We start from the raw sequence: 57,671 nt of genomic DNA on the forward strand, positions 1-57,671 counted from the left end.
AACAAAACGAGTGAACCACGTGTGTCGAACCGGTTGGTGGTCGGCTTCGCTCGCTCGTTCTGCCATGCTGGCCGAGTGGAACGCATCCAGGAGTCCGCGACCGTGACGCTGCGGGACCAGTGGGCCCGGCTCGTCGGTGAGCACGCCGAGGCCGGCGCCGTCGTCGAGAGCCTGCTGGCGCGCTATGCCGAGCCGCACCGCCGTTATCACGACACCGACCATCTGCGCACCGTGCTCGACCTGATCGGCGAACTGGCCTACGAGGCCGACGACGCCGACGCGGTCGTGCTCGCCGCGTGGTTCCACGACGCGGTCTACGACCCGGCCCGGGCGGACAACGAGGAGCGCAGCGCGCGCCTCGCCGAGCGCGGGCTGCGCGAGGCGGGCGTGGCGCCGGCCCTGGTGGCCGAGACGGCACGCCTGGTCCGGGTGACCGCCGAGCACGCGCCCGGCGAGCACGACCACAACGCCCACGTGTTGTGCGACGCCGACCTGGCCATCCTGGCCGCCGACCGGGAGCGCTACGAGGCGTACACCGCGGCGGTGCGCGAGGAGTACGCGTTCGTTCCGGACGAGGCGTTCCGCGCCGCCCGGGCCGCCGTACTGCGCGACCTGATGTCGCTGCCCCGGCTGTTCCACACCCGCCTGGGCGCCGCCCGCTACGAGGAGGCGGCCCGCTTCAACATGCGCGCCGAACTGGAGCGCCTGGAAGGCAGCATCCCGCGCCAGCAGTCCTGAACCCGGCCCCGCCGGATCCCGCCTCGGCGCCCGGGGCCCGCGGCGCGCCAGGCCGGGGTCAGCGCGGGCTGTAGCGCTTGCGCCGCCGCAACCCCGCCCGGGTCAGCCGGACCACCAGCTCCCGGCTGGAGACCGGCTCGGCTCCCCGCTCCAGCGCACGGGCGTACAGATCGGCCGGTACGTCGTAGTGGTCCCGGTCGAACGCGCGTTCCGGCGCGCCGAGTTCGCGCGCGAACTCGTGCAGTTCGGCGTGCGAGACGTCACTGACGAGGTGCGACCACAGCCGCCCGCGCCCGGGCCAGGCCGGGGGATCGATGAGAAGAGCCACGGGCTCGATTCTCGTACACATTCGGTTCCGGCGTGATCGGGCGCCCGCCGCGCCCGCCGTGATCACCCACACTGGGCACATGAGCAAGGATCCCACCGACGTCGCCCTGCTGACCGCCCGTGCCCAGGTCCTGGCCGACCTGCGTACGCACGGCGCCGAGACCCCCGAGACGGTGACCGTCGTCGAGCACGCCCTGGTCGAGCGCAAGTGGTGGGTCGAGCAGTGGCCCGACGGCGCCGCCTTCGTGCCCGGCCTGATCGGCCAGGATGTGCAGGAGGCGCTGGCCGAGCAGGGCCGGGTGTGGCCGCCGTGTCCGCTGCACGACGACCACCCGCTCTACCTCGAACCCGAACTCGGCGAGGACCCGCACTGGGTCTGCGAGCGGGCCGGCGCCGTGATCGCCCCGCTCGGCGCGCTGACCTCGACTCGGCCGCCGAACGAGCGGGCGGTCGGGGACGCGTAGATCGGCCGGTCGGCGCCCACCGCGCAGGCGCCGACCCCCAGCCCCATCCCTCGCCCCGACCCCCGGCGACCCCGGCGTACGCGGCCTCCCGGGCCGCGCTCACCACCCGGTCGTCGTCCTCGCGCGCGCGGGCGTGCCGAGCAGGTGCGACACGCCGAGCTGCGAAAGCGCTTGTACGCCAGGACGGAAGGAACACGTGGTTCCCGAAGTCCCGTCACGCGCCCACGAGCCCACGAGCCCACGAGCGAGCGACCGGCGCTGCCGGCGAATATCACCGGGGCGGGAAGCCCGAAGTGTCCAACTCGATCCCGAAGGGGTCGGGGATGACGACCGCGCCGCCGAAATCGACACGTTGCACCCGCTGATAGACCTTGCCGTCGGGCTCGGAGTACAGCGTTGCCGCCGGACCGTCCTTGTCCCACCGATCCACGAGCAGGTAGAGCGGAATCGGTCCGTGTGCGTACGCCCGCGACTTGTCGATGCGATGGGTGCTCGCGTTGCTCGGGGAGGTGATCTCGGCGACGAGAAGAATCCGATGCGCCGGAGTCGGCGTGGCCACGTCTTCCCGGGCCATCACCACCAGGTCGGGAACACACAGACGACCGACCGACACGATCTCCACACCGAGACGCTGAAACGCGCCGCATCCGGCCGGGGCGGCCCGGCGAAGCTGCCAATGGACGTCGTCCGCAATCAATTCATGCTGGTGCGCGGGTGGCGGCGCGAAATCGTAACCATGCGGCAGGGCTTGGACGTTCTCTCCGTCGAACTCGGCGCGCCGGTGCTCTCACCTCGATCACGGGTGCGGTCATCTCGTCCACCTCGCCTACCTCGATCCATGCCGTACAAGAACGACGCCACGGTCGCCCGGAGACCATTGCAGGGTAAGTCGCCGGTGCCACTCGAACGAGCGAACACGCTTCGAACACTGCCGGAAGGCCCCGGCACTGCCGGAAGGCCCCGGGGCACGCGAAAGAGGCGGCCCCCCGAAGGGGACCGCCTCTCGCGTGGAGCTAGCGACCGGGTGGGTCGGACCACCGATCCTCAGCGGATCAGAAGTCCATGCCGCCCATGTCCGGGGCGCCGCCGCCGGCCGGAGCGGCGTTCTTCTCCGGCTTGTCGGCGATGACGGCCTCGGTGGTCAGGAACAGCGCGGCGATCGACGCGGCGTTCTGCAGCGCGGAACGGGTGACCTTCGCCGGGTCGATGATGCCCTCGGCGATGAGGTCCACGTAGTCGCCGGTCGCGGCGTTGAGGCCGTGACCCGGGGTCAGGTTGCGCACCTTCTCCACAACCACGCCGCCCTCGAGGCCGGCGTTGACCGCGATCTGCTTGAGCGGGGCCTCGACGGCCAGGCGCACGATGTTCGCGCCGGTGGCCTCGTCGCCGTCCAGCTCGAGCTTGTCGAACGCGATGGTGGACGCCTGGAGCAGGGCCACGCCACCACCGGCGACGATGCCCTCCTCGACGGCGGCCTTCGCGTTGCGCACCGCGTCCTCGATGCGGTGCTTGCGCTCCTTGAGCTCGACCTCGGTCGCGGCACCGGCCTTGATGACCGCCACGCCGCCCGCGAGCTTCGCCAGGCGCTCCTGGAGCTTCTCGCGGTCGTAGTCCGAGTCGGAGTTCTCGATCTCGGCGCGGATCTGGTTGACCCGACCCGCGACCTGGTCCGAGTCACCGGCGCCGTCGACGATGGTGGTCTCGTCCTTGGTGACGACGACCTTGCGGGCGCGGCCGAGGAGTTCGAGACCCGCGGTGTCGAGCTTGAGGCCGACCTCCTCGGAGATGACCTGGCCACCGGTGAGGATGGCGATGTCGCCGAGCATGGCCTTGCGACGGTCGCCGAAGCCCGGGGCCTTGACGGCGACGGACTTGAAGGTGCCGCGGATCTTGTTCACGACGAGCGTGGCCAGGGCCTCGCCCTCGACGTCCTCGGAGATGATCATCAGCGGCTTGCCCGACTGCATGACCTTCTCGAGGAGCGGGAGGAGGTCCTTCACCGAGGTGATCTTCGAGTTGACGATGAGCACGTAGGCGTCTTCGAGGACGGCCTCCATGCGCTCCATGTCGGTCGCGAAGTAGGGCGAGATGTAGCCCTTGTCGAAGCGCATGCCCTCGGTGAGCTCGAGCTCGAGACCGAAGGTGTTGCTCTCCTCGACGGTGATGACGCCTTCCTTGCCGACCTTGTCCATGGCCTCGGCGATCATCTCGCCGATCAGCGGGTCGGCGGCGGAGATCGAGGCGGTGGAGGCGATCTGCTCCTTCGTCTCGACGTCCTTCGCGAGCGCGAGCAGCTGCTCGGAGACGGCCTCGACGGCCTTCTCGATGCCGCGCTTGAGGGCCATCGGGTTCGCGCCGGCGGCCACGTTGCGCAGGCCCTCGCGGACGAGCGCCTGGGCGAGGACGGTCGCGGTCGTCGTACCGTCACCGGCGACGTCGTCCGTCTTCTTGGCGACCTCCTTGACCAGCTCGGCGCCGATCTTCTCGTACGGGTCCTCGAGCTCGATCTCCTTGGCGATGCTCACACCATCGTTGGTGATGGTGGGCGCACCCCACTTCTTCTCGAGCACGACGTTGCGGCCCTTGGGGCCCAGCGTGACCTTGACGGCGTCGGCGAGCTGGTTCATCCCGCGCTCGAGGCCGCGGCGCGCTTCCTCGTTGAACGCGATGATCTTGGCCATGTGGTGAAGTCCTCCCAGAACGGGGGTGAGTGCCGGACCGCACAGGCGCCCGCGACGGACGACCCGACCACCGCGAGGATCCCTCCCTCACGGGTGCCGAGCCTCACCGGCCCGGTCCGTTTCTGTCACTCTCACATCCAGAGTGCTAACGCCAATGATTAGCACTCGCCCATGCCGAGTGCAAGCGCAACGGCGGGTCTCGACGCCCCGCCCGCACACCCGCGCGTGTCACACACCCCGGATCCACCCCTACGGCGGGTCGCCGTGCGCCGCGCGCCCACCCCGAATCCGGGCACCACACCCGCCCTCGGACGGCGCCTGCCACCCGTGGCCGCACCGGGACCCGCCCGCCCCGGTGCGGGACGGGGCGTGCCGCGTGTGCCCGGACCGGGGTTCGGGTGCCACCGGCCCACAGGGCGTCTCCGCCCGCCCTCGCACGGTGCCGGGGCAGGCCCGGATCGGGAATCCCGACCACCGGGCCCGCCCGAATCGGGGGCTCGCGGCGGATGCGTGGTCCGTGCTCCGGGGGCTGCCCTTGCCCGCCCGGAGCCGGGTGTGCCGCCCGGGTCCGTGCCGGCCTCGGGTGCCGCGCCCGTCCGCACCGCGTTCGCCCGTGCGGGCCCGCCGCCCCCATGCCCGCGCCTGTATGGGTCCGGCCTTCCGCCCGTGCCCACATCGGGCCGGGGGTGGTGTGCTCGGTTGCGTCGGTCGTGTCCGCGCCGGGCTCGGGTGGCCGCCCTTTCGCCGGAGCGGGTTCGCGTGTACCGCCGCATCCGCCCGCGCGCACCGTGCCTGGCCCGTCCGTCCCACCCTGCGCCGGCCGTCCGGGCCGCCCGGTCCGCGCCGTCCGTCCGGCCGCGCCCGGCGACCGCGCCGCGCCGCCGCGCCTCGGCGGCCCCACCCGCCCGTGCCGTGCCGCGCTACGCCGCCCGTCCGGCCCGCGTCCCGCCGCGTCCGTGCCCCGCCATTCCCGTGCGCTTTGTGCCCGGGCGGGCAACGACCGGGGCCCGGCCTCCGCTTGGCGGGAAGGCCGGGCCCCGGTCATGTGATCCGACAGGATCGGGCGCGTGATGTGCCGCGATGTGTCGTGCAGTCCGTGGTGTGGACCGTTTCAAGCAGAGGAGCAGAGGAGCGCATGGCTCCCGGTTCAGGCGGTGACGCGGACCATGTCGGCCTGCGGCCCCTTCTGCCCCTGCGAGATCTCGAACTCGACTCGCTGCCCCTCCTCGAGCGTCCGGTACCCGTCCATCTGGATCGCGCTGTAGTGGACGAAAACGTCCGCCCCACCGTCGACCGCGATGAAGCCGTACCCCTTCTCCGCGTTGAACCACTTGACGGCGCCCTGAGCCATTCCTAACTCCCCTGTTACTGGCCCTTTCACGGATACTGCACGCCGCAGCTCCGGGTTCGTATCCAGAAGGACCCGGCCCTCTGCTACGACCGCGGCTGAATGTATCCGGACGGATGCCCGGAGCAACAGGTCAATCGGACGAGAATTCCCGGGCGAATAAAGCGCGCATTTCTCGCGAGTCTCCGGAAAAGCCGTATTTCAATCCACCAGGAAAACGACCTTCCACACATAACGGATGTGATCCCGACCACGGGTTTACCGACGCGCCGCCGCCAAAGACGGGAAATGGAGCCGGTTAAACCCGGGTTACACACAACCTTCGGCAGGAACGAAGAAATCCGCCGCACGGTGCTCCGGCGGCGGATTTCTTCGTTCCGTTTCGCGTCCGATCGAGGAAGATCGGGACGGTCGGCCTATCGCGTCAGCAACCCCCGGCGACCGCCGGGATGATCGAAACGGTGCCCTTGTCGGGGATCGCCGTGGCGAGCCCGTCGGCGAAGCGCACGTCCTCGTCGTCCACGTAAAGATTCACAAAACGACGCAGCTTGCCCTCGTCGTCGAGGATGCGCGCGCGAATTCCGGTGTGGTCCTTTTCCAGGGAGTCCAGGACCTCGGCGAGCGTGGTGCCCTCTGCGGACACCTCCGCCGCCCCACCCGTGTAGGTGCGCAGGATGGTCGGGATGCGAACGGAGACGCTCATGCGAGGCCGGCCTTTCGGAAGGAGTCCAGGGTGGGTCGAATGGTCGCGGTGGGTCCGGTGGTCGGCGTGACCGCGTCCAACGTCTTGAGGCCGTCGCCCGTGTTGAGCACGACCGTCTCGGCGTCCGGGTCCAGCGCGCCGGACTCGAGCAGCTTGCGCAGGCAGCCCACGGTGACCCCGCCCGCGGTCTCGCCGAAGATGCCCTCGGTACGCGCGAGCAACTTCATCGCCTCGACCACCTCGACGTCGTTCACGTCCTCCACCGCGCCGCCCGTGCGCTTGCACACGTCGAGCACGTAGGGACCGTCGGCGGGGTTGCCGATCGCGAGCGACTTGGCGATCGTGTCCGGCCGCACCGGGCGGATCACGTCGTGCCCGGCCTTCCACGCGGCGGCCACCGGGGAGCACCCCGTCGCCTGGGCGCCGAAGATCCGGTACGGCGCGTCCTCGACCAGACCCAGCGCGATCAACTCGCGGAAGCCCTTGTCGATCTTGGTCAGCTGCGACCCCGACGCGATGGGAACGACGATCTGCTCCGGCAGTTTCCAGCCGAGTTGTTCGGCGATCTCGTAGGCGAGCGTCTTGGAACCCTCGCCGTAGTAGGGCCGCAGGTTGACGTTGACGAAGCCCCAGTTCTCCCCGGCCGGGTCGCCGATCAGCTCCGAACAGAATCGGTTGACCTCGTCGTAGGTCCCCTCGATGGCGACCAGCTCGCCGCCGTAGACCGCCGCCGTGACGACCTTGCCGGCCTCCAGGTCGGCCGGGATGAACACACAGCTGCGCAGGCCCACCCGGGCGGCGGCGGCACCCACCGCGCCGGCCAGGTTGCCGGTGGAGGAGCAGGACAGCGTGGTGAAGCCGAAGGTGCGCGCGGCCTCGACCGCGATCGCGACCACGCGGTCCTTGAAGGAGTGCGTCGGGTTCCCGGAGTCGTCCTTGACGTGCAGGTTGCGCACGCCCAGCTCGCGGCCCAGGTTCTCGGCCCGGACGAGCTTGGTGAAGCCGGGGTTCAGGCTGGGCCGGGACGCGACGTCCGCGGACACCGGCAGCAGCGGCGCGTAGCGCCAGATGTTGTGCGGCCCGGCCTCGATCTGCTCCCGCGTCACGGTGCCGAAATCGTAGGCGACCTCGAGGGGGCCGAAACAGGACTCGCAGGCGTACTTCGGGCCGAGCTCCGTGCGCTCGCCGCACTCGCGACACGACAGCGCGACGGCCGGACCGAAGGAGGTGGGGGTGGCGCTGGTGGTGCGGGTGGCGGTGGGTGTCGCCATGGCGAGGGCCTTTCTGTCCTCATCTTTACCCGTGGGGTCCCACGGGCCGGACTTGGCACCTGTCCGATTCGTCGGCCGCTCGCTCGCGCCGAAAGCGCGTCACGAGGAATGACGATCGGATGGTTGCCGGGGCTTCAACGGGCCGTTCCCTCTGCCCCTCTGGATGAGCTGCTATGGCGGTGGACACACCCTTCGCCGGGTGGCCGGTCCGCGTTTGTCCGGTCCGACGTGCGATCGTCGTAACCGGTGACGACGACTGTAACCGAACCGGTGCCGCGTCGATCATCCGGTCCACCTCGCGAGACGATAAAGGGTGGAACGACCGAGGCCGGAACACCGGCGACGACAGGGGATCTTCGAACGTGACGCACGAGGTGGGCGACTGGCTCCGACGGCGGTCCTCCGCCGCCGCCGACTGGCCCGTCGACAGGCTTCTCGACGCCAAACGCGACACCCGGGTCAGCGTCGTCCTGCCCGCGTTGAACGAGGCGGCGACCGTCGGCGACATCGTCAAGGTGATCCGGACCGAGCTGGTCGAGCGGGTGCCGCTCGTGGACGAGCTGGTGGTGGTCGACTCCGGCTCCACCGACGACACCTCGCGGGTGGCGGCCGACGCGGGCGCGCGGGTGGTGCACCGCGACGACATCCTGCCCGCGCTCCCGGCCGTGCGCGGCAAGGGCGAGGTGTTGTGGCGCTCGCTCCTGGTCACCGACGGCGACATCGTCGCGTTCGTGGACGCCGACCTGAAGGACTTCTCGGCGGACTTCGTCACCGGGATCCTCGGCCCGCTGCTCACCGATCCCTCGGTCCAGCTGGTCAAGGCCATGTACGACCGGCCACTGGAGATCGGCGACACGATCGTGCCCGCCGGCGGCGGCCGGGTGACCGAACTGGTCGCCCGCCCCCTGCTCAACCTGCACTGGCCCGAACTGGCCGGCTTCGTGCAGCCGCTCGGCGGTGAATACGCGGCCCGCCGCACCCTGCTCGAACAACTGCCCTTCCCGTGTGGCTACGGCATCGAGACCGCGATGCTCGTGGACACCCTGCGCCTGGTCGGCCTGGACGCGATGGCGCAGGTGGACGTCGGCGTGCGACGGCACAACCACCAGGACGAGGCGGGCCTGGGGCGGATGGCGGCGGAGATACTCCGGGCCGTCGAGCGCCGACTGCGCCGCGCGGGCGCGCACCCGGCCGAGCCGAACACCGTGCTGACCCAGTTCGAACGGGACGAGACCGGTTTCCGGGTGCGCACCCACGACATCGCCGCCCGGGAGCGACCGCCGATGGCGACGGTGCCCGAGTATCGGGCGCGAACCCGCCTGGTCGAGCGCTGACCGCCGATACCCGAGAGGCACAATCCCACTACGCGCGGTAGTGGTCGGTGGGCGTGATACTCGCCACACCGTTCGAACCGAGGGCACGTTCGGCCCAGGTTTGCGCACCGGGATGCGTGGCTAGGGTCGGGGCATGAGTGCTCCCCCTCCAGTCGCCCCCTCTCCCGCCGGGGTGCTGGTCGCCTCCAACCGCGGTCCCGTGTCCTTCTCCCTGGAGGACGACGGCACGCTCACGGTGCGGCGGGGCGGCGGCGGACTGGTGTCCGGCCTGTCCACCGCCGGGCAGGGCACCGGCGCCGTGTGGGTGTGCTCCGCGCTCGGCGAGCCCGACCGCACCGCGACCCGCGCCGCGCCCTCGGGCCGGCTGGATCTCGCCGGTCACGACACCGGCGGGCTGGCCGTGCGGATGCTCGACATCGACCCGGGCACGTTCGCACGGGCGTACAACGCGATAGCGAACTCGACCCTGTGGTTCGTCCACCACCTGCTCTACGACACCCCCTCCAAGCCGGTCTTCGACGCGCGCTTCCGCAAGGAGTGGGCCTCCTACGAGGCGTACAACCAGGCGTTCGCCGAGGCCCTGGCGGAGGAGGCGGCCGAGGGCGCCAAGGTGGTCGTCCAGGACTACCACCTGACCCTGGTGCCGGTGCTGCTCCGCCGACTGCGTCCCGACCTGCGGATCGGCCACTTCGCGCACACCCCCTGGGCGCCGCCGGACTACTTCCGGCTGCTGCCCGACGACATCGCCCGCTACGTGCTCGAAGGTGTGCTCGGCGCGGACCACGCCGGATTCCATTCCCGGCGCTGGGCGCTCGCCTTCCTGGACTGCTGCGCCGACGTGCTGGGCGCCGAGGTGGACCGGGACGCGATGACCGTCACGCACGCGGGCCACGTGACCGAGATCGGCGTCCACGCGCTGGGCGCCGACGCCGAGTTCCTGCGCGAGCGCGCCTCCCGGGCCGACGTGGACACCCGCCTCGCCGGGCTGCGCGAGGCGGTCGGCGACCGTCGGGTGATCGTCCGGGTGGACCGGACCGAGTTGTCCAAGAACATCGTCCGGGGCCTGCTGGCCTACCGCGAACTGCTGCGCACCCGACCGGAATGGCTCGGCCGGGTGGTGCACGTGGCGTTCGCCTATCCGTCGCGGCACGACCTGCCGGAGTACCGCGAGTACACCGCCGCGGTGCAGCGGGTGGCCAAGGAGATCGACGACGAGTTCGGCACCGGCGACTGGCAGCCGCTGATCCTGCACGTCAACGACGACTTCCCGCGTTCGCTCGCGGCCTATCGGCTGGCCGACGTCGCGCTGGTGAACCCGATCCGGGACGGGATGAACCTGGTCGCCAAGGAGGTGCCGGTGGTGTCCCTCCTGGACGAGGGGCACGGGGGCTGCGCGCTGGTGCTCTCGCGCGAGGCGGGCGCGTGCGAGGAGTTGGGCGAGGACGCGATCGTGGTCAACCCCTTCGACGTCTCGCAGACCACCGAGGCGCTGCACGAGGCGCTGACGCTGGACCCGACCGACCGGCTCCAGCGCACCAAGCGGCTGGCCGCGGCGGCGGTCGCGCTCAACCCGCAGCAGTGGTTCCTGGAGCAACTGGACGCGCTGGACGCCTCGGACGCGCGCGAGGGGTGAGAGGGCCGCCGTGCGCCGGCCGAACCGCGCGGTTCGGCCGGCGCACGGCGGCGCCTCGGGGCTCGGCGCTCAGGCCGCGGTCGGCCCGGCGGCGCGGCGTCGGCGGGTGGTCACCACCGCGACCGTGCCGGCGGCGACGAGGGCCGCGCCGACGGTGCCCGCGGTGGCCAGGCCGACCGGGCCGGTGAGCGCCAGGTTGCCGCCGCCGGACGTGCCGCCCGAGCCGCCGGTGGACCCCGAGGCCCCGCCGGCTCCGCCCGACGTGGTACCCGAGGCGCCGCCCGTGCTCGCCGAACCGGTGGTGCCGGTACCGGTGTTGCCGCCGGCGGTGCCCGCGCTCGTCCCGGCGGTCGTGGTCGCGCCGCCCTTGAAGGCGACCTTCACGAAGGCGTCCTGGCTGCGGTCGGGGGAGCCGTGCGCGGCCATGGTCAGCACATAACACTCGGTCTTGAGGCAGTCGACGTCCTTGCCCGCGCCGTTCTTGTACGTGGCCTTGACGTCGGTGAGCGTGACCGAGAACGTGCCGTCGGGGTTGATCCCGTCCGCGCCGTACGCCTTGATCCACTTCGAGGCGCCGTAGTTGCCCGCGTTGGTGGTCCAGTCCGCCTCCTTCGGACCGAACACCACGTAGATCCCGTTGCCGCTGCCGGCCGCGTAGCCGGAGCCCTTGACGGTGACCGAGGCGCCCGCCGGGTCGAGGCCGGTGTTCGGGGTCACGGTCAGCGTCACCCCACCGGCCGCTCGTGGGGCTGCGGCGGGCGCCTGCGCGGCCGGTGCCTGTGCGGCCTGTGCCGCCGTGGCCGCGCGCAACGATCGGGGCGCCGCGGCGGTCGGCGCGGGTACGGCGAAGGTCAGCGCGACCTTGGCGGTGGGCCCGCCCTCGGCCCCGACCCGAACCTCGAACGCCGGGGCGTCCGGGGCGAATCCGGTGCCGACCACGAGCGGGGTCGCGACGAAGCCGTTGCCGTCGGCGGTGAGCGTGCGGCTGCCCTTGGCGTCGACGGTGTCGCCGCCGTACAGCGCGACGGTGACCTTGGCGCCGGGAGCGAAGCCGCGAGCGGTCACGGTGATCTCGTCGCCGCCCGGGGCCAGTTCGGCGCCGCGCGAGACGGTCGCGGTGGGGGCGGTGGTTGGGGCGGTGGTCGATGGGGCCGAGGCCGACGGGGCGGCGCCGACGGCCGGCGCGGCCAGGACGCCGGCGGCGCTCAGTCCGACGGCGGCGGCCGCGGTGAGCATGCGCCGGGCGCGCGGGGAGGCGTGGACGGGGTGGCGGGTGCGCGGGGTGGACATGGCGTCTCCTGAAGGGATTCGGGCGACTCGACGGCGGGTCGTCAGCCGGTCGGGTCGGCGGTGGCTTCGGTGTGGGTGCCGGCGGGCTTCGACCCGTCGCCGGCCTCGGTGGTCGCCGCGCCCTCGGCGGCGGTGCGTCGGCGGCGCCGGACGACCCGGACGACCCGGCCGATCAGCGCGCCGAGCAGCAGCACGATGGCGCCGAGCAGCAACCACGGCGGCGCCCATACGGTGGCCGACCCGGTGGCCGCGGTCGCCGGATCGCCCGTCGCCTTCACGTCGGCGGTGAGGCGCCCGGCCGGGACGACTCCGGCGAAGCGCTGCACCACCTCGTGCGTGGCCCCCGGCAACAACTCGGGCAGCGTGGTGCGCTTCGGGCCGCCCAACCGCCAGCCGCCCAGGCCGGAGACCGTGGTCTCCACCCGGGCCGTGGTCCGTACGTTGCCGGTGTTGCGGACCCGGTAGCGCACCACCGCCTCGGCGCCGCCGAACATCGTGAGCGGGTTGTCGTAGGACACCCGCAGGTCCTCGATCGCCAGCCCCGGCAGCGCGGGTCCGTCCACCCGCAGGTACACCCGCGCGCCGACCCGCCGGTCCACATCGAACCGCTGCTCGCCGGGCCCGGTCGCGGCGGCCTTGATCGAGGCGACGATGGCGCCGGTGTGATCGCCGGGCGTGGCGCCCGCCGGGACGGTCAGCCGGAACGGGATGTCCGCACGCTTGCCGGGCGCGATCGTGTACGACTCGGCGTCGAAGCCGATCCACGACCCGACGTCCCGAGGCTGCTCGGCGCCGGTCAGCAGGGTCATCCCACCGTCCACGGCGAGCACCGCGTCGGTGGCGTAGACCCGCAGGGTCAGCGGCTCGGCGCCGAAGTTGGACACGCCGACCACATCGACCAGGGTCTGCCCCGGCGCGGCGGTCAGCACGAAGTGATCGCGTCCACCCGCCGGTTGCACACCCCAGGTGAACTCGTCGGCGGCCCGAGCGGGACCGGCGAGGGCGACAAGGGGCAGCAGGGCGGCGAAGAGCGCGCAAACCAGACGAACGAGGCGGGCGAACATTGCGGGGCTCCAGTGGACGGCTGCGCTATTAGGTGGGTGGAGGGATTGAGGGGGTGGAGGGATTGAGGGGGTGGGCGGATCGAGGGGGCGGAGGGATCGAGGGGGTGGAGGGATTGAGGGGGTGGGCGGATCGAGGGGGCGGAGGGATCGAGGGGGCGGGCGGATCGAGGGGGTGGGCGGATCGAGGGGGACGGGCGGGAGCTGTGGTGGAGGGCTCGAAGGGACCGTGACAAGCGGAACAAGAGATGCGGTGCAGCCGAACCCCGTTACCGGGGCCACGAGGCGAACGGGTCCGGCCGCGTGGTCCGCGCGCCGGCCGACGCCCTCGCCGTCCGCGCCCCCGGCCACCGGCGGCGAAGCGCGGCGAGGTGGGCCGCCCGAGGCAGTGCGTAGTGGCAACGCCCCCGCTTTCGCCGCTCGACGGAGCGAAGCGGAGGAGAAGCCACTCAGAGGGGGAGCCGCGACGCGGGCCTCTTGCGGGGCCGGAGTCGTGACGCACCTCGTGGGGCCGGAGTCGTGACGCACCTCGTGGGGCCGGGGTCGTGGCGCAAGCTCCTCGCGGAGCCGAGTCGTGACGCAAACCCCCGGCGGAGCCGAGTCGTAGCGCAAGCCCCTCGCGGGGCCGGAGTCGTGTTGGCGGCGGTGCTTTTTGTTGGGCGCTTCGCGCCGGCTCGCGAGGGACCACTCTTTTCTCTCCCCCGCTTCGCTCCTCCGAGAAAAGAGCGGCCCCTCGCTCGGGGCCGGCTGTCCCTCCGCTTCGCTCCGGGCCATCCGGCCCACACTTTGCGGCTCCGCCGCTCTCCGCGCTTCGCGCGTCGATCGCTGCGTCGGCCCGGCTCGTGGGCGCTGACGCGCCTGGGGGGTGCCGAGGGGATGGGGCCGTGAGGACTGTGTGGGTGGGGCGGAGGTTGTGGAAACGCGGGCTTCGAGGTGGGCGCGACGGGGGGAGTGGGTGGGTGCGGTGGGCTGTCCGGAAGGGGGCCGACATGTGCCGGCGCCCTTCCGGAGCGGGTGGGTCAGATCAGTGTGAGTGTGAGCGTGCCGGTGTATGTGCCGGGGACCGTGATGCCCGGGACGCCGAGCTTGAGGGCGCCGCCGCACTCGAAGGAGCCCGCGCTCGCGCCGGCCGCCGATGAGCACAACGTGCGGGCGCGGCCGAGGCCGGTGCCCGGGTCGGCCTGTGCGCCCGGGGTCACCGAAGCGGCGGTGCCCCCGGTGGGGAGCGTGCCGGTGACCGACTTGGCGGTGGGGGTCCAGCCGAGGTTGTCGCCGACGATCCGGCCGCCGGCCGAGGTCAGGTCGCTGGCCTGGCCGGTCAGCGTCCACCCGGCGTTGGTGCCGCGCGCGTCGGAGACGGTGAGCGGGTTGAGCGCGCCGCCGGTGAAGGCGTCCTTGCCGTTGAGGGTGACGCCCGGGAGCGCGACGTCGGTGCCGCCGACGCCCAGGGTCAGCGGGCCGCCCTGCACGTCGGTGGTGATCACCTGGTAGCCGGTGCCGGGGCCCGGGTTGGTCGGGGTCTTGAACGCGACCGGGACGAAGGTGTCCTGGCTGCGGTCCGGCGAGCCGTGTGCGGCGAAGGCGACGACGTGGCAGGTGGTGACGGCGCAGTCGTACTCCACGCCGTCCTTGTTCTTGTACTTGGCCTTCATGCCGTCGAGGGTCAGCGAGAAGCTGCCGTCGGCGTTCAGCTTGGCCTGGCCCGGCGAGTTGCCCGGGGTGGTGCGCACCCACTTGGTCGCCTGGTACGGCGCGGGGTTGGTGTTCCAGTCGGCGCCCTTGGGGCCGAACGCGACGTAGACGCCGTTGCCGCCGTCGCGGACCGGGTCGAAACCGGTGCCGGTGACGGTGAGGTTCTGGCCGTCGGGGTTCGCGCCGGTGGCCGGGGTCACCGTGAGCCGGGGCGTCGGCGTCGGCGTGTTGTTCTTGAACGCGACCGGCGTGAAGGTGTCCTGGCTGCGGTCGGTCATGCTCGCGCCGTGCGCGGCGAAGGTGACGACCCGGCACTCCTGCTTGAGACAGTCCACCTCCTTGCCGTTGCCGTCGGTGTACCTCGCCTTGACGTCGAGCGTGGTGGTGAAGGCGCCGTCGGCGCTCATCTTGCTGCCGGCGACCCACGCCTGGGCGCTGTAGGCGCCCGCGTTGGTGTAGTAGTCGTCGATCTTCGGGCCGAACAGGACGTAGACCCCGTTGCCGGAGTTGCGCGTCTTGTCGAAACCGGTGCCGTTCACGGTGATCGTGGCGCCGTCGGGATTGATGTCGACGCTGGGCGACACGCTCACCGCCGGGGTTCCGGCGGCCTGCGCGGGCGAGGCGAGGCTCACGCCGGCCACGGCCAGGGCACCGGTCGCGCCGATCGCCCCCCAGCGGATCAGGCGGCTCGCGGGCCTGTGCCGCGTTCCGTTGGTCATCCTTGGCTCCTCCATCTGGCAGTGTGCACAGGGCGGCGCCCGGACCTATTAGCGGTAGGTCCGGGCGCCGTCCGTACGGAGAAGGTAAGGCTAACCTAATTAATGGGATCGTAAAGAGCGGAAATCCGGCTCCCGGTGGCGGAGTACGTCACACCGGGGCCGGTCGCGACACGGGCCGTGTCCCCGTGCCTACACGGTGAGTCGGCGCCGGTGCAGCCGCCAGAGCAGATACAGCGACACGGCGATCGCGGCGACCCGGACCATCGCCGGCAACAACTCGCCGAACCGGTCCCAGGCCTCGTCCCGGGTCAGGTCGGTGCCCAGGTGCCCGGTGGCCCGCAGCCACATCCCGATGGCGAAGGCGAGCGCCGTCGTGCCGGGGATGTAGAACGCGGCGAACCGCCGTTCCTTGAGCGACCACGCGGCCGCGGTGAAGACCACGAGCAGGCCGAGCACCACCACCACGGTCGAGGCGACGATCGCCCCGACCGTCATCAGCGCGATCGCGAACACCTCGCGCAGTTGGGTGCGCAGCGCGCCCGGACCGCCGAACACGCCCATGACCGGGGTGGGTTCGGTCAGCGAGGCGTCGTCGTCCCAGCCGGCCGAGGGGTCCGAGGCCACCCCGATCGGATACGCCGGCGCGTGCAGCGAGCCGTCGCCGTACATGTCGGGGGTCGGCCGCTCCGGCATGTCGCCCTCCGGGGGCGAGCGCCACCACAGCGGCTCCTCCTCCGGATCCGCGGGCGCGGCGGGCTTGGTCGCCGTGCCGGCACCGCCGCCGGCCGCGGTCTCGGCGAGCGTGGGCGGACCACCCTCGGGGGAGACCCGGGGCGCGGGCGGGGTGGGCGGGGGAGGCGCGGGCGCGGCGGCCGGCGGCCGGGACGGATCCCGTATGGCCGGGATCGGCGTGGCGTCGGCGCGAAAGCCCATCTGGCGGGCCACCGTCGCATGCCGCGACCCCCGCATCGACATCGCGCCGACCCCGTCGTCGGCGCCGCTGTCGCGCAGGTCGCCGAGCCGGTACAACTCCTGGCCGACCACCGCCTCCGGCGTGCCGAGCCGATCGAGGACGACCTGCACCGCGCCGGGGTTGTGCGCGTTCAGCCGCTCGCGCTCGCTGTTGATCTGGCTGCGCAGCCGCTCCACGAGCCGGGCCCGGTCGGCGGGACGGAGTCTGCGCTGGGCCGCGTCACCGACCTCGCCCAGGTATTGCAGAACCAGATGATCGCTCTCGAAGTTCACGCCCCCACCTCACCCCCGCCGAAGGTTCGTCTGCGTCGGTGCCGCGCCCGCCGCGTCATGCGTCGGTAAAGCGACAACTCAGCGTAGGGGTGCGGGCGTAGCGGAGCGAGAGGTTGGCGGAAATGGTGATCGTAAGGGTGCGCGCCGCGGCTTTCGCGGCTCGATCCGGGCCCACGATCGGGGTCGCGGTCGGCGCCCGCGCCCCGGTCTTGGGCTTGGGGTGCGGGTTCCGGTTTCGGGTTCCGTTTCGGGCTCGGGGCGTGGGTTCCGGTTTCGGGCTCGGGGCGTGGGTTCCGGTTTCGGGCTTGGGGGCGTGGGTTCCGGTTTCGGGCTCAGGTTCCGGGCTCCGGGCCCGCGCTCAGGTTCCGGGCTCCGGGCCCGCGCTCAGGTTTCGGGCTCCGGGCCCGCGCTCAGGTTTCGGGCTCCGGGCCCGCGCTCAGGTTTCGGGCTCCGGGCCCGCGCTCCGGTTTCGGGATCCGGGCCCGCGCCCTGGGCCCGCGCCCCGAGTGCGGGGCCGAGACCGGGGCCTCGGTCGTGGCGGGCCGGGTACCGTCCGGGTGTTCGGGCCGCGAGAGCGGGGGCGCGCAGGTGTCCGTGACCGGCTTCGCCGGCCCGATCCGGGGTGGTCGACGCTGCCGACCGGGCATTCGGATTCCGGGAGCGGTGATCGTCGGCGGGCGGACCGTCTAACGTTGATGGGATGACCACAGCTGCGTCGCCCTCCCGTGCCGAGGCGGATCGGGCCGCCGAGTCCGGCCCCCGGACGCTCGCCGAGGATCTGCGCGGACGCACCGACGCGGACCTCGGCGCGTTGTTGTGCGCCCGGCCGGACCTGACCACCCCGGTCCCGGTGGACCTGACCCAGCTCGCCACCCGGGCCACCACCCGGGCCTCGATCGCGCGTGCCCTGGAGCGCCTGGACCGGTTCACCCTCCAGGTCGTCGACGCCGCGGTGGTGCTGCCCGACGGGTTCGCCCCGTCCCGGCTGCACGCGCTGATCGGCACCGCCCCGGAGGAGGTCCGGCGGGCCGTGGCCGCGCTGCGCGAGCAGGCCCTGCTGTGGGGGCCCGACGACGCGCTGCGAGTGGTGCGTACGGTGCGCGACCTGGTCGGCGCGAGCCCGGCGGGACTGGGCCCGACGCTGGCCGGCGCGCTGGCCGCGACCGCGCCGTCCCGGCTCCAGGACGTGCTCGCCGACCTCGGCCTGGGCTCCACCCACGACGCGGTCTCCGCGATCGCCGCGATCACCGACCTGTGCACCGACCGGGCGCGCCTCGACGCGCTGCTCGGCCAGGCTCCGGAGGCCGCCCGCGAGGTGTTGGACAAGCTGGTCTGGGGGCCGCCCACGGGCAGTGTGCGCGGCGCCGACCGGCCGGTGCGCGCCGACGCGGCCCGCACACCCGTGGAGTGGCTGCTGGCCCGGGCCCTGCTCGTGCCCGCCGGGCCGGACGCGGTGGTGCTGCCCCGCGAGGTCGCGCTGCACCTGCGCGGCGGCCGGGTGCACCGGACACCGCTGCCCACACCCCCCGAGCTGCCGGTGCGCGGATTCGATCCACAGGCTGTGGACGACCTGGCGGCCGGTTCCGCGTTCACCGCCGTGCGTCGGGTCGAGGACCTGCTGGAGGCGTGGAGCGCCGGCGGCCCGCCCGTGCTGCGCGCCGGCGGCCTGGGCATGCGCGACTTCAAGCGCGCGGCGGTACAGCTGGACGTGCCCGAGGCCGAGGTCGCGCTGTGGCTGGAAGTGGCCTACGCGATGGGCCTGGTCGCGGGCGACGGCGAACCCGACGAGCAGTGGCTGCCCACCCCCGCCTACGACACCTGGCGGCGTACCCCGGTGGGCACCCGATGGGCCGCGCTGGCCGGCACCTGGCTGGAGACCACCCGCGTGCCCGCCCTGGTCGGCACGCGCGACGACAAGGACCGCCCGGTCGGCGCGCTGGGCACCCAGGTCGACCGGACCGCCGCGCCCGAGGTGCGCCGTCGGATCCTGGCCACGCTCGCCGCGCTGCCGCCGGGCTCGGCCACCGACGCCGACTCGCTGCTCGCGCACCTGACCTGGCACCAGCCGATCCGGGCCGCGCGGCTGCCCGAGGCGCTGTTCCGGGCCATGCTCGTGGAGGCCGAACTGCTCGGGATCACCGGCCGGGGCGCGTTCGCCGGGTACGCCCGCCCGCTCGTCGAGGGCCGGGTCTACGAGGCGGGCGACGCGCTGACCCCGCTGCTCCCGGAGCCGCTGGACCACGTCCTGCTCCAGGCCGACCTCACCGCCGTGGCCCCGGGCCCGCTGGTGATGGACCTCGCGCACGAACTGCACCTGGCCGCCGACGTGGAGTCCACCGGCGGGGCGACCGTGTACCGCTTCACCGAGGAGTCGGTGCGCCGCGCGCTCGACGCCGGTCGCACCGCGACCGACCTGCACCACCTGCTCGCCACCCACTCGCGCACCCCCGTGCCGCAACCGCTGAGCTACCTCGTGGACGACGTGGCCCGCCGACACGGCCGGATCCGGGTCGGCACCGCCGGCGCCTTCCTGCGCTGCGACGACGACGCGCTGCTCGGCGAACTGCTCGCCGATCGCCGCGCCGCCGGGCTGCGCCTGCGCCGCCTGGCCCCCACGGTGCTCGCGGCCGAGTCCGCGCCCGACACGGTCCTGGAGAAGTTGCGCGCGATGGGCCTGGCCCCGGTCGCCGAATCGGCCACCGGCGACCTGGTGCTGACCCGCCCGGACACCAGACGCACCCCGCCCCGCTCGGCCCCGCCCCGCGTCGCGGGCGAACCCCCGACCCCGACGGAGGCGCTGCTGGCCGCGGCGGTGACCGCGATCCGCGCGGGCGATTCCGCCGCCACCAGCCGCGCCGACACCGCCGTCGAACGCGATGGCGAACCGGTCGAACTTCCGCGGACCTCCGCCGCCGAGACTCTGCTCGCGCTTCAGGCCGCGCACGCGGACCGGCGGGCGGTGTGGATCGGGCACGTCACGCGGGAGGGGCGGGCGACGCAGCACGTGGTGATTCCGCTACGGCTGGAGGGGGGTTATGTGACCGCTCACGAGCAGGGGACCGGGGAGATTCACACCTATCCGTTGCATCGGATCACCGGGGTCGCCGAGGTGGGGTGACGGGGGTGGGGTACGGGCGGGGCCCGCCTACATCTCTCTGCGGCCGATGCGCCATACCGCGAGCCATACGCAGAGGCCGGAGATCAGCAGTGCCATGACGAGGTTGTCCGTGTACTCGCCGGCGGAGTGGCCGCGCAGTAGTTCGATCGGGGCGGTGCTCAGTTCGGTGGGCTGCCAGGATCGTAGAGGGCGCCACAACGACGCGAGCGGCATCAGGATGACGACGACCAGGCCCGCGCCGAAGATCGCCACCGGTCGGTGCAGCAGCGCGGCCGTCCCGGCCACCACGCTGACCTGTACGACCGTGCCCATCAGGCCGTAGAACGCGCCGTAGAGCACGGAGCGGGCGGGGAGTGCACCGAACATCCAGTGCACCTGGGCCCACGCGATCAACATGCCGAGTACGTAGGCGATCGCCACCGCCGTCAGGGTCACCGTGTAGCGGGGGAGGACCAGGTCGCGTGCATGGCGCATGCGGGTGCGGTGGAACGCGGCCAGCCCCGCTCGATGGTCCACCGCGAGTGCGCTGGCCATCAGGGCCAGGCCGACCAGGAGGCCGACCTGGGCGGTGCCGTACACGTACACCGCCATTCCGCTGTCGGCTCGCATTCCGGTCGCCGGCGGTACCCCTTCGATGCGCAGTGCCTCGAGGATCTGGTCGCGGTGGCGGGCGAACACCGGGCCGACCAGGCCCACGCCGGGGTAGGCCACCAGCAGCAGCAACCAGCGCCGGGTGCGGGTCAGTCGCAGCCACTCCAGCCGCCACAGGCCCAGGCGGCGCGGTCCGCGCGGGACCCGATCGGGGGCGGCCACCACCGCCGGCACCGTCGGGGCCGACGACGCGGGCGCCTGGACGGCCCCCGAGCGCGTCATCGCGGACCTCCGGTGATGGACAGGAATGCCGCCTCCAGGTCCGACTCCTCGGGGGCGACCGACACCACCCGCGCCGAGCAGCGACTGAGCACCTCGGCCAGATGCCGTTCGCCCGCCTCCAACGAACGCGCCTCCACCCGGAACAGCCCCGGTCGCATCGACGACACGCGCGCCACCCAATTCTCCGCCGCGAACGCGCGCAGCAGGTCCGTACCTCCGCCGCGCACCCGTACCAGCCAACTCGGTCGCATGTGCGTGTCCACGAGTTCGGCGGTCGAGCCCTGGTACAACAGGCGACCCGCGCGCACCACGCCGACGTGATCGCACACCCGCTGCACATCGGCCAGGATGTGACTGGAGAAGACCACCGTGGTGTGTTCGCGCAGGCTCGCCACCAGATCGAGCACATCGGCCCGACCCCGAGGGTCGAGGGCCGAGGTGGGCTCGTCCAGGATCAGCAGTTCGGGGTCCGCGACCAGGGCCGCGGCCAGTCCCAGGCGCAACGTCATGCCGCGCGAGAGCGAGCCGGCCTTGCGGTCGCCGCAGCCGGACAGGCCGGTGCGGTGCAGCGCGACCTTGACCTTCTCCCGAGGCAACCGTCGATCGACGAGGTTTCCGGCCAACTCGACCACCTCGGACGCGGTCAACCACGGTTCGAACTCGGGCACATCCGTGGACACCGCGACCCGACGCCGATCGACACCGAACACCACTTCGCCCGAGTCGGCCCGCCGGGTGCCGCCCATGATCGACAACAGCGTGGTCTTGCCCGCGCCGTTGGGTCCCACCAGGCCGTACACGCAGCCGCGCGGCACCGTCAGATCGATCCCGAAGATCCCGGTGCCACCGCCGTAGTCCCTGGTCAGGGCACGCGTGAGCACGGCGGGACCAGTCGGTTCGCCGGCGTGCTCGGGGGTCTCGGCGGCGGTGCGACCGGGACGGGGAGCCCGATCGTCGGAGGCCGACGACATTGGTTGCGCCATCAAGTATCCAGGGTAGGTAGGCCGGCCGGTTTGTGTGTTCCTCCGTAAGGATGGGTCTCGCGCTCCTCCCTGGGCAGTACGGGCCCCGAACCCTGCTCCCGACGAGGGCAAGTGGTTTTCGGAACACGCGCACACCGCGGATGGTTGACACTTGTTGGTCCCGTCCCCCTCCACCCGCGGAAAGGTTGGCCCGTGCCCGACGGCCCGCTGATCGTCCAGTCCGACAAGACCCTGCTTCTCGAAGTCGGGCACGAGGCCGCCGCCGAGTGCCGCCGGGCCATCGCGCCGTTCGCCGAGTTGGAGCGTGCCCCCGAGCACGTGCACACCTATCGACTGACCCCGCTGGGCCTGTGGAACGCGCGCGCCGCGGGCCACGACGCCGAGCAGGTCGTGGACGTGCTGCTGCGGCACTCGCGCTACCCCGTGCCCAACGCGCTCCTGGTGGACGTCGCCGAGACGATGGGCCGCTACGGGCGCCTGCAGTTGTCCCGGCACCCCACCCACGGCCTGGTGCTGACCACCACCGACCGGGCGGTGTTGGAGGAGGTGTTGCGCAGCAAGAAGATGGCGCCGCTGGTCGGGGTGCGGGTCGACCCGGACACCGTGATCGTGCACCCCTCCGAGCGCGGCCAGATCAAGCAGGTGCTGCTCAAGCTCGGCTGGCCCGCCGAGGACTTCGCGGGCTACGTGGACGGCGAGGCGCACCCGATCGAACTGGCCGAGGACGGCTGGAGCCTGCGCGCCTACCAGCAGGAGGCGGTCGAGGGCTTCTGGCACGGCGGCTCGGGTGTGGTGGTGCTGCCGTGCGGCGCGGGCAAGACGCTGGTCGGCGCGGCGGCGATGGCGACCGCCAAGGCGACCACGCTGATCCTGGTGACCAACACGGTCTCGGCCCGCCAGTGGAAGTCCGAGCTGGTCAAGCGCACCTCGCTGACCGAGGACGAGATCGGCGAGTACAGCGGCACCCGCAAGGAGATCCGGCCGGTGACCATCGCCACCTACCAGGTGGTGACCACGCGGCGAAAGGGCGTGTATCCGCACCTGGAGCTGTTCGACTCCAGGGACTGGGGTCTGATCGTCTACGACGAGGTCCACCTGCTGCCCGCCCCCATCTTCCGGTTCACCGCCGACCTGCAGGCCCGGCGCCGGCTCGGTCTGACCGCGACGCTGGTGCGCGAGGACGGCCGCGAGGGCGACGTGTTCTCGCTGATCGGTCCCAAGCGCTACGACGCGCCGTGGAAGGAGATCGAGAACCAGGGATACATCGCGCCGGCCGACTGCGTCGAGGTCCGGGTGACCCTGACCGAGACGGAACGCCTGGCGTACGCGACCGCCGAGCCCGAGGAGCGCTACCGGTTCTGCGCGACCACCGCGAGCAAGACCCGCGTGGTCAAGGACCTGGTCGAGCGGCACCGCGGCGAGCAGACCCTGGTGATCGGCCAGTACATCGACCAACTCGACGAACTGGGCGAGGTGTTGAACGCGCCGGTGATCAAGGGCGAGACCACCAACAAGGAACGCGAGCGGTTGTTCGACGCGTTTCGCACCGGCGCCGTGCAGGCGCTGGTGGTCAGCAAGGTGGCGAACTTCTCGATCGACCTGCCCGACGCCACGGTGGCGATCCAGGTGTCCGGGTCGTTCGGTTCGCGACAGGAGGAGGCCCAGCGGCTCGGCCGGGTGTTGCGGCCCAAGGCCGACGGTCGGGGCGCGCGGTTCTACTCGGTGGTCGCCCGGGACACCATCGACCAGGACTTCGCGGCGCACCGGCAACGTTTCCTCGCGGAACAGGGCTACGCGTACCGGATCGTCGACTCCGACGACGTGGACACCCAGATGTAGCGGACGCGGTGGCGACACCGCGGACGGCCGGGCGCGGGGGTCACGGCACCGCGTGCCGGCCGAGCAGGGTGACCCGCACCGCGGTGGCGGTGAAGATCCAGGTGCCGCGCGCGATCCGCGCGCTCGTGTGGGCGGGCCCGCGCAGCCGGGCGCGGACCAGGTCGGCGAACGGGATCGTGGCGGGGGCCGAGCCGCGCGGGGCGGGCATCCGCAGGGAACGGTGGGCGGGGAGGTGCGTCATCGTGCTCATGTCCTCGACGCTACGACGGCCCACATAACGGACGCGTCAGCATCAGGGCGCCCGCCGCGCTACCTCTTGTGGGTGATCGCCCCCCAGGGGTCGCCCACGCGGCCGACCCGCTCGGATCGGGGTCGGGCGCCGGGTATCGGCCATCGGCACGCACCGTGCCGCGTCGTAGGCTGAACGGGTGAATGCCCTCATCGTTGGCTTCGACCTGGACATGACGCTCGTCGATTCGCGCCCCGGCATCGGGGCGGCCTGGGCCGTGCTCGCGGCGGAGACCGGTGCGGCGATCGACATCCCGGCGGTCGTCTCCCGGCTCGGGCCGCCGCTGGAGGTCGAGGTGGCGAACTGGTTCCCGGCGGCCGAGGTGACCGCCGTCGCCGCGCGCTATCGCGAGATCTATCCGCACCACGCCGTGCTCGGCACCGACGTGCTGCCCGGTGCCCGCGAGGCGCTGGCCGCGGTGCACCGACACGGCGGTCGCACCATGGTGGTCACCGGCAAGCACGAGCCCAACGCCCGGCTGCACCTGGATCATCTGGGCCTGGCCGTGGACCACCTGGTCGGCGATCTGTGGGCCGAGCAGAAGGGCGTGGCGCTGCGCGCGTCGGGGGCCGGGGTGTACGTCGGCGACCACCTCGGCGATCTGATCGGGGCCCGGGCGGCCGGCGCGGTCGCGGTCGGGGTGGCCACCGGGCCGATCTCCGCCGAGGACCTGCGGGCGGCCGGGGCCGACGTGGTGCTCCCGGACCTGACCGGCTTTCCCGCGTGGCTGGACGCGCACGTGGCCGACCTGCGGCTGGGCGCGCTGCGCGAGCGGTTGGCATCGCTCGGCAGCGTCGCGGTGGCGTTCTCCGGCGGCGCCGATTCGGCGTTCCTGCTCGCGGCGGCGGTACGCACCCTGGGGGCGGCCGACGTGCTCGCGTTGACCACCGACTCGGCCAGCCTGCCGGCCGCCGAACGCGACGCCGCGCGGGCCTTCGCCGCGGAGCTGAGGGTGCGTCACGAGCTGGTGCCCAGCGACGAGATGGCGCGGGCGGGCTACCGGGACAACAACGGCGACCGGTGCCGGTTCTGCAAGACGGAGCTGATGGCGGTGCTCGCTCCGGTGGCCCGCGCGGCGGGGATGGCGCACCTGGCCACGGGCACCAACGCGGACGACGCGCGCGCGGGTTTTCGGCCCGGGATCGCGGCGGCGGCCGAGGCCGGCGCGGTCACCCCGCTGCTCGACGCCGGATTGACCAAGGCCCAGATTCGGGCGATCAGCCGGACGTGGGGGCTGCCCACCTGGAACAAGCCGGCCGCGGCCTGCCTGTCCAGCCGGGTCGCGTACGGGGTGGCGATCACCCCGGCCCGGCTGGCCCGGGTGGAACGCGCGGAGACCGCGTTGCGGGTGGTGCTGGCCCGGGACGGCATCGCGGTGCGCAACCTGCGGGTCCGCGATCTGGGGCGGTTCGCGCGGATCGAGGTGGACGCCGCGCTGAGCACCGCCGTGGCCGGCCACGAACCGGCCCTGGCCGCGGTCCGGGACGCGGGCTTCGCCCGGGTCGAGGTGGACCCGCTGGGCTACCGCGAGGGCGCGATGAACGAACTGCTGCCCGACCCGGAGGCGTACCGCTGAGGGCGTCGGCGCGGGTCAGAGCAGCTTCGGTACCGGACGGCGGCGGCCGCGGATCGACCTGATCAGGCCCGCGGCGGCGATCGCGAAGCCGATCGGCATCAGCGCGCTGAGCAGATACACCGCGGTCGGCAGCGCGTGCGCGCCGATCAGCATGGGGGTGACGGTGGCGAGCGTGGCGACCGTACCGAGGGCGAAGAGCAGCGCGCCGATGCGGACGAGCCGATCGCCGGGGCCTGCGGATGCGTTGGACACCGACCCAGGGTAGATGCCCCGATCCGGGCCGCTCGCGCGCGGGGGCGGGATCCCGATGTCCGGCCGAGAAGGCGACCATTAGCCTGGACGAGTGAACGGGGTCACTACGCGTTCCTGCTCGGATTCGATGTGTGCGCCCCACCCAGCCTGGTAAATGCTCGTAAAAGTCCCGACGAAGCCGTCCCGACACGATCGAGGTCTCCCGTGCCCACCGGCAAGGTCAAGTGGTTCGACACCGAGAAGGGCTTCGGGTTTTTGTCCCGGGACGACGGAGGCGACGTGTTCGTGCACGCGTCGGCACTGCCGCAGGGCCTGGACACGCTCAAGCCCGGCACCCGGGTCGAGTTCGGGATCGTCGAGGGGCGCCGCGGCGAACAGGCCCTCTCGCTTCGTGTCCTGGACCCGCGCCCCTCCGTCGTCGCCGCGAGCCGCAAGAAGCCCGACGAGATGAGTTCGATCATCCAGGACCTGCTCAAGGTCCTGGAGGGGGTCGACAAGACGCTGGAGCGCGGTCGCTACCCCGACAAGCGGGCCACCGCGAAGGTCGCCGAACTGCTGCGAGCCGTCGCCGACGAGCTCGACACGTGAGTACGCGCGCCGGGCGGGCCGAGCCGCCCCGCCCGGCGATCTCCCGCGATCGCTACGGCAGTTCGAGGGCGCCGGCCGGGACGGGCGGGACCAGGCCCTCGGCGGCGGCGCGGTCGAGCAGCGCGGACACCGCCGCGTAACCGTCGGTGCCCAGGTCGCGGGTGAACTCGTTGACGTACAGGCCGATGTGCCGATCGGCGACCGTCGGATCCATCTCCTGGGCGTGTTCCAGGACATAGGCGCGCGACGCGGCCGGGTTCGCCCAGGCGTGCTCGACCGAGGCGCGCGCGGCGGCGGCCAGGGCGACAAGGTCCAGCGAGCGCTTGGCGATGATCGCGCCGAGCGGGATCGGCAGGCCGGTGTCCGACTCCCACCAGTCGCCCATGTCGGCGAGGCGGGTCAGGCCGTACCGCGCGTAGGTGAAGCGCGCCTCGTGGATGACGAGTCCCGCGTCCACCACGCCGTCGCGCACCGCGGGCATGATCTCGTGGAACGGCAGCACCCGGATCTCGCCGACCCCGCCGGGCACGTGCCGCGCCGCCCAGAGCCGGAACAGCAGGTACGCGGTGGAGCGTTCGCTCGGCACCGCGACCACCTTGCCCGCCAGCGCCTCGGGCGTGCCCGCGCCCAGGCTCAGCACGAGCGGGCCGCAACCACGCCCCAGCGCCCCGCCGCAGGGCAGCAGCGCGTACTCGTCCAGCACCCACGGCAGCGCCGCGTAGGACACCTTCAGCAGGTCCAGCTCACCGCGCTCGGCCAGGCCGTTGGTGATGTCGATGTCGGCGTAGCGCACCTCGACGGGCGGCGCGTCCGGGAGCAGGCCGTGGGTCCAGGCGTGGAAGACGAACGTGTCGTTCGGGCACGGCGAGTAGGCCAGCGACAGGGTCACGGCGTCAGGCTCCCTTCGAGCGCGGCGAAGGCCGCGGTGAGTGCGCGCAGCGCGTCCGGGATGCGCCAGGCCGCACGATCGCGCGGGCCCACGGCGTTGGAGACGGTGCGCAGTTCGAGCATCGGCACCGCGTGGGCCGCGGCGGCGGTGGCCACGCCGAAACCCTCCATGCCCTCGACCGCGGCGCCCACGTGGCGGGCGGCCAACTCGGCGGCACGCTCGGCCGTTCCGGTCACCGTGGAGACGGTGAGCGCGGGGCCGGTGGCGAGCGGGACGCCGGCCGCGCGCAAAACGTCACCCACGTGGGTGACCAGTCGCGGGTCCGCCTCGAACCCGCTCGTCCCGAAGCCCAGTTCCTCGATCGACACGAACCCGTCGGCGGTCTGCGCCCCCAGGTCGGCGGCCACCACACGGGTGGCGAGCACGGTCGAGCCGACCGGCGCCACCCCCGGGAAGCCGCCCCCGATACCGGCGTTGACCACCAGGTCGTAGGAACCACGCGCGAGCGCCGCGGCGGTGCCCGCGGCGGCCGCCGCCGGGCCCGCGCCGACCGCGAGCACGTCGGGGCCGGGTATGCGCCACGAACGCGAACCGCCGAGCACGGCGTCGCGCTCGGCGGCCACGGCGGTGATCACCAGGATGGGCAAGGGTTACTTCTTCGCGACCTTGAACGACCAGATGCCCCGGTAGCCCTGCTTGCCGTCCGGCTGCACGACCTGCACAAGCAGCGGCTCGCTCTCCTTCTCCGGCGTGCCGTAGCTCAGTCGAAGGCCCGAGTAGTACGTGGTCTTGATCGGCGACTGGGTCTGCGGCTTGCCGTCGACCAGGAGCACCCAGCCGTCGTCGGCCAGCTCCTTGTCCACGCCGATCGAGAAGCCGCCGCCCTCGGAGACCGAGAGCTTGGTGACGCCGTCGGTCTTGTTCAGGCAGCCGTCGACCTTCTTCTCGTCGATGGTGCCGTCGTCCTTGTAGCACTCGGCCTCGGTGTGGACCGACGTCGTCCCGCTGACCATGGTCACGATCGGCGTGGGCTTGTCGAGGTTGCAACCCGTCAGGGCGAGCGCGCCCAGGACGGCGGCGCCGGCGAGGGCGGCAGGGCGGCGAGTCTTCATGATCCGAAGATTACCGGGCGGTTCGCAGCCGCATGCCGGGGGACCGCTTGCGGCGCGCCCGGCGCGTCGTGAGTTTGCGGCCCACGATCACCAGCGCCAGGGTCAGCACGCCGGCCGCCACGCTCATCCCGAGCGTGCCGTTCAGCGGCAGCGCGATGCCGACGCCGCCGCCGACCACCCACGCCACCTGGAGCGCGGTCTCGGTCCGGGCGAAGGCGGAGGTGCGCACCGCCTCGGGGATGTCGCGCTGGATCATCGCGTCCAGCGACAACTTGCCCAGCGCCTGGGCGAGACCGGCCACCGCCGCCACCGCGAGCACCGTGACCAGGCTGTACATCACCGCCGCCCACGCCGCGCAGGACGCGGACGCGAGCAACACGCCGGTGATGATCACCTCCGGCGCGCGGGACTTGAGCCACGCGCCGAGCGCGGTGCCGATCGCGTTGCCGACCGCGGCGGCGATCACCACCGCGATGGTGGCCTGGGTGGCGGACAGGTCGGCGACCGGGTGCTTGCGCATCAGGAAGCCCAGGAACATGATCAGGAACCCGGAGAAGCCGCGCAGCGCCGCGTTCGCCCACAACGCCTGGACCACCGACGGGCCCACGCTGCGCAACCGCCGCGAGGTCTTGACCCGGACCGGCTTGCGCCCGGATTCGCGCTCGGCGCCCGCCGCGGCCGGGTCCTCGCCCGACTCCTCGGTCCGGGGCTCGGGCACCGTCTCGGTGCTCGTACCGCCCTTGCCGCCGCGCAATTTGGCCAGCGACACCTTGCGCTCGTGTTCGACGCCGGGGGCCTCGGCGGTGAACGACGCCCGGTCCTCGCCCTCGGCCGAGTCGACCTTCGCCGGCAGCGTGAAGGACAGGATCGCGCCGAAGGTGAACACCACGCAGGCGCCGTACAGGATCCCGGGCGTGCCGAACGTGTATTTCAGGCCGCCCGCCACCGGCGCCGCGCCCATCGTGCCGATCAGGCCGAACATGGTGATCCGCGAGTTCGCCTTGACCAGCGAGACCGAGCGCGGCTGAAGCCGGGGTACCACCGCGCTGCGGCTGACCCCGTACACCTTCGAGGACACCAGCACGCCGAACGCCGCCGGGTACAACTCCAGGCCGCCGTCGTTCACCGAGCCGGCCATCAGCCAGCACAGCCCCACCCGGACCAGCATCGCCAGCGCCATCGCGTAGCGGCGACCTCGGCGCATCCGGTCCAGGATCGGCCCGAGCACCGGGGCGAGCAGCGCGAACGGCGCGAGGGTGATCAGCAGGTACATCGCCACCCGGTCGCGCGCCTCGCCGGTGGGCACCGAGAAGAACATCGTGGTGGCCAGGGCCATGGTCACCAGCGCGTCGCCGGCGTTGTTGATCAGGTGCAGCTCGATCAGCTTGGCCAGGCCGCTCTCGCCGGCGCCCTTGGCCCGGGCCGCGCCGCGGAGTTTGCCGAAGCCGCCGGTGAACAGTCCGCCGAACCGACCGAGCGCGCGACGGCCCGGACCTCGGTTCCTGCCGGACGAGCCGCGGGTGGAGCCGGGCGCGCGAATGCTGCGCCGTGATGCGGTACTGGTCTTGGAGGCTGCCACGCCGGGATCCTGCCCTCGCTCCCTCGGATGATGCGGTCGCGACACGCCAGGAAGGGCTCGCTCCGCGCGCCCGTTCGGGAATCGGACGTGTTTTGAGGGTATCGGCGGTGGAGACCTTCGACGCGTGAGAGAGAATCACTCTCGTGAGTGCCGCGACCCGTAGTCGAACCCCGGACCGCCTCTGCGCAGAGGCGGTTGATCTTGCCTTCGCCGCTGCCGAGGAAGCCGCAGGTCAGGACTCCGTCGGCGAGCATCTGGGTGTACAGGTGGATGGTGATCGCCTGGTCACCCACCTGTTCGCGTGCCGCGAGTCCGCCTACCACGGCTGGCGCTGGGCGGTGACCGTTGCCCGGGCGCCCCGCGCCAAGCTGGTGACCGTGGACGAAACGGTCCTCGTACCCGGCCCCGAGGCGCTGCTCGCGCCCGCGTGGGTGCCGTGGAACGAGCGCCTTCGTCCCGGTGACCTCGGCGTGGGCGACCTGTTGCCCACCGACGCCGACGACCCCCGTCTCGAATTCGGTTACACCGGAGCGGACGAGACAGAGGAGGAATCGACCGAGCCGATCGGGCTCGGCCCCAAGGCGGTCGCGTACGAGCTGGGGCAGGGGCGCGTACGCGTGCTGTCCCCGGTCGGGCGCGATCTGGCCGCCGACCGCTGGGACGAGCACTTCGGCCGGGCCACGCCGATGGCCCAGGCTGCGCCCGCGCACTGCACGAGTTGCGGCTTCCTGGTCAAGGTCGGCGGGCCGCTCGGGCAGGCGTTCGGCGTGTGCGCCAACGAGTATTCGCCCGCCGACGGCCGGATGGTCTCGCTGGCCTACGGCTGCGGTGGCCACTCGGAGGCCGCGGTGATGCCCGCCGCGACGCCCGCGGCCGAGCTGTCCCTGGACGAGTACCGGATCGAGACCGTGCGGATCCGCCCGGTCGAGAGCGCGGTGGACGAGGACGGCATGGAGCCCGGAGAGGACCAGCTGGGCCACTCCTGACCGATCGCCGAATGCGAATCCTCTCCGAGTTGCGCGAGCCATCCGAGTCGTCCGAGTTGTCGGAAATGTCAGAAGCATCAGATTTATCAGGCTTACTGGAATCGACCGAATCGACCGAATCAATCGAATCGTGCGATCGGGCCCCGGGTCCTGTCCGCCGGACGGTGCCCGGCCCGATCGACCACACGACGAAGCCGCCACCGAATCGGTGGCGGCTTCGATGTGTTCGCGGGCTCGACTCGGCCTGCCGGGCCGACCCGGCTCCCGGGGTGGACTCGGCGGGCCGTGCCCCGGTAGGCGACCGGGCCCTCGCCCGGGAACCGCGCGGTGCCCTGGAAGCTCGCGCCGTCGTCGAAGAACGTGATCGACCCGTTGCCCTGCGGGCCGGACCGGGTGATCCGGGCGCCCCGTATGGGATCCGCGTGCGGTAGGTGGCCACGTCGTCCCCTTCCGTAGCCGATTGGGGTTGCCCCCACGGATGTGTCCACCGCCGGGGGACCGGGTCGACCAGAGGATTGCCGTTTGTCGGCTGTGTGGGTTTTGTGTGACTTGATCCATTGCCGGTCCGCATCGTCCCCACGCCGTTTCGCCCGGCTTCTCACGGACCGGGATCGCCGGGCGGCCGCCGCGCCGGAAACGCAATAGGGTTCCGGCCACATCCGCGATCGAGGGACGGCGCACGGCATGGGCATCGACGACCGCTTTGGCACCGCTTCGCTTCGGCGAGCCGTACTGGACGCGTGGGGCGCGTCGCCCGCGCGTTTTCGGGAGGACGCGAACGCCGAGGAGGAACTCGCCCTCGGCGGCTATCGCGATCGACTGGTGGTCGAACTCGCGCAGAACGCCGCCGACGCCGCCGCCCGGGCCGGCGTGGTGGGCCGGCTCCGGCTGACCCTGCGCGACGGGGTCCTGGTCGCGGCCAACACCGGCGACCCGCTGCACGCGCCGGGCGTCGAGGCGCTGTCCACGCTGCGCGCCTCGGCCAAGCGCGACGACGGGCCCGAGGCGGTCGGCCGGTTCGGGGTCGGCTTCGCCGCGGTGCTCGCGGTCACCGACGAGCCGTGCGTGATCTCCCGGACCGGCGGGGTGCGCTGGTCCCTCCGAGAGGCCCGCGACCTGGTCGCGGAACAGGCCCGGGACAACGCCGGACTGACCGACGAACTGGCCCGGCGCGACGGCGGCGTGCCGGTGCTGCGGCTGCCCATGCCGGCCGAGGGCACCCCGCCGGAGGACTACGACACGTGCGTGGTGCTGCCGCTGCGCGACGGCGCCGCGGTGGACCTGGCCGCCCGGCTGCTCGCCGAGGTCGACGACGCGCTGCTGCTCACCCTCCGCCGGCTCGGCGAGATCGTGATCGAGACGCCGGAAGGCGTGCGGACGCTGACCTGCCGGACCGACGGCGGCGCCCTGGTGGTGGCCGACAACGGCGAGGAGACCCGCTGGCGCGTCGCGGAGGACGGCGGCGCGCTCGAGCCCGCGCTGCTCGCCGACCGGCCCACCGAGGAGCGCCGGCGGGCCGCCTGGTCGGTGTTGTGGGCGGTGCCGCTGGACGGCGCCGATCATCCGCGCCGGCCGAGCGTACGGCCCGTCGTGCACGCGCCCACGCCCACCGACGAGCCGCTGGGGCTGCCCGCCCTGCTCGTCGCGTCCTTCCCGCTGGACCCGACCCGCCGGCACACCGCGCCCGGCCCGCTGCGCGACTTCCTGGTCGAGCGGGCCGCCGAGACCTACGCCGGGCTGCTCGGCACCTGGCCGGTGACCACCACCGCCGTGCTGAACCTGGTGCCGGGGCCGACCGGCGAGGGGGAATTGGACGGGCTGCTGCGCCGGGCGGTGCTCGATCGGCTCGCGGAGACCGCGTTCCTGCCGGCCGCCGCGCCGGGTGCCGAGGCCGGTGCCGGCGACGCGTCCGTCGTGGAGGCGGAACCCGACGACCGCGACGCGCTGTTGCTCGACCGGGGCACCGCGGCGCGCGACCGCGACCTGCTGCGCCCGCGCGACGCGGTGCTGATCGAGACGGCGGGCCCGCGTCTGGTCGAGGCGCTGGCGCCGGTGGTGGCCGGGCTGCTGCCGGCCGGGCTGGACCGCAGCGCCGCGTTGCGGGTGCTGGGGGTGCGCCGGTTGCCGCTGGCCGAGGTGGTCGACCAACTCGCGGGGATGGAGCGGGAGCCGTCCTGGTGGCGGGATCTGTACGACGCCTTCGACCCGGCGGCCCGGGACGCGCTCGGGGCGTTGCCGGTGCCGTTGGCCGACGGTCGGATCGTGCGTGGGCCGAGGGGGGTCCTGCTGCCCTGTCCGGAGAGCCCGGACCCGGCGGTGCTGGACGTGCTCCGGCTGCGGGTGGCCCACCCCGACGCGACGCATCCGCTCCTGGAGCGGCTCGGCGCGGTCCGGGCCACGCCGCGGGCGGTGTTGGCCGATCCGGCGGTGCGGGCCGCGGTCACCGAGGGCGAGGAGGGCGACGACATCGCCGACGCGGTCCTGGAGCTGGTCCGGGCCGCCCGGATCGCCGCCGGCGACGAATCGTGGCTGGCCGCGCTGCTGCTGCCGGACGTGGACGGCGACGCGGTGCCGGCGGGCGAGTTGATGCTGCCCGGCAGCCGGATCGCCGCGGTGGTCGAGCCGGACGCGCTCGGCGTCGCGCACCCGGACCTGGTCGAGCGCTGGGGCGAGGACGTGCTGGAGGCGGTCGGCGTGCTCGGCACGTTCGGCCTGGTCCGGGAGGAGGACGTGGTCCTCGACCACGACGGCTGCGACCACGACCTGGACGCCGAGGACGACTGGCTCGACGACGTGCTCGACCACCTGCCGGACCAGGGCGTGCCGCCGGTGCTGGCCGGGTTCGCCGCGGTGCGCGATCTGGACCTGGTCGCGGACGACGCGTGGGACGAGGCCCTGGAGGTGCTGGCCACCCCGCCGCTGCGCAACGCGGTGACCGATCCGGCGCACGTGCTGCTGCCGGACGGCGGCCGGGCGCGGGTGCCGTCGTACACCGCGTGGTGGCTGCGCGGGCACCCGGTGCTGGACGGCCGGCGACCGGCGGGGCTGCTCGCGCTGGACGGGGACCGGCTGCTGCACGGCCTTTACGACCGGGTCCGGGCGAGCCTGGATCCGGTGTTCCTGACCGCGTTGGGCGTGCGCACGACGCTCCCGGCGCTGCTGGCCGACCCGGACGGCCCGGACGAGCTCCTCGAGCGCCTGGCGGACCCGGACCGGGCGGTCACCCGGGACCAGTTGCGGGCGCTGTACACCGCGTTGGCCGAGGTGGCCCCGGAGCGGCTGTCCGCGCCGACCGAATTGCGCGGCGTCTCCGGCGGCCGGATGACCGTGGCCGACGTCGCGGACGCGCTGGTGGGCGACGCGCCGGACCTGGCGGCGCTGGTCGCGGACGATGCGACGCACGTGGTGCTGCCGGTGCGCCCGGACCGGGCGGAGGCGCTGGCCGACCTGCTGGACGTACCGCTGCTGTCCGAGACCATCCCCGGCAAGGTGCTCTCCGAGGGCATCGTGCACGAGGTCCCGGACGACGTGCTGGCGGCGATGCCCGACGCGCCGAAGGAGTACGTGGAACACGAGGAGCTGATCGTCTCCGGCCCGGACGGCACCGAACTGGAGGCGGACTGGCGCTACATCGACGGCAAGGTGCACGCCACCACGTTCGAGGGCGTCGCCCGCGGCCTGGCCTGGGCCGCCGGCGAATGGCACCGCCGCTTCGAGGTCGAACAACTCCTCACCCACCCGGAGAACGCCGCCCACTTCGCCACGGAACGCGACTTCGACGGCGTCTGATCCCGACCCGCCCCACCACCCGCCGCGCCCCGCCCCGGGCGCGGCGGGCGGGGCACGCCCGCGCCGGTCGGGTCGAGCTCCCGGGAGGGCTCCCCGGCGAACTCGACCCGACGCCGACCCACGACGCGCCCCGACCGCAACGCCGAGGCTCGCCCTCGTGCGCTCCGCCCCCGCCCCGGCCTGCCCCGCGCCGCCCTGCTTGCCTCAAGTCCCCCGCGACCCGTTGCCCGTGTGCAGGGCTTCCGCCAGGAGTTCGGCCAGGTGTTGTGGGTGGCGGGTGGTCATGTGGGTGATCTGGGTGTGGCAGCTGAAGCCGTCGGCCAGGGTGACGGCGTCGGGGGCGGCCTTCGACAGCGCCGGGAGGAGGCGGTCGGCCGCCACCGCCCTCGACAGGTCGCCGTGCGCCGCCTCGTAGCCGAAGTTGCCGGCCAGGCCGCAGCAGCCGCCCGCCAGGTCGCCGGTCAGGCCGGCCCGGGCGCGTAGGCGGCGGTCGGCGGCGTCGCCGAGTACCGCGTGCTGGTGGCAGTGGAGTTGGCCCGTCACCTCGCGGTTCACGGCCGGGGGCGACCAGTTCGGGGCGTACTCCTCCAGCGCCTGGGCGAAGGTCCGCACCGATTCCGCCAACCCCGCCGCCGCCGCGCCGAGCAGTTCCGGTACATCCGTCCGCAACGCCGCCGCGCAGGACGGTTCCAGGCCGACGATCGGCAGCCCGGCGTCCAGAGCCGGCCGCAGCGTGCGCACCGTGCGGGCCATCACCCGCCTCGCCACGCCCAGTTGCCCGGTCGACACCCACGTCAGCCCGCAGCACACCGGCCCCGGCGGCACCACCACCTCCAGCCCGGCGGCCTCCAGCACCTCGACCGCCGCGCGCCCCACCGAAGGCCGGAAGCGGTTGGTGAACGTGTCCGGCCACAACACCACCCGAGGTCGCGAACTCCGCGCGGTCCGAGGCCGATCGCGCCACCACCGGGTGAACGGCACGGCGGCGAACGGCGGAATCTCCCGGCTCCGATCCAGCCCGGCCGCCGCCAACGCCGCCCGCCGCACCGCCGGTACCCCCGTCACCGCGTTCACCGCGCCCGCGAGCCCCGGCACCGCCCCCACCGCCCGCGCCCACAGCGGCAGGTTGCCCAGCGCGTAGTGTGCCGCCGGCCGCACCCGGCCCCGGTAGTGGTGGTGCAGGAACTCGGCCTTGTACGTGGCCATGTCCACATCCACCGGACAGTCGCCGCGGCAGCCCTTGCAGGACAGGCACAGGTCGAGCGCGTCGCGCACCTCGGTGGACCGCCAGCCGTCGGTGATCACCTCGCCGATCAACATCTCGTGCAACAACCGGGCCCGGCCGCGCGTCGAATGCGCCTCCTCGCCGGTGACCCGGAACGACGGGCACATCACCCCGCCCGACGTGTTCCCCGCCGACTCGCGGCACTTGCCCACGCCCACGCAGCGCCGCACCGCCGCCGCGAAGTCGCCGCCGTCGGCCGGGTAGCCGAACTCCACCGCCACCGGAGTACGCATCCCGGTGAACCGCAGATCGCCGTCCACAGGGTGTGGACGAACCAGGACGCCCGGATTCAACAGCCCGGCCGGATCCCAGATCGCCTTGAACCGGCCGAACAGTTCGACGATCTCCGGCCCGTACATCCGGGGCAGGAACTCGGCCCGGGCCTGCCCGTCCCCGTGCTCCCCGGACAACGAGCCGCCGTGCGCGACCACCAGATCGGCCAGTTCGCCGGCGAAGACCCGATACGCCGCGACCCCGCGCGCGGTGAGCAGGTCGAAGTCGATCCGGATGTGTACACACCCCTCGCCGAAGTGCCCGTACGGCAACCCGCGCAGCCCGTGCCGCCGCATCAACTCGGCCAACTCCCGCAGATACGCGCCCAGTCGCTCCGGCGGCACCGCGGTGTCCTCCCAACCCGGCCACGCCTCGGAGCCGTCCGCCATCCGGGTCGCGGTGCCCGACGCCTCCTCCCGGATCCGCCACAGCGCCCGCTGCCCGGCCGGATCGGTGACCACGAGGGACGGCCCGCCGCCGGACAACTCGCGTGCCTTTTCGGCCGCCTCGGCGACCGTGTCCCCGCCCACCTCGACGAACAACCAGGCCGCGCCCGGCGGCAGTTCCACCCCGTGCGCGGAGGACGCCAACGCGACCAGACCCGCGCTCAGGCTCTCCACGGTCAGCGGCCCGTACCGCAGCAGCGTCGGCGCCGCGTCGGCCGCCGCGAAGTCGTCGGCATAGCCGAGCACGGCCAGCACGCGCGCCTTCGGCGCCTCGACCAGGCGCACCCCCGCCCCGAGCACGACCGCGCAGGTCCCCTCCGTACCGACCAGCGCCCGGGCCAGGTCGCGCCCGTGCTCCGGCAGCAGCCGATCCAGCGGGTAGCCGGAGACCCGGCGCGGCAGCGCCGAGAAGCCCCGCCGAATCAGCGCCAGGTTGGCGTCGGCCAGCGCCCCGAGCGCGGCGTGGATCTCGCCCGCCCGCCCCGTCGCGGGCACCGGCTCGCCCCGCCCGACCCGCATCCGGGTGCCGTCCACCGTCGCGATGTCCAGCCATTCGACGTTGGCGCTCGTCCGGCCCCACGCGACCGAGTGCGACCCGCACGCGTCGTTGCCGATCATGCCGCCGAGGGTGCAGCGGCTGTGCGTGGAGGGGTCCGGGCCGAAGGTCAGCCCGTGTCGGCCCGCCGCCCGGCGCAGGTCGTCCAGCACCACGCCGGGCTCGACGTGCGCGATCCGCGTCGCCGGGTCGATCGTGTGGATCCGGTTCAGGTGCCGCGCGAGGTCGAGCACCACGCCGTTGCCCGTGGCCTGGCCGGCGATGCTGGTGCCGCCGCCGCGTACCGTCACCGGCGCACCGAGTTCGTGGCACACCGCCAGCGCGGCGACCACGTCGTCCGCGTCCAGCGGGAAGACCACCCCCGGCGGCACGTGGCGGTGGTTGGAGGCGTCCATCGAGTACAGCGCCCGGGCCTGCGGATCGAACCGGACCTCCCCGCGCACCCGCGCCCGCAACGCCTCTTCCGGATCCCCGAGCTGTGTCGTCACCCCGCCATCCTCGCCCGAACCGGCCTCGGCCCGGGCGTGCGACCCCCGCCGAAAAGGTGGGCCACGCGTTCGCACCGTCCACCCGTCGAGACCCCCGCCGGCCGAATGTCGGCCACATTCGTCTCATTGTGCGGAATACAGATCACCCACGAAACGGACACGACTACGCTCTTGGCGTGGCCGAGATCCAGATTCCCGCAGCGCTCATGCCCGCCGACGGCCGGTTCGGTTCGGGCCCGTCCAAGGTACGTCCGGAGGCGCTCGCCGCCCTCGCGGCGACCGGTACCTCCCTCCTCCTGGGCACCTCCCATCGGCAGGCGCCGGTGAAGAACCTGGTCCGCCGGGTCCGCGAAGGTGTCGGCAGCCTGTTCTCCCTCCCCGAGGGCTACGAGGTGATCCTGGGCAACGGCGGTGCCACCGCCTTCTGGGACATCGCCGCGTTCGGCCTCGTCGACCGCAAGTCGCAGCACCTGTCGTTCGGCGAGTTCTCCTCGAAGTTCGCCGGGTCGGTCAAGGCCGCGCCGTGGCTGGACGAGCCCACCGTGATCAAGTCCGAGCCGGGCACCCACCCGCTGCCGCAGGCCGAGGCGGGCGTCGACGTATACGCCCTGACCCACAACGAGACCTCGACCGGTGTCGCCATGCCGATCGCCCGGCCGGCGGGCGCCGACGCGGGTTCGCTGGTCCTGGTCGACGCGACCTCGGCCGCGGGCGGGCTGCCGGTGGACGCGGCCGAGACCGACGTGTACTACTTCGCGCCGCAGAAGAACTTCGCCGCCGACGGCGGTCTGTGGCTGGCCGCGTTCTCGCCGGCCGCGCTGGAGCGGGCCGGCCGGATCGCCGCGTCCGACCGCTATATCCCGCCGTTCTTCGACCTGGCCACCGCGATCGACAACTCGGTCAAGGACCAGACCTACAACACGCCGGCGCTGAGCACCCTGTTCCTGCTCGCCGACCAGCTCGACTGGATCAACGGGCAGGGCGGGCTGGACTGGGCCGTCGCGCGCACCGCCGACTCGTCGGGCCGGCTGTACGCGTGGGCCGAGAAGTCCGCGTACGCGAGCCCGTTCGTGGCCGACCCCGCGGCCCGCTCGCAGGTCGTCGGCACGATCGACTTCGCCGACTCGGTCGACGCCGCCGCGGTGGCCAAGGTGCTGCGCGCCAACGGCATCGTGGACACCGAGCCCTACCGCAAGCTGGGCCGCAACCAGCTGCGCGTGGCGATGTTCCCGGCGGTCGAGCCGGCCGACGTCGAGGCGCTGACCGCCTGCGTCGACTTCGTGATCGAGCAGCTCTGATCCACGCCGACCGCGCGTGAACGGCCGCCGCCCCGGACCCCCGTCGGGAGGTCCGGGGCGGCGGCCGTTCGGCGCTCAGTCCCGGTTCCCGCGCCGCCCCAGTCGGCGATACGCGAAGAACAGCAGCACCAGACCCGCCACCGCCAGGAGTCCCGGCCCGTACGTCTTGGTCTTGTCGGCGGCGGAGTCGCCGTCGCTCTTGTCGCCGGCCGTACTGCCCGCCTCGTCCGACTTCGCGTCCGACTTCGCCCCGCCGCCCGGCGCGTTGCGTACCGAGTCCGGGCGGTTGTCGCCCTTCAGCTCGACCCGGCGCACCTGGCTGCCCTTGCCCTCGCTGCCGAACAGCAGCGACCGGCCGTCCGCGCTCCACGCCACCGACTCGCCCTGGCGCTGGAGCGGCACGCTGACCGGTCCCACCTGCTTGCCCGGCGCGGAGAACACGGTGGCGGAGAAGTAGCCGCGCAGCACGAACCGCGAGCCGTCGGGCGCGAACGCGCCGTCGGTCACCGTCGAGTCGCCGGCGGCGATCCGCCGGAACGTGTTGATCCCGGTGGTGGACAACTGCTCCGGCTGCTCGTAGAGTCCGCCGTCGGACTCCTTGCTGGCTATGTAGAGCTTGTTCGTCCTCGGGTCCATCAGCATCGCCTCGGCGTCGCGCGGCCCGTTGTCGTACTTCACCCGGAACCTGGTCGGCTTGACCGTCGCGTCGGCCAGCGTCGCGGGTTCGGCGAAGCGGTAGATCCACACCTCGGGCCACTTGCCGTGGAAGTTGTCGCCGATGTCGCCGACGAACACGGCCGGCTTGCCCGTGTCGTCCTTGCCGACGGTGATCGCTTCCCAGTCCCGCGCGTCCACGCCCGACAGCGTGATGGTCGCCTTGGTGGCGCCGTCCTTGCCGATCGCGTAGATCCTGGGCGAGTCCCCGCTGTCGTTGTGCGTCCAGTAGACGTCGGGATGTTGCGCGCTCGCCACCAGGCCGCTGGATTCGCCGATGCGCTCGTCCTTGATGGTGAACACCACGTCGGAGTCGGCCGTCGCCGCCGCGGGCAGCGCCACCACCAGGGCCAGGGCCGCCGGGAGCGCGCCCAGGACGCGCAGCCGGCCTCGTATCACGCGCTTCACGCGTACCGCCGTGTCATGGGTCCAGCCTGCCGGCCCCGTCCGGGCTCCCGTTCGACTCCTCCGGTCATTTTGCGACAGGTCGGCCGAATCCATTGCGGTTTGCCGTGGATCGGGGATGGGATGGGGGCTCGTGGGCGTCGGCATCGGGAGTCTTCCATGACACTGATCAAGGCCTGTCTGAACGGAACGCGGCGCCCCGAGGAGCACCCGGCGCTACCGCTGACCCCGGCACAGATCGCCGCGGACAGTCGGGCCGCGGTGGCCGCGGGGGCGTCCATCGTGCATGTGCATCCGCGGGATCGCCGGGGCCGCGAGAGTCTGGCGCCGGACGTGCTGACCTCGGTGGTCCGGGCGATCCGGGGCGCGGCGCCCGGTGTGCCGATCGGGGTGAGCACCGGGGCCTGGATCGAGTCGGACGCGGCCTCCCGGCTGGCCTCGGTGCGTTCCTGGACGGTCCTGCCCGACCTGGCCTCGGTCAATCTGGCCGAGGAGGGCTCGGTCGAACTCGCGTACACGCTGGCGCACCTGGGGGTCGGGGTCGAGGCGGGGGTGTGGACCGAGGCCGACGCGGAGTTGCTGGTCGAGCGGGAGTTGGCCGCGGTGTGCACGCGGATCCTGGTCGAGGTCGAGGGCGGCGAACCGGGGGACGCGCTGGACGAGGCGGGTCGGATCCTGGCGGTCCTGGATCGGCACGAGGTCGCCGTGCCGCGTCTGCTGCACGGCGCCGACACGTCCGCGTGGCCGGTCCTGGACGCGGCGATCGCGGCCGGCCTGGACACCCGGATCGGGCTGGAGGACACCCTGCTCGACCCGGACGGCCGCCGGGTCCCGGGCAACGCGGCGCTGGTACGGATCGCCGCCGACCGGGCACACGCGGCCCGCCCGACGGGGAACCCGCACTGACCGAAGCCGTCCGCACCTTCGCACCGCCCCGACCCGGCGACGCCGGGTCGGGGCACGCGAGCACTCGACGCCCCGCCCTACCGCATCAACGCGCCGATGATCACGGCGATGAGCAGGAGGGCCAGGGTGGCCGTGACGACGCGGGTTCGGGTACGGGGATTCACGCCCCAGAGCCTACGCGGCGCGAACGCCCGGTCGAATTCCGGTCGGGCGCTCGCGCCGCGGGTTCCGTGGACCCGCCCCGAGCCGTCGGGTCAGACCATGGAGGCGGCCAGGCGGCGGCGGAAGGCCGCGAGCACGGTGCGGTCGCCGGTCCGCGAGACGACCGTGCCGGGCCGCCGGCCCCACAGGTAGAGCAGCAGTTCGGCGGGCTCGCCCGTCACCGCCGCGTCGGCGAAGCCCGGCTCGCGGGACATGGTGACGCCACCGCGCCGCATGGTCAGCCGCCAGTGGTGCCGATTGCTGTGCACGCCGATGGTGCGCCCGCTCGCGCCGTCGCGCGCGCCCCCGTCGTAGTGCGCCGGGAGCAGTACGCCCAGCACCTCGTCGATGCCGTCCAGGGCCTGCTGGGCGTCCAGCGGCCCCGGAGTGCCGACCGCCATCTCGATGTCGGCCCGGTGTACCGCCGCCTCGCGCGCCATCCGGCGGGCCAGGAAGCCGGCCGTGCCCGGGTCGGGCCCGTCGCTCTCCAGGACCTCCGGGACGGCGGCCTCGGGCAGGTCCGCCTCGACCGGATCGAGCGGGTCCCGCCTGGCCATTTCCGCCACGAGCGCGGCGTGCGCCCGGGTGTAGGTGTCGAGCAGATCCCCCCTGCCGTTCGGGCCGGCCGGTTGTGGCCGGCCCTCCGGACGACCGTCCGAGCGCAGTTGCCCGGTGGCGTCGGTGTACATGAGCACGGAATGTCGTACGACGTCGGCGACCGTCCAACCGGGACAGGACGGTACCGGCGCGTCCATGTCCGTGACGGCCGCCTGGCCCAGGCGGAGGCCCTCCGCCTGGAACAGGTGCTGGAACCGCACGTAGTCCATTCGTCAAGGATTCCAGCGGTTCGGGTGACGTGTCGATGGCCTGCGTCACCCCAGAGCGTGAATCCCACGTCAAGAAAAGGTGTGTCGCACAGATGTGCTGACGCTGTGTCAGATCTTGACCGCGGGATTACCGAACCCCGACCGTGTCGCCGTGACGCCGGCGCCGGCGGGAGTCGCCGGAACGGTTGGAGAGGCGGTTCCCGCGACGTTTGCCGCAGCGGCGGCCGGCGCGGTCGTGGCGGCCGGACGCATCGCGCGCACCATCGCCCGCGGCCGCAGCCGGATCCCGCTGTGCCGGGCCAGCAGCGCACCGACCGCGAGCGCGGCGATCAGCGAGATCAGGCCGCCCACGAACAACCCGACGCGCGGACCGAAGCTCTCCGCGAGCCAGCCGATCAGCGGGCCGCCCAGCGGGGTGCCGCCCATGAAGACGAGCATGTAGATGCCCATCACCCGACCACGCATCGCCGGATCGCTGCCCAGCTGCACGGTCGAGTTCGCCGCCGTGTTGAAGGTCAGGCCGGCGATCCCGATCGGTACGAGCAGCAGCGCGAAGCTCCAGTAGCCCGGCATGAACGCGGCGACCGTCTCCAAGAGGCCGAACACGATGGCCGCGCCGACCAGTACCCGCAGCCGGGTGCGCCCGCGCTTGGCCGCGAACAGCGCGCCCGCCAGCGAGCCGACCGCGAACACCGTGTTGAGCAGCCCGAACGAACCGGGTCCGGCGTGGAAGACGTTGTTGGAGAACCCCGCGAGGGTGACCGCGAAGTTGTAGCCGAAGGTGCCGATGAACCCGACCAGGGCGATCGCCACCAGCAGATCGGGCCGGCCGCGCACATAGCGCAGCCCCTCCCGCAACTGGCCCTTCTCGCGCGGCACCACGGGCATCGTGCGCAGCTCCGCCTCGCGCATGGCCACCAGGCCGAGCAGGACCGCGATGTAGGACACCGCGTTGAGCGCGAAGACCCAGCCGGTGCCGATCGCGGTGATCAGCAGACCGCCGACGGCGGGGCCGACGATCCGGGCGAGCTGGAAGTTGGCCGAGTTCAGGCTGACCGCGTTGGCCAGGTCCTTGCGCCCGACCATCTCGATCACGAAGGACTGCCGGGCCGGGTTGTCCACGGCGGTGGCCAGGCCCAGGCCGAAGGCGAGCAGCCATACGTGCCAGACCTCGACCGCGCCGCTCAGCACCAGGACCGCCATCACGGCGGCGAGCAGACCCATCACGGTCTGCGTACCGATCAGCAACACACGCTTGCGGTAGCGGTCGGCGATCACCCCGCCCCACAGGCCGAACAGCAGCATGGGCAGGAATTGCAGGCCCGTGGTCACGCCCAGCGCGGTGGTACTGCCGGTGAGCTGCAACACCAGCCAGTCCTGCGCGATGCGCTGCATCCACGTGCCGGTGTTCGACACGGTCTGGCCGGCGGCGAACAATCTGAAGTTGCGGTTTCGTAGTGATGAGAAAGTGCCGGCTGTCGCCGCCACGGGCTCCCCCTTCGTCGTACGGATCGGCCGAGGCCGGATGTGCATCCGTCCCTGAACCGAACCGACCGCGACGCGGAGGGCGCCGAGCCCGCTACGCCTGCGCCAGTTTCTCCAGCACCGGCAGGGCCGCGCGCAACGCCTCGTTCTCCTCCGGCGTGAGCCGCGCCAGGTGTTCCGCCAGCCAGGCGTTGCCCAGTCGGCGGTTCTCCTCCACCACGGCGGCGGCGGGCTCGGTCGCGGAGACCACGACCTGCCTGCGGTCGTCGGGGTGCGGCTCGCGCCGGACCAGGCCGCGCTCCTCCAGGCCGGCGATCACCCGGGTCATCGACGGCGGCTGCACCTTCTCCTGCCGGGCGAGTTCGCCCGGAGTCATGGCGCCGCGCACGACGAGCACGGTCAACACCGAGAGCTGTGTGGGGCTCAGCGTCTCGTCGGCCCGCTGGTTGCGCAGGCGACGAGAGAGTTTCAGCACGGAGGCACGGAGGGCTGCCACCGTGGCACGGTCGGGTTCGGACGGGGACACGTTTTTTAGCTTAACTCTTTACTCTCGCTAACTTCCAATGCTTTCGCCGCCGGGGATATTCCGGGACGCGGAACGGCCGCCGTCCGGGCGGGGCGAACCCGCCCGGACGGGGTGAACTCGCCCGAACGCGGCGAGCCCGAGACGGTTACTTGACGCCGAGGACCTGTTCGATCGGGTCGATGGCGAAGTGCACCACGAACAGGGCCGAGACGATCCACAGCAGCAGCGGGATCTCCCGGGCCTTGCCGACCGCCGTGCGCAGCACCACGTACAGGATGAAGCCGGCGCCGATCCCGGTGGTGATGCTGTACGTGAACGGCATCAGCGCGATCGTCACGAACGCCGGGGCGGCGACCGTCAGGTCGTCCCAGTCGATGTGCTTGATCTGGGTCATCATCAGCGCGCCGACCACCACCAGCGCCGGCGTCGCGGCCTGTGCGGGCACCAGCTTGGCCAGCGGGGTGAACAGCAGCGCGAGCGCGAACAGGCCGCCGGTGACCAGGTTGGCGAGTCCGGTCCGGGCGCCCTCGCCGACCCCGGCGGTGGATTCCACGAAGACCGTGTTGGACGACGCCGAGGCGCCGCCGCCGGCGATCGCGCCGACCGACTCGACGGTCAGGATCCGGCCCAGGCCCGGCACCTTGCCCCGCTCGTCGAGCAGTCCGGCCTCGCGGCTGACCCCGATGATCGTGCCCATGCCGTCGAAGAAGTTGGACAGCAGCAGGGTGAAGATCAGCAACGACGCGGTGATGAAGCCGACCCGGCCGAAGGCGCCGAACAGGTCGACGTCGCCGATCAGCCCGAAGTCCGGCGTGTCCACCACGCCGTTCGCCTCGGGCGCGGTCAGCCCCCACGCCGCCTTGTCCAGGCCGGCGGCGTTGTGCACGATCACCGCGAGCACCGTGGAGGCGACCATGCCGATCAGGATCGCGCCGGGCACCTTCCGTACCACCAGCACGAACGTCAGCAGCAGCCCGAAGCAGAAGATCACCGCCGGCCAGCCCTTGAGCGTGCCGCCCGCACCGAGCGCGACCGGGACGGTGGAGTTCACCTTGTCCGGCACGCGCGTCACGATGCCCGCGCTGACCAGGCCGACCAGGGTGACGAACAGGCCGATGCCGACCCCGATCGCCTGCTTGAGCACCAGCGGGATGGCGTTCATGATCGCCTCGCGCAACCCGGTGGCGGCCAGGATCAGCAGGCCGACGCCCTCCAGGACGACCAGGCCCATCGCCTCGTCCCAGGTCGTCTGCGGCGCGATCTGGAACGCGACCATCGCGTTGATCCCGAGCCCGGCGGCCAGCGCGAGCGGCATGTTGCCGATCAGGCCCATCAGGACGGTCATCACGGCGGCGACCAGCACCGTCGCGGTGACCAGCTGCGGCTGGGACAGATGGTTGCCGAACTTGTCGGTCGCACTGCCGAGGATGATCGGATTCAGCACGATGATGTAGGCCATCGCGAAGAACGTGGCGAGCCCGCCGCGTATCTCGCGCACCGGCGACGAGCCGCGCTCGGAGATCTTGAAGAAGCGGTCGAGGCCGCTCCTCGGCGTGGCGGGGACCTCGGGGACGGTCACGGCGGGGGCCTGGCGGGGCATGCGGATCCTCGGAGCGTGGGAACGGGTAGTCAAGACACGCACACGGCACGAGGGGGACGCGTGCCGGGAGACCCCAAAAGGGTGCCAGAGACCACAGCCGAAACGGGAACCGGTCCCTCCGCCTGTGCGTCGGGGCACGCGCGGGCCCGGTGCGGGCCGCCAAGTAGCCTTGTTTTCGTGAGCAGGCACGGGAGCGGGAAACGACGGCGCACCTCGCCGGATCCGGACGACACGGGCGTGGCGCGGACGGATTCGGCCGCGACGCCGGATCCGGTCGACGACACGTTCGACGCGGGCGCCCCCGGCAGCGGCGAATACGCGGCGCACGGGAGCGAGTCCTACCCGGCGACGGATTACGGCACCGGGGAGCATGGCGCCGCGGATTACGGCTCGGCGGATTACGGTTCCGGGGAGTACGCCTCCACCTCAGGGGAGTACGCCGCGACCTCCGGGGAGTACACCGCGACCGAGCACTCCTCCGGCGAGTACACCGCCGCGAACTACGCCGACTACTCGCGGACCGACTACGCGGCGCCCGAGGCGGCCTACGGCTCCGGCGGCTACCAGGTCGCCGCGTCGTCGGCCTTCGAGCCCGACGCGTACGACTCCGGGAGCCACACGACGCCCGAGTACGGCGCGAGCGCCTACGACCCGGCGACCGACCCGGCCCTGGGCGGCGGTACCGCCGAGTTCGCCGCCGTCACCGATGCCGCGGACGCCGCCGATGTCGCCGACGGGCCCGCCCCGCCCGCCGACCGGGAGCCGCCCGCCGCGGACACCGGCATGCGGCCCGCCCCGCCCCCGCTCGAAGGCGACATCATCAAGCTCGTCGCCGTGGGCAGCGTGATCTGGTTCGCGCTCTTCGTGGTCGCCTGGTTCATGCGCGACTCGCTCACCGACGACGGTCGCGACTGGTGGCCGTGGTGCGCGCTGGCCGGCTCGGGCCTGGGCCTGTTCGGCCTCTGGTACTGCCGCCGCCTGCAGAGCGCGCACGACGACTAGGCCGGCCGCCGTCCCGTTCCGGGTGTGTGGTGAATGTGCTCGGCGACCCGCCCCGAATAGCCACAAAATCCGACATTCGCTGACGTAACGTCAGGGCATGATCGATGCCCCCGCCACCATCACCGGGCTGACCGACGCCGAGGTCGCCGAACGTGTCGCGGCCGGCCGGGTCAACGACGTGCCGGGCCGTTCGAGCCGCAGTGCCTCGGCGATCGTCCGGGGCAACGTCTTCACCCGGTTCAACGCGATCATCGGCACCCTGTTCGTGGTGATCCTGATCGTCGGCCCGATCCAGGACGGCCTGTTCGGCCTGGTCATCGTCGCCAACACGGCGATCGGCGTCATCCAGGAACTGCGCGCCAAGCGCACCCTGGACACCCTGGCCGTGATCGGCGAGGCCAAACCGCGGGTGCGCCGGGGCGGGCACACGGTCGAGGTGTCCGCGCGCGAACTGGTCCTGGACGACGTCTGCGCGCTCGGCGCGGGCGAACAGGTCCTGGTGGACGGCGTGGTGGTCGAGGCCGACGCGCTCGAACTGGACGAGTCGCTGCTGACCGGCGAGACCGATCCGGTCCACAAGAGGATCGGCGACCCGGTGATGTCCGGCAGCTTCGTGGCCGCCGGCAACGGCGCGTATCGGGCGACCGAGGTCGGCGGCGACGCGTACGCCGCCCGACTCGCCGAGGAGGCGGGCCGGTTCACCCTGGTCGACTCGGAACTGCGCCAGGGGTTGAACCGGATCCTCACCTACGTCACTTGGCTGATGGTCCCGGTCGGGATCCTGCTGATCATCAGCCAACTGCGCACCGACGACGGCCTGCCCAACGCGCTGCGCGGCATGGTGGCCGGGCTGGTCACCATGGTCCCCGAGGGGCTGATGCTGCTCACCTCGGTCGCGTTCGCGGTCGGCGTGGTGCGGCTGGGCCGGAAGCAGTGCCTGGTCCAGGAGTTGCCCGCGATCGAGGGCCTGGCCCGGGTGGACGTGGTGTGCCTGGACAAGACCGGCACGCTCACCGAGGGCGGCATGGACGTGGCCGAGGTCCGCACGCTCGACGACACGCTGCCGATCGGCCAGGCGCTCGGCGCCCTCGGCACCTCCGACCCGCGCCCGAACGCGAGCCTCCAGGCGATCGTGGACGCCTACCCGGCACCGCGGGGGTGGTCGATCACCGACGTCGCCGCGTTCTCCTCGGCCCGCAAGTGGAGCGGGGCGAGCTTCGCCGAGCGCGGGACCTGGCTGCTGGGCGCGCCCGACGTACTGCTGCCGGAGGGACACCCGGTGCTGGCCGAGGTGGACGAACTGGGCGCGAAGGGGTTGCGGGTGCTGCTGCTCGCGACCGCCGACGGGCTGAGCGACGAGGCCGGTGCGCGGGCCCACCTGGCCGCGCTCGTGGTGCTCCAGCAGCGGCTGCGCCCGGACGCCGCCGAGACGCTGCGCTACTTCGCGGACCAGGGCGTGGCGACCAAGGTGATCTCCGGGGACAACGCGCTCGCGGTCGGCGCGGTGGCCGCCAAACTCGACCTGGCGGGCGCGGACCACGCCGTGGACGCCCGCCGACTGCCGGAGGACCGCACCGGACTCGGCCGAGCCCTGGAGGAGAACACGGTCTTCGGCCGGGTCACCCCGCAGCAGAAGCGGGCGATGGTCGCGGCCCTGCAGGCCCGCGAGCATACGGTGGCGATGACCGGCGACGGCGTGAACGACGTGCTCGCGCTCAAGGACGCCGACATCGGGGTCGCGATGGGCTCGGGCAGCGGGGCGAGCCGCGCCGTCGCCCAGATCGTGCTCCTGGACAACCGCTTCGCCACGCTGCCCTCGGTGGTGGCCGAGGGGCGACGGGTGATCGGCAACATCGAGCGGGTCGCGAACCTGTTCCTGGTCAAGACCGTGTACGCGCTGCTCCTGTCGCTGCTCACCGGCGTCGCGGGCGTGGTCTTCCCGTTCCTGCCCCGCCACCTCACCCTGATCGGCTCGCTCACCATCGGCGTGCCGGCCTTCTTCCTGGCCCTGGCCCCCAACGCCGAACGCGCGCGCCGGGGCTTCGTCCCGCGCGTCCTGCGCTTCGCGATCCCCGGCGGCGTGGTGGCCGCGGCGGCCACGTTCCTGTCCTACTGGCTGGCCCACCTGAACAGCGGCACCGACCTGAAGGAGGACCGCACCACCGCGGTGATCACCCTGTTCCTGGTCGCGATGTGGATCCTGGCCATCGTCGCCCGCCCCTACGCGTGGTGGAAGATCGCCCTGATCGCGGCGATGGGCGCGGCCTTCCTGTTCGCCCTGTACGTCCCCTTCGCCGCCGACTTCTTCGCCCTCTACCCCCAGGACCAGGGCAACAACGGCACCGCGATCGGCATCGCGATCGCCGCCGCGGCCCTCCTGGAGGCGGGCTGGCACGTATCGGGCTGGATCCACCGCCGCGCGGGCGACGACGGATAGGACCCGGGCGGGCCCGGCAAGCGGCCGAGCCCGAGCGGCCGTCGGCGACGCGTCGATGGCCGAGGCGGCACGGGAGTCGGGTCTCGACTGCGCATGCAACTGGCGCTATGTGGCCCATCTTGAAGACGGCACCATTCGCATGCCGGGACCGGCGTACCGCCGAGTCCTGGAACGCACAACCGGGCAGATCTTCTCGTCTCTCGGCTGGAACCTCGATGACGAGTCCGGTCGTTCCGCGCGTGTTCCCGGCCCTACGGTCAAGGTGACGTCACCGGTACAAGTGAACGGCCCCTGGGGCCAGGCCGAGCGAGCCAGTCGCATCGCCGCTTCGTGCGATTCCGCCGCCGTCGACACGACCAGGTAGTCAACCATGTGCAGATGCTACTGAGGGGGAATCCGAATGCGGGCGGAACATTCCCTCTGAGCGGCTGCTCGTCGCCTCCGGCGGTGAGTGACCCGGCCCGCTCCGCCCGGCAGGTCGCTCAGACCAGATCGCCCGGGTCGGTGTTGGCGCCGCACAGTATTACCGCGACCTTTTCGTCCTGGGCCGGGGTGTACGCGCCTGTGGACAGGGCTGCCAGGGCCGTTGCGGCGGCGTGTTCGACGACGATGCGGAAGTTGTCCCACAGGGCCTGGCGGGATTCGATGATGGCCTTGTCGGAGACCAGGACCGAGAAGGCGCCGGTGCGCCGGGCGGTGGCCAGGGCGGTGGCGGAGACGCGGCGCGCGCCCAGGGAGTCGGCGGCCACCGAGTCGACCGGGACGTCGACCACCTCGCCCGCCTCCAGGGCCGCGTTCAGGGCGCGGCAGTTCTCCGGCTCGACCGCCACGGTGCGGATCCCGTGTTCCTCGGCGGCGGTGGCCACGCCCGCGAACAGGCCGCCGCCGCCCACCGCGACGATGATCGTGTCCAGCTTGCCCGGCACCCCCGCGACCAGCTCCGGGACCAGCGTGCCGGCGCCCGCCGCGATCAGCGGATTGTCGTACGCGTGCGACAACAGCGCGCCCGTCTCCTCGGCGAACCGCGCCGACGCCTCCAGGGCATCCGCGTACTCCCGCCCCACGAGCAGCACGTCCGCCCCGTACGAGCGCAGCCGCTCCACCTTGATCCGGGGCGCCGTCTCCGGCAGGAACACCGTCGCGCGCACCCCCGCGCTCCGCGCCGCCCACGCGCAGGCCAGCCCCGCGTTGCCGCCGGAGGCGATCACCACGCCGGCCTCGGGCATGGTGCCCGCCTCGATGTGCGCGGTGGTGAAGTTCGCCGCGCCGCGCGCCTTGAACGACCCGGTGTGCTGGATGTACTCCAGGGCCAGCCACACGTGCGGCGAGGGGTGGATGGGCATCAGGGTGACCGGCTGGGTCAGCCCCACGATGCGCTCGGCGGCGTTCCTGATGTCGCCATAGGTCAGTTCCGGCGTGGCGGTTTCCATGACGACCGACCCTATGGCTTGCCGGCGCGCCCGGTCCCGGCACCGGGCGGGTCGGTCCGGTGGCAATGCGGGAAGGCTCCGCACGGCGTGTCACCGTACCGACGGCGCAAGGGGCGAATCGGTTCGATTCCTGACAGGCTGTCCACGGTGACGGTGTGGCCCCAGGTCGAAGCTGACACGCCATCAGTTCTTTCCCCGCACGGTAGGGAGGTGGGATGTCCGGCCACTCCGACGCGGGACGAACCCCCGAGGTCGAATCCCCGGCACCACCGCGGGTGCAACGTCTGAAGGCGAATTCGGTCGGGCTCGTCGGCGTCGTGTTCATGGCGATCGCCACCGCCGCGCCGATCACCGCGATGACCGGAAACCTGCCGATCGCGGTCGGCTTCGGCAACGGCATCGGCGCCCCCGCGGGCTACCTGATCGCGACCCTGGTGCTCGGCGTGTTCTCCATCGGCTACGTCGCGATGGCCAAGCACATCACCTCGGCGGGTGCCTTCTACGGCTACATCTCACACGGCCTGGGCCGGGTCGTGGGCATGGCCTCCGGACTGCTCGCGGTGCTGGCGTACGTGGTCTTCGAGGCCTCCGTCGTCGGCATCTTCGCCTACTTCGCGGACACCACGGTCGACGCCCAGTTCGGCGTCGACCTCAACTGGGCCGTCTACGGCCTGGGCATGCTCGCCGTCACCGCCGTGCTGTCCTGGTTCGACATACACCTCACCTCGCGCCTGCTCGGCGTGCTGCTGGTCGCCGAGGTCACGGTGCTCGCCGCGATGGCGGTCGCGGTGCTGGTCCGGGGCGGCGGCCCCGATGGGCTGTCCGCCGAGCCGATCAACCCGGCCAACGCGTTCGAGGGCGCGGCCGGCCTCGGCCTGTTCTTCGCGTTCTTGTCGTGGGTCGGCTTCGAGTCCACCGCCATGTACGGCGAGGAGTCGCGCGACCCGAAGAAGGTCATCCCGCGGGCCACGCTGATCTCGGTGATCGGCGTCGGCCTGTTCTACGTGTTCGTCTCCTGGATGGCGATCGACGGCAGCGGCCTGGAGAGGTCGAAGGAGATCGCGCGCGGGTCCGCCCCGCTGGACGTCTTCTTCGGCCCTACCGGGGACTTCGTCGGCGGCTGGGCGGTGGACTGGTTCCAGTGGCTGCTGATCACCGGCTCGTTCGCCTGCGGCATGGCCTTCCACCAGTGCGCGGCGCGCTACCTGTACGCGATCGGCCGCGAGGGCTTCATCTCCCGCAGACTCGGCAACACCCACCCGGCGCACGGCTCCCCATACTTCGCCTCGTTCGTGCAGAGCATCATCGCCACCGGCATCGTGCTGCTGTTCCTGATCACCGATCAGGACCCCTACATACACCTCTACACGCTGCTCGCGATCCTCGGCACGATGGCCATCCTGATCGTGCAGACGTTGTGCTCGTTCGCGGTGATCGGCTACTTCCACGTCGGCGGGAACCACCCCCGGACGGCGCACTGGTTCCGCACCTTCCTGGCCCCGCTGCTCGGCGGCGTCGCGATGATCGCGGTGGTGGTGCTGCTCCTGCGGAACATGGAGACCGCCGCCGGCGCCGCCGCCGACTCGCTGCTGTTCACGCTCACCCCGTACATCGTCGGCGGGGTCTTCGTCGGCGGCATCGCGCTGGCGCTGTACACGCGGGCCCGGAGCCCGGAGCGCTACGAACTGATGGGCCGGATCATCCTGGAGGACGCCGGCGAACGGGTCGACGACGGCCCCGCCGACGCGCGGATGTCGGTACGTTCCTGACCCGCGCGTCGGGTCGTCGGCGGGGCGCGCGCGTGGATCGCGCGCCCCGCGAACGGCTCCTCCGGATGGGTGGAGCCGGCCCCCGAGGGGGGACGTCGGGCCGACCCGTGTGGACACGAGGTTAGGCAAGGCTTACCTTCGGACCATGACCGTGCTCGATCTTCGTCAACCCGCGCCGTGTCCCGCGTTCGCGGAGACCTTCCGTGCGCTCGGTGCCGCGTGTCCGGTGATCACGGTCGAGCCCGGACGCCCCGGCGTCGGCATGCTGCACGCCTCACGGATGGCCGAGGACCCGGACGTGCTCGCCGAGATGCTGGCCGCCGAGCGCACCCGGATCGGCGCGACCCCGGCCGCCGAGCCGCGCGACGACGCGATCGCGATGTGGGCGCTGCACGGCTACGCCTGGTACGCCTGCCTGATGCTGACCGGCCCCTGGTTCCTGCGCCGCCGGGTCCCGCTGGTGGCCCTGGACGAGGTGTGGATCGCGCCCGGGTCCGAGCGGGTGGGCCGCTCCTTCACGGTCACCTCGAACACCTTCGCCTGCCTGCCCGACGACCCCGACGCGAACGCGCCCGGCGCGCGGGTGGTGGCCGGCGAGGCGGCATTGCGGGCACTGCTCCTCGACCGGGTGGCCGAACACGTGGAGCCGCTGCTGGCCGCGTTCCGACCGCATCTGCGTCGGGGCGAGCGGGTGTTGTGGTCGATGGTGGCCGACGAGGTGGTGAGCGGCGTCTGGTATCTGGGCCGCACGCTGGGCGAGGGCGACCGCGCGGTGCGCGAACTGGGCGAACTGCTCCCGGGCGACGTCGGTCGCTTCAAGCGCGAGGCGGGTTTTCGTACACTCGCGGGCACCGAGGGTCGCACACACTGCAACCGCACCCAGAGCGTGTGCTGCCTCTGGTACACCCTCGACCCGGCGGCGTTGTGCAGCACGTGCCCCCGCGCGGACGACGCGCGGCAGGTGGCCATCCTGGAGGGTCGGGGCTGACGGATTCACACCCGTCGGCATGCGATACCGGGGCGATGCACCGCAAATGCTCCTGGCGATCAACTCCCGTGTACGGCAAGGGAGTCCACCGGGAAACCAACCTGCCGAAAGGTTGGTGACCATGCGAGAATCGCGCGGGCGACTCGCCGTGGGGGAGCGATCGGGTCGTCATCGGTGCGGGTGGGCACGGGTCCACCTCGTGAGCTGTGGGTGGGGATTCCAGGGTGCCTTGGCGACGAAGATTCGCACGATCGACCGTACTGGGCTTGGCCGTCGGCGGCCTGCTGCTGGGGGCGATCCCGGCGACGGCATCCGCCGCGGACGTGCGCGGCGCGGGCGGGGCGCAGAGCCGTACCGGCTCGGGTGGCACGCCACACGAGAACAATCTGAAGGTGACCGCCGTCTCCGTCGGTGACGCCGTGGTCGACGCGCGACCGGGACACGTGTCCAAGAGGCTTACGTTCAAGCCGTCGGCGACCTACGCGATGGACCTGCAATGGTGCGGGTCGGTGATCGTGCAGCGAGCGGGTGCGACGCCGGGGACGTTCGAGGGAGCAGAGCATTCGCTGCGCTTCGGCAACGGCAGTTGGGCATCGGAGAACAAGCCGGTGTCGGTGACCTTCGAGCTGCCGCAGTACGGCTCGTCGGCCGACACCCGCTGGGCCGTCAAGGCGGTGAACCTCGCCGGCACGATCCCCGGTTCCCCGTGCCCGCAGAATCTCACCGTGTTCCAGGGCGATCAACTGACCGGCCCCGGGTTCGACACGACGTTCACCGCGCAGACGCTCGTCGACGCCGAGGCACCGACCAACGAGGCGATCTGGTTCGACGACGTCCGCTCGAGCAAGGACCCGGTCAAGGACGGTGGGTTCCTTCGTTACCAGGTCGTGGCCGAGGACCTCAAATCCGGGTTCTGGCAGGGCAAGGCCACGCTCAAGGGACCGGCGGGACTCAGCGTGACCACGCTGTTCGGTACGGACGTCAACGTCCTGAATCAGTACTACCCGTCGTGTGACCTCCGTGGGCTCATGTTGTGGGCCTGTGAGGTGTGGTTCACGCTGCCGGAGGACGCGCCCGCAGGCGTGTGGACGATGGATTCGGTCGAGCTCACCGACGCCGGGGGTGCCTCGAAGGTCTACCCGAACCTCGGGCGGTACCCGCTCGATCTGCCCGGCCGTACGTTGTGGGCGAGGAACTTCCGACTCGATCGCTCCGAGGTCGATCCGTGGGAGACCGAGCAGACCGTGATTCTGACGGCCGACGTCAGCGCCGAGGTCCAGGTGATCAAGGCGCGTGACATCAACGGGGTCTGCGTATCCGGTACTCCGACCCTGCCCCAAGGCGGCAGCGGAACGCTGACGCTGCCGATCACCGTTCCGGTCGGAGTACCCGGCTGTCATCCGGCACTCCTCCTCGAGGACGCGAACGGCACGACCTCGGAGATCCGGGGTCTGCCCTTCATCACGGCGGTCAAGGGCGCTCCTCCGCAGGCCAGGAACATCACCCTGGATCGCACGACGATCAATCCCCTTCAGGGCGGCACCGTTCGGGTCTCGCTCGACGTGTCGTCGTGGAAGCCCGGTGTCACGCGCGTCAGCGTGTACGCACACGGCGAGTACGAGCCGGTGAAGTCCCTCAGCGCGTCGACTGTGTTGCCACGTGTACGCGACGGGCACGCGACCGTGGATCTGAAGTTCCCGAACTTCGAATACTGGCGGGGCGCCACGAACCTCGAGGTGCCCTTGACGGTCGGGATTTCGGACGCCGCCGGAGTCTGGACGAGCTATGGGTTCGACGGGGCCGAAGTGCCGGGCAACCCACTCGAGATCAACGTGAACATGCCTGCCGACACCTACACCGGAGTGGCCCCGGCACGGGTGCTGGACACCCGGGACGGCACCGGCGCACCGGCGCAACCGCTGCATTCGGGCAGTGGGGTCACCCTTCGGCTCACCGGCGTCGGCGGGGTGCCCGCGACCGGGGTCAGCGCCGTGGCCCTCAACGTCACGGCGACCGACACCACCGGTGACGGCTACCTCATGGTCTCGCCGCACATGTCCTACCGACCCTCCGGTCCCTCGCCCAGTCACCTGAACTGGGGCAGGGGCCGGACGATCGCGAACCAGGTGATCGCGCCGGTCGGGGTGGACGGCAAGGTGTACCTGAACATGTCCGGCTCCGGCGCGGTGAGCGTGGTCGCGGACGTGTTCGGCTACTACTCGGACGCTCCGACCGGTGCGAAGTTCGCCGCCGTGACCCCCGCGCGGCTGCTCGACACCCGGGACGGCACCGGTGCCCCGAGTGCCGGCGCGACGCCGGCGGGCGGCGTGCAGACCGTGCGGGTGACCGGGCGAGGTGGTGTCCCCGCGACCGGCGTGGGCGCCGTCGTCCTGAACCTCACCGCCACCGAGCCGGTCATGCCGGGCCATCTGCTGGCGTGGCAGCACGGTGGCGCGCGTCCCACCGCCTCCAGCCTGAACTGGGCCGCGGGCCAGACGATCGGCAACTTCGTCACGGTGCCGGTCGGCCCGGACGGCACGGTGGACCTGGCCAACATCAGCGGTGGGAACGTGCACCTGATCGCCGATGTGTTCGGCTACTTCACCTCCACCGGCGAGGGTTCGAGGTTCCAGGTGATCGTCCCCGCGCAGGTTCTGGACACGCGTACCGCGGGTACGCCGCCGGGCCCCGGCGCGACGAGCGTGCTCGCCCCTCGGGCCTCCGACTTCCCGCAGGCGCCCACGGCCACGGCGGTGGCCGTCAACGTCACCGTCACGGACACCAAGGCGCCGGGACATCTCATCGTGTGGCCGCACGGCGACCCGATGCCGACCGCGTCCAGCGTGAACTGGGCGATCGGCGACACCAAGGCGAACCTGGTCACCGTTCCCATGCGTGAGGGCAAGGTCGACCTGAACAACCAGAGCGGTGGCACGATCAGCCTGATCGGCACCATCGCCGGCTTCTACGTGGCCGGCTGACCCGAACAAGGTCACCGATCGACCCGAAAGGCCCCGTCCCACGCGTCGTGGGCGGGGCCTTTCGGGTCGAAACGGTCACCGGACGGCGAAACGGGCCCGCTTCCGGCGGAAACGAAGCCCGTTCGGTGGACGGTCGGGACCGCCTCAGTGCTTCAGGTTGCGGACCGTGTCGTCGTAGCCCGCGACCTCGGTGATCGGGCGGGTGCCCGGGCCGATGTAGCGGGCGGCCGGGCGGACCAGGCGCGACGTGCGCTTGTGCTCCAGGATGTGCGCGCTCCACCCGGCGGTGCGGGCGCAGGTGAACATCGAGGTGAACATGTGCGCCGGCACCTCGGCGAAGTCCAGCATCACCGCGGCCCAGAACTCCACGTTGGTGGCCAGGATCCGGTCGGGACGCCGAGCCTGGAGTTCTTCGAGTGCCGCCTTCTCCAGCGCCGCGGCCACTTCGTAGCGAGGCGCCCCCAGCTCCTTGGCCGTGCGCCGCAGCACACGCGCACGGGGGTCCTCGGCGCGATACACCCGGTGGCCGAAGCCCATCAGGCGCTCGCCCCGGTCCAGGACACCCTTGACGTACGCCGTGGCGTCGCCGGTGCGCTCGATCTCCTCGATCATGTGCAGCACGCGCGAGGGCGCGCCGCCGTGCAGCGGGCCGGACATCGCGCCGACCGCGCCGGACAGACACGCCGCGACGTCGGCGCCGGTGCCCGCGATCACGCGCGCGGTGAACGTCGAGGCGTTCATGCCGTGCTCGGCCGCCGACGTCCAGTAGGCGTCGACCGCCTTGACGTGCTGCGGGTCCGGCTCGCCACGCCAGCGGATCATGAAGCGTTCGACGATCGTCTGCGCCTTGTCGATCTCGCTCTGCGGCACCATCGGCTTCTCCAGGCCGCGGGCCGACTGGGCGACGTACGACAGCGCCATCACGGCGGCCCGGGCGAGGTCGTCCCGCGCCTGGGCGTCGTCGATGTCGTGCAGCGGTTTCAGACCCCACACCGGGGCGAGCATGGCCAGCGCGCTCTGCACGTCCACGCGGACATCGCCGGAATGGATGGGAATCGGGAACGGCTCGGCCGGCGGCAGGCCGGGGTTGAACGCCCCGTCCACCAGCAGGCCCCACACATTGCCGAACGAGACGTGGCCGACGAGGTCCTCGATGTCCACACCTCGGTACCGGAGCGCGCCACCCTCCTTGTCGGGTTCGGCGATCTCCGTCTCGAACGCTATGACTCCTTCGAGCCCGGGTACGAACTCGGACATCAGGCGGCTCCTCATGCGATCTCGACTGACTTGTGGCCGGGTCCTTCATACCCCGCCCCACCACACCGTGTCTTCCCCCGAACGAGGCCGGGGAGCAGGGTGCCGATCAGGCTCCGCACCTGGGATCCACCGGTGTTTCGGGGAGGTGTTCCGGTCGGTCCGGGCGAGGCCGGGATGGTGCCTCGCCTGAAGGTATGGGCCGATCGAAGTCCGTTGTTCAGGATATCTCTCGATATCGAGACGACCTACTTCGGAACACGCCGGGACGAGTGAGGTGGGGCACAAACCCACCCGGGACGGGATTGCCGGACGTCACCCGGTCGGGGGTGGTCGTGCCGCCGGTCGGCCTCGAGTGGTACTCGTTGTCCGTGGAGTTCACCGAGCTTGCCGCGATGCGCCGGCAGTACCGAGGCGAGGG

The 57,671-nt window shown here is 72.3% G+C and carries 45 protein-coding genes and 1 riboswitch (1 of these 46 only partly in view); of the genes, 18 read left to right on the forward strand and 27 right to left on the reverse strand.

The features are described 5' to 3' along the window. Positions 1–75 precede the first annotated feature (75 nt). Positions 76–738 carry an HD domain-containing protein gene (locus EMA17_RS32435; RefSeq protein ID WP_371863072.1) on the forward strand — a complete coding sequence of 221 codons (663 nt, stop codon included), beginning with the start codon at positions 76–78 and terminating at the stop codon, positions 736–738. A 58-nt stretch (positions 739–796) separates the two neighbouring features. Here EMA17_RS32435 and EMA17_RS32440 read toward each other — a convergent pair whose 3' ends face one another. After that, a complete protein-coding gene (locus EMA17_RS32440) occupies positions 797–1,066 on the reverse strand; it encodes a DUF4031 domain-containing protein (RefSeq protein WP_126640748.1) in 270 nt (89 codons plus the stop codon). Between the two features lie 79 nt (positions 1,067–1,145). Here EMA17_RS32440 and EMA17_RS32445 point away from each other — a divergent pair, with 79 nt between their 5' ends. Beyond that, positions 1,146–1,529: a DUF8819 family protein gene (locus EMA17_RS32445; RefSeq protein WP_126640749.1), complete on the forward strand. Its 384-nt coding sequence runs from the start codon at positions 1,146–1,148 to the stop codon at positions 1,527–1,529. 271 nt (positions 1,530–1,800) lie between these two features. Here the strand turns inward: EMA17_RS32445 and EMA17_RS32450 are convergent, their stop codons facing one another. The 5 genes from EMA17_RS32450 to thrC all read right to left on the reverse strand — a co-directional run bounded on the left by EMA17_RS32450 (position 1,801) and on the right by thrC (position 7,532). Continuing rightward, positions 1,801–2,274 (reverse strand): Uma2 family endonuclease, encoded by a 474-nt coding sequence (locus EMA17_RS32450; RefSeq protein WP_126640750.1) that lies wholly within the window; start codon positions 2,272–2,274, stop codon positions 1,801–1,803. A gap of 307 nt (positions 2,275–2,581) precedes the next feature. After that, a complete protein-coding gene (groL, locus tag EMA17_RS32455) occupies positions 2,582–4,210 on the reverse strand; it encodes a chaperonin GroEL (RefSeq protein ID WP_126640751.1) in 1,629 nt (542 codons plus the stop codon). A gap of 1,147 nt (positions 4,211–5,357) precedes the next feature. Next, the gene (locus EMA17_RS32460; RefSeq protein WP_020557826.1) at positions 5,358–5,561 is read right to left on the reverse strand and encodes a cold-shock protein; all 204 of its coding nucleotides are present in this window, start codon (positions 5,559–5,561) and stop codon (positions 5,358–5,360) included. A 421-nt stretch (positions 5,562–5,982) separates the two neighbouring features. Next, entirely contained in the window at positions 5,983–6,261 is a 279-nt protein-coding gene (locus EMA17_RS32465) for a MoaD/ThiS family protein (RefSeq protein WP_078976705.1), read from the reverse strand. Then, a complete protein-coding gene (gene thrC, locus EMA17_RS32470) occupies positions 6,258–7,532 on the reverse strand; it encodes a threonine synthase (protein ID WP_126640752.1) in 1,275 nt (424 codons plus the stop codon). The genes EMA17_RS32465 and thrC overlap by 4 nt, the downstream gene beginning before the upstream one ends. 16 nt (positions 7,533–7,548) lie before the next feature. Continuing rightward, positions 7,549–7,702, reverse strand: a riboswitch (SAM riboswitch). Positions 7,703–7,894: 192 nt separating this feature from the next. Here thrC and EMA17_RS32475 point away from each other — a divergent pair. Next, complete coding sequence (locus EMA17_RS32475; RefSeq protein WP_126640753.1) at positions 7,895–8,866, forward strand: glucosyl-3-phosphoglycerate synthase; 972 nt, start codon at positions 7,895–7,897, stop codon at positions 8,864–8,866. A gap of 133 nt (positions 8,867–8,999) precedes the next feature. Beyond that, the gene (locus EMA17_RS32480; protein WP_126640754.1) at positions 9,000–10,499 is read left to right on the forward strand and encodes an alpha,alpha-trehalose-phosphate synthase (UDP-forming); all 1,500 of its coding nucleotides are present in this window, start codon (positions 9,000–9,002) and stop codon (positions 10,497–10,499) included. 69 nt (positions 10,500–10,568) lie between these two features. Here the strand turns inward: EMA17_RS32480 and EMA17_RS32485 are convergent, their stop codons facing one another. The 4 genes from EMA17_RS32485 to EMA17_RS32500 all read right to left on the reverse strand — a co-directional run bounded on the left by EMA17_RS32485 (position 10,569) and on the right by EMA17_RS32500 (position 16,506). Next, positions 10,569–11,789, reverse strand: coding sequence for a hypothetical protein (locus EMA17_RS32485; protein WP_126640755.1), 1,221 nt, complete (start codon positions 11,787–11,789; stop codon positions 10,569–10,571). Between the two features lie 41 nt (positions 11,790–11,830). After that, the gene (locus tag EMA17_RS32490) at positions 11,831–12,853 is read right to left on the reverse strand and encodes a COG1470 family protein (RefSeq protein ID WP_174861467.1); all 1,023 of its coding nucleotides are present in this window, start codon (positions 12,851–12,853) and stop codon (positions 11,831–11,833) included. 1,016 nt (positions 12,854–13,869) lie between these two features. Next, positions 13,870–15,261, reverse strand: coding sequence for a WxL domain-containing protein (locus tag EMA17_RS32495; RefSeq protein WP_126640756.1), 1,392 nt, complete (start codon positions 15,259–15,261; stop codon positions 13,870–13,872). Between the two features lie 189 nt (positions 15,262–15,450). Further along, entirely contained in the window at positions 15,451–16,506 is a 1,056-nt protein-coding gene (locus tag EMA17_RS32500; protein WP_126640757.1) for a hypothetical protein, read from the reverse strand. Positions 16,507–17,206: 700 nt separating this feature from the next. Between EMA17_RS32500 and EMA17_RS32505 the strand changes: the two genes are divergently transcribed. Beyond that, a complete protein-coding gene (locus EMA17_RS32505; protein ID WP_126640758.1) occupies positions 17,207–19,624 on the forward strand; it encodes a helicase-associated domain-containing protein in 2,418 nt (805 codons plus the stop codon). 27 nt (positions 19,625–19,651) lie between these two features. On the opposite strand, the gene EMA17_RS32510 is transcribed toward EMA17_RS32505, so the two are convergent. After that, a complete protein-coding gene (locus tag EMA17_RS32510) occupies positions 19,652–20,497 on the reverse strand; it encodes a hypothetical protein (protein ID WP_126640759.1) in 846 nt (281 codons plus the stop codon). Then, positions 20,494–21,378 (reverse strand): ABC transporter ATP-binding protein, encoded by an 885-nt coding sequence (locus EMA17_RS32515; protein ID WP_246127041.1) that lies wholly within the window; start codon positions 21,376–21,378, stop codon positions 20,494–20,496. The genes EMA17_RS32510 and EMA17_RS32515 overlap by 4 nt, the downstream gene beginning before the upstream one ends. 294 nt (positions 21,379–21,672) lie before the next feature. On the opposite strand from EMA17_RS32515, the gene EMA17_RS32520 reads away from it, so the two are divergent. Further along, a complete protein-coding gene (locus tag EMA17_RS32520; protein ID WP_126640760.1) occupies positions 21,673–23,319 on the forward strand; it encodes a DNA repair helicase XPB in 1,647 nt (548 codons plus the stop codon). A gap of 40 nt (positions 23,320–23,359) precedes the next feature. On the opposite strand, the gene EMA17_RS32525 is transcribed toward EMA17_RS32520, so the two are convergent. Then, complete coding sequence (locus EMA17_RS32525; protein ID WP_126640761.1) at positions 23,360–23,569, reverse strand: hypothetical protein; 210 nt, start codon at positions 23,567–23,569, stop codon at positions 23,360–23,362. Between the two features lie 190 nt (positions 23,570–23,759). On the opposite strand from EMA17_RS32525, the gene larE reads away from it, so the two are divergent. Beyond that, positions 23,760–25,184: an ATP-dependent sacrificial sulfur transferase LarE gene (gene larE / locus EMA17_RS56095; RefSeq protein WP_371863078.1), complete on the forward strand. Its 1,425-nt coding sequence runs from the start codon at positions 23,760–23,762 to the stop codon at positions 25,182–25,184. Positions 25,185–25,199: 15 nt separating this feature from the next. Here the strand turns inward: larE and EMA17_RS32535 are convergent, their stop codons facing one another. Then, complete coding sequence (locus tag EMA17_RS32535; protein WP_126640762.1) at positions 25,200–25,436, reverse strand: hypothetical protein; 237 nt, start codon at positions 25,434–25,436, stop codon at positions 25,200–25,202. Positions 25,437–25,640: 204 nt separating this feature from the next. Between EMA17_RS32535 and EMA17_RS55495 the strand changes: the two genes are divergently transcribed. After that, positions 25,641–26,024, forward strand: coding sequence for a cold-shock protein (locus EMA17_RS55495; RefSeq protein WP_126640763.1), 384 nt, complete (start codon positions 25,641–25,643; stop codon positions 26,022–26,024). A 52-nt stretch (positions 26,025–26,076) separates the two neighbouring features. Here EMA17_RS55495 and EMA17_RS32545 read toward each other — a convergent pair whose 3' ends face one another. Genes EMA17_RS32545 through EMA17_RS32560 form a run of 4 tightly spaced genes read right to left on the reverse strand, consistent with a single transcriptional unit; the run spans position 26,077 to position 29,604 of the window. After that, the gene (locus EMA17_RS32545; protein ID WP_126640764.1) at positions 26,077–26,913 is read right to left on the reverse strand and encodes a 1,4-dihydroxy-6-naphtoate synthase; all 837 of its coding nucleotides are present in this window, start codon (positions 26,911–26,913) and stop codon (positions 26,077–26,079) included. Beyond that, positions 26,910–27,560, reverse strand: a complete 651-nt coding sequence (locus tag EMA17_RS32550; RefSeq protein WP_126640765.1) for a futalosine hydrolase — start codon at positions 27,558–27,560, stop codon at positions 26,910–26,912. Before EMA17_RS32550 ends, EMA17_RS32545 begins: the two co-directional genes overlap by 4 nt. Before the next feature lie 3 nt (positions 27,561–27,563). Then, a complete protein-coding gene (locus EMA17_RS32555) occupies positions 27,564–28,025 on the reverse strand; it encodes a DUF2771 domain-containing protein (RefSeq protein WP_126640766.1) in 462 nt (153 codons plus the stop codon). A gap of 10 nt (positions 28,026–28,035) precedes the next feature. Beyond that, complete coding sequence (locus tag EMA17_RS32560) at positions 28,036–29,604, reverse strand: MFS transporter (RefSeq protein ID WP_126640767.1); 1,569 nt, start codon at positions 29,602–29,604, stop codon at positions 28,036–28,038. 134 nt (positions 29,605–29,738) lie between these two features. On the opposite strand from EMA17_RS32560, the gene EMA17_RS32565 reads away from it, so the two are divergent. Continuing rightward, a complete protein-coding gene (locus EMA17_RS32565) occupies positions 29,739–30,590 on the forward strand; it encodes a DUF3027 domain-containing protein (protein ID WP_078976723.1) in 852 nt (283 codons plus the stop codon). 119 nt (positions 30,591–30,709) lie between these two features. Here the strand turns inward: EMA17_RS32565 and EMA17_RS54470 are convergent, their stop codons facing one another. Next, on the reverse strand, positions 30,710–31,282 hold the full coding sequence (locus EMA17_RS54470; RefSeq protein WP_307721574.1) for a hypothetical protein: 573 nt from the start codon (positions 31,280–31,282) through the stop codon (positions 30,710–30,712). On the opposite strand from EMA17_RS54470, the gene EMA17_RS32575 reads away from it, so the two are divergent. Then, the gene (locus EMA17_RS32575) at positions 31,275–34,379 is read left to right on the forward strand and encodes a sacsin N-terminal ATP-binding-like domain-containing protein (protein ID WP_126640769.1); all 3,105 of its coding nucleotides are present in this window, start codon (positions 31,275–31,277) and stop codon (positions 34,377–34,379) included. The genes EMA17_RS54470 and EMA17_RS32575 overlap by 8 nt on opposite strands. A 204-nt stretch (positions 34,380–34,583) precedes the next feature. Here EMA17_RS32575 and EMA17_RS32580 read toward each other — a convergent pair whose 3' ends face one another. Next, positions 34,584–37,427 carry an FAD-binding and (Fe-S)-binding domain-containing protein gene (locus EMA17_RS32580; RefSeq protein ID WP_126640770.1) on the reverse strand — a complete coding sequence of 948 codons (2,844 nt, stop codon included), beginning with the start codon at positions 37,425–37,427 and terminating at the stop codon, positions 34,584–34,586. 176 nt (positions 37,428–37,603) lie between these two features. On the opposite strand from EMA17_RS32580, the gene serC reads away from it, so the two are divergent. Continuing rightward, a complete protein-coding gene (gene serC / locus EMA17_RS32585) occupies positions 37,604–38,725 on the forward strand; it encodes a phosphoserine transaminase (RefSeq protein ID WP_126640771.1) in 1,122 nt (373 codons plus the stop codon). Positions 38,726–38,800: 75 nt separating this feature from the next. Here the strand turns inward: serC and EMA17_RS32590 are convergent, their stop codons facing one another. Then, entirely contained in the window at positions 38,801–39,847 is a 1,047-nt protein-coding gene (locus EMA17_RS32590) for a hypothetical protein (RefSeq protein ID WP_246127043.1), read from the reverse strand. Between the two features lie 156 nt (positions 39,848–40,003). Between EMA17_RS32590 and EMA17_RS32595 the strand changes: the two genes are divergently transcribed. After that, on the forward strand, positions 40,004–40,750 hold the full coding sequence (locus EMA17_RS32595; RefSeq protein ID WP_126640772.1) for a 3-keto-5-aminohexanoate cleavage protein: 747 nt from the start codon (positions 40,004–40,006) through the stop codon (positions 40,748–40,750). Positions 40,751–41,004: 254 nt separating this feature from the next. Here the strand turns inward: EMA17_RS32595 and EMA17_RS32600 are convergent, their stop codons facing one another. The 4 genes from EMA17_RS32600 to EMA17_RS32615 form a co-directional block, all read right to left on the reverse strand. Continuing rightward, positions 41,005–41,778, reverse strand: coding sequence for a maleylpyruvate isomerase family mycothiol-dependent enzyme (locus tag EMA17_RS32600; protein ID WP_126640773.1), 774 nt, complete (start codon positions 41,776–41,778; stop codon positions 41,005–41,007). A gap of 108 nt (positions 41,779–41,886) precedes the next feature. Next, on the reverse strand, positions 41,887–43,311 hold the full coding sequence (locus EMA17_RS32605; protein WP_371863073.1) for an MFS transporter: 1,425 nt from the start codon (positions 43,309–43,311) through the stop codon (positions 41,887–41,889). Between the two features lie 46 nt (positions 43,312–43,357). Then, positions 43,358–43,759, reverse strand: a complete 402-nt coding sequence (locus EMA17_RS32610) for a MarR family winged helix-turn-helix transcriptional regulator (RefSeq protein ID WP_235618661.1) — start codon at positions 43,757–43,759, stop codon at positions 43,358–43,360. Between the two features lie 175 nt (positions 43,760–43,934). Then, on the reverse strand, positions 43,935–45,389 hold the full coding sequence (locus EMA17_RS32615; RefSeq protein ID WP_126640774.1) for an NCS2 family permease: 1,455 nt from the start codon (positions 45,387–45,389) through the stop codon (positions 43,935–43,937). A 177-nt stretch (positions 45,390–45,566) separates the two neighbouring features. On the opposite strand from EMA17_RS32615, the gene EMA17_RS54475 reads away from it, so the two are divergent. Further along, complete coding sequence (locus tag EMA17_RS54475; protein WP_246127044.1) at positions 45,567–46,391, forward strand: DUF2530 domain-containing protein; 825 nt, start codon at positions 45,567–45,569, stop codon at positions 46,389–46,391. Positions 46,392–46,488: 97 nt separating this feature from the next. Next, positions 46,489–48,828 carry an HAD-IC family P-type ATPase gene (locus tag EMA17_RS32625; RefSeq protein WP_126640775.1) on the forward strand — a complete coding sequence of 780 codons (2,340 nt, stop codon included), beginning with the start codon at positions 46,489–46,491 and terminating at the stop codon, positions 48,826–48,828. A 482-nt stretch (positions 48,829–49,310) separates the two neighbouring features. Here the strand turns inward: EMA17_RS32625 and EMA17_RS32630 are convergent, their stop codons facing one another. Beyond that, positions 49,311–50,258, reverse strand: a complete 948-nt coding sequence (locus EMA17_RS32630; protein ID WP_126640776.1) for a threonine/serine dehydratase — start codon at positions 50,256–50,258, stop codon at positions 49,311–49,313. 215 nt (positions 50,259–50,473) lie between these two features. Between EMA17_RS32630 and EMA17_RS32635 the strand changes: the two genes are divergently transcribed. The 3 genes from EMA17_RS32635 (at position 50,474) to EMA17_RS32645 (ending at position 55,996) form a co-directional block, all read left to right on the forward strand. Continuing rightward, on the forward strand, positions 50,474–52,027 hold the full coding sequence (locus tag EMA17_RS32635) for an APC family permease (protein ID WP_126640777.1): 1,554 nt from the start codon (positions 50,474–50,476) through the stop codon (positions 52,025–52,027). Between the two features lie 145 nt (positions 52,028–52,172). Next, positions 52,173–53,015, forward strand: coding sequence for a (2Fe-2S)-binding protein (locus tag EMA17_RS32640; protein WP_126640778.1), 843 nt, complete (start codon positions 52,173–52,175; stop codon positions 53,013–53,015). Positions 53,016–53,281: 266 nt separating this feature from the next. Then, positions 53,282–55,996, forward strand: a complete 2,715-nt coding sequence (locus EMA17_RS32645) for a hypothetical protein (RefSeq protein ID WP_126640779.1) — start codon at positions 53,282–53,284, stop codon at positions 55,994–55,996. Between the two features lie 144 nt (positions 55,997–56,140). On the opposite strand, the gene EMA17_RS32650 is transcribed toward EMA17_RS32645, so the two are convergent. Continuing rightward, a complete protein-coding gene (locus tag EMA17_RS32650) occupies positions 56,141–57,253 on the reverse strand; it encodes a citrate synthase 2 (RefSeq protein ID WP_078976741.1) in 1,113 nt (370 codons plus the stop codon). Between the two features lie 392 nt (positions 57,254–57,645). Here EMA17_RS32650 and pdxH point away from each other — a divergent pair, with 392 nt between their 5' ends. Further along, positions 57,646–57,671: the 5' portion of a pyridoxamine 5'-phosphate oxidase gene (gene pdxH, locus EMA17_RS32655; RefSeq protein WP_126640892.1), read on the forward strand. It continues 616 nt past the right edge of the window; 26 of the gene's 642 nt are visible here — the first part of the coding sequence; the start codon lies at positions 57,646–57,648; its stop codon lies beyond the right edge, outside the window.

Origin of the sequence: Embleya hyalina (assembly GCF_003967355.1) — a bacterium.
Classification (GTDB): domain Bacteria; phylum Actinomycetota; class Actinomycetes; order Streptomycetales; family Streptomycetaceae; genus Embleya; species Embleya hyalina.

Bases quoted from the DNA above. Each gene is read 5' to 3' on its own strand.
- EMA17_RS32445 (WP_126640749.1), top strand. From the start codon at position 1,146: ATGAGCAAGGATCCCACCGACGTCGCCCTGCTGACCGCCCGTGCCCAG.
- groL (WP_126640751.1), bottom strand. From the start codon at position 4,210: ATGGCCAAGATCATCGCGTTCAACGAGGAAGCGCGCCGCGGCCTCGAG.
- EMA17_RS32460 (WP_020557826.1), bottom strand. From the start codon at position 5,561: ATGGCTCAGGGCGCCGTCAAGTGGTTCAACGCGGAGAAGGGGTACGGC.
- EMA17_RS32465 (WP_078976705.1), bottom strand. From the start codon at position 6,261: ATGAGCGTCTCCGTTCGCATCCCGACCATCCTGCGCACCTACACGGGT.
- thrC (WP_126640752.1), bottom strand. From the start codon at position 7,532: ATGGCGACACCCACCGCCACCCGCACCACCAGCGCCACCCCCACCTCC.
- EMA17_RS32480 (WP_126640754.1), top strand. From the start codon at position 9,000: ATGAGTGCTCCCCCTCCAGTCGCCCCCTCTCCCGCCGGGGTGCTGGTC.
- EMA17_RS32485 (WP_126640755.1), bottom strand. From the start codon at position 11,789: ATGTCCACCCCGCGCACCCGCCACCCCGTCCACGCCTCCCCGCGCGCC.
- EMA17_RS32490 (WP_174861467.1), bottom strand. From the start codon at position 12,853: ATGTTCGCCCGCCTCGTTCGTCTGGTTTGCGCGCTCTTCGCCGCCCTG.
- EMA17_RS32495 (WP_126640756.1), bottom strand. From the start codon at position 15,261: ATGACCAACGGAACGCGGCACAGGCCCGCGAGCCGCCTGATCCGCTGG.
- EMA17_RS32505 (WP_126640758.1), top strand. From the start codon at position 17,207: ATGACCACAGCTGCGTCGCCCTCCCGTGCCGAGGCGGATCGGGCCGCC.
- EMA17_RS32510 (WP_126640759.1), bottom strand. From the start codon at position 20,497: ATGACGCGCTCGGGGGCCGTCCAGGCGCCCGCGTCGTCGGCCCCGACG.
- EMA17_RS32525 (WP_126640761.1), bottom strand. From the start codon at position 23,569: ATGAGCACGATGACGCACCTCCCCGCCCACCGTTCCCTGCGGATGCCC.
- EMA17_RS32555 (WP_126640766.1), bottom strand. From the start codon at position 28,025: ATGAAGACTCGCCGCCCTGCCGCCCTCGCCGGCGCCGCCGTCCTGGGC.
- EMA17_RS32575 (WP_126640769.1), top strand. From the start codon at position 31,275: ATGGGCATCGACGACCGCTTTGGCACCGCTTCGCTTCGGCGAGCCGTA.
- EMA17_RS54470 (WP_307721574.1), bottom strand. From the start codon at position 31,282: ATGCCCATGCCGTGCGCCGTCCCTCGATCGCGGATGTGGCCGGAACCC.
- EMA17_RS32595 (WP_126640772.1), top strand. From the start codon at position 40,004: ATGACACTGATCAAGGCCTGTCTGAACGGAACGCGGCGCCCCGAGGAG.
- EMA17_RS32600 (WP_126640773.1), bottom strand. From the start codon at position 41,778: ATGGACTACGTGCGGTTCCAGCACCTGTTCCAGGCGGAGGGCCTCCGC.
- EMA17_RS32605 (WP_371863073.1), bottom strand. From the start codon at position 43,311: ATGCACATCCGGCCTCGGCCGATCCGTACGACGAAGGGGGAGCCCGTG.
- EMA17_RS32615 (WP_126640774.1), bottom strand. From the start codon at position 45,389: ATGCCCCGCCAGGCCCCCGCCGTGACCGTCCCCGAGGTCCCCGCCACG.
- EMA17_RS32625 (WP_126640775.1), top strand. From the start codon at position 46,489: ATGATCGATGCCCCCGCCACCATCACCGGGCTGACCGACGCCGAGGTC.
- EMA17_RS32630 (WP_126640776.1), bottom strand. From the start codon at position 50,258: ATGGAAACCGCCACGCCGGAACTGACCTATGGCGACATCAGGAACGCC.
- EMA17_RS32635 (WP_126640777.1), top strand. From the start codon at position 50,474: ATGTCCGGCCACTCCGACGCGGGACGAACCCCCGAGGTCGAATCCCCG.
- EMA17_RS32640 (WP_126640778.1), top strand. From the start codon at position 52,173: ATGACCGTGCTCGATCTTCGTCAACCCGCGCCGTGTCCCGCGTTCGCG.
- EMA17_RS32650 (WP_078976741.1), bottom strand. From the start codon at position 57,253: ATGTCCGAGTTCGTACCCGGGCTCGAAGGAGTCATAGCGTTCGAGACG.